Source organism: Streptomyces sp. NPDC031340, from assembly GCF_055569945.1.
This window is the reverse complement of the sequence record NZ_JBVIIE010000011.1, coordinates 1-55,282: the sequence shown is the minus strand read 5'-3', so window position 1 is coordinate 55,282 and position 55,282 is coordinate 1. Positions and strand designations below refer to the sequence as shown.

General features: G+C 70.3%; 51 protein-coding genes and 1 tRNA gene (1 of these 52 cut by a window edge). 25 read left to right on the top strand and 27 right to left on the bottom strand.

Annotation, left to right across the window (positions count from 1 at the left end):
* Positions 1-810, top strand: partial view of a DUF445 domain-containing protein gene (locus ACZ5GT_RS10575; protein ID WP_469018541.1) — the 3' portion only. It extends 603 nt beyond the left edge of the window; 810 of the gene's 1,413 nt are visible here — the last part of the coding sequence; its start codon lies off the left edge, out of view; the stop codon is at positions 808-810.
* A gap of 53 nt (positions 811-863) precedes the next feature.
* Positions 864-2,366 (top strand): MFS transporter, encoded by a 1,503-nt coding sequence (locus ACZ5GT_RS10570; RefSeq protein WP_469018536.1) that lies wholly within the window; start codon positions 864-866, stop codon positions 2,364-2,366.
* A gap of 94 nt (positions 2,367-2,460) precedes the next feature.
* Here the strand turns inward: ACZ5GT_RS10570 and ACZ5GT_RS10565 are convergent, their stop codons facing one another.
* Positions 2,461-2,814 carry a hypothetical protein gene (locus tag ACZ5GT_RS10565; RefSeq protein WP_469018532.1) on the bottom strand — a complete coding sequence of 118 codons (354 nt, stop codon included), beginning with the start codon at positions 2,812-2,814 and terminating at the stop codon, positions 2,461-2,463.
* Positions 2,815-2,996: 182 nt separating this feature from the next.
* On the opposite strand from ACZ5GT_RS10565, the gene ACZ5GT_RS10560 reads away from it, so the two are divergent.
* Positions 2,997-4,010: an ArsR family transcriptional regulator gene (locus tag ACZ5GT_RS10560; RefSeq protein ID WP_469018529.1), complete on the top strand. Its 1,014-nt coding sequence runs from the start codon at positions 2,997-2,999 to the stop codon at positions 4,008-4,010.
* A gap of 61 nt (positions 4,011-4,071) precedes the next feature.
* On the opposite strand, the gene ACZ5GT_RS10555 is transcribed toward ACZ5GT_RS10560, so the two are convergent.
* On the bottom strand, positions 4,072-4,374 hold the full coding sequence (locus ACZ5GT_RS10555) for a hypothetical protein (RefSeq protein WP_469018996.1): 303 nt from the start codon (positions 4,372-4,374) through the stop codon (positions 4,072-4,074).
* A 188-nt stretch (positions 4,375-4,562) separates the two neighbouring features.
* On the opposite strand from ACZ5GT_RS10555, the gene ACZ5GT_RS10550 reads away from it, so the two are divergent.
* Complete coding sequence (locus ACZ5GT_RS10550) at positions 4,563-4,988, top strand: Hsp20/alpha crystallin family protein (protein ID WP_469018526.1); 426 nt, start codon at positions 4,563-4,565, stop codon at positions 4,986-4,988.
* Positions 4,989-5,121: 133 nt separating this feature from the next.
* Entirely contained in the window at positions 5,122-5,721 is a 600-nt protein-coding gene (locus ACZ5GT_RS10545; protein ID WP_469018523.1) for a DUF2267 domain-containing protein, read from the top strand.
* Positions 5,722-5,828: 107 nt separating this feature from the next.
* Here ACZ5GT_RS10545 and ACZ5GT_RS10540 read toward each other — a convergent pair whose 3' ends face one another.
* Together ACZ5GT_RS10540 and ACZ5GT_RS10535 are read right to left on the bottom strand one after the other, a co-directional pair.
* Complete coding sequence (locus ACZ5GT_RS10540; RefSeq protein WP_469018518.1) at positions 5,829-6,371, bottom strand: MOSC domain-containing protein; 543 nt, start codon at positions 6,369-6,371, stop codon at positions 5,829-5,831.
* An 84-nt stretch (positions 6,372-6,455) separates the two neighbouring features.
* Positions 6,456-7,265: an alpha/beta fold hydrolase gene (locus tag ACZ5GT_RS10535; RefSeq protein ID WP_469018514.1), complete on the bottom strand. Its 810-nt coding sequence runs from the start codon at positions 7,263-7,265 to the stop codon at positions 6,456-6,458.
* A gap of 63 nt (positions 7,266-7,328) precedes the next feature.
* On the opposite strand from ACZ5GT_RS10535, the gene ACZ5GT_RS10530 reads away from it, so the two are divergent.
* A complete protein-coding gene (locus tag ACZ5GT_RS10530; protein WP_469018511.1) occupies positions 7,329-7,751 on the top strand; it encodes a MarR family winged helix-turn-helix transcriptional regulator in 423 nt (140 codons plus the stop codon).
* A 99-nt stretch (positions 7,752-7,850) separates the two neighbouring features.
* On the opposite strand, the gene ACZ5GT_RS10525 is transcribed toward ACZ5GT_RS10530, so the two are convergent.
* The 3 genes from ACZ5GT_RS10525 to ACZ5GT_RS10515 form a co-directional block, all read right to left on the bottom strand.
* A complete protein-coding gene (locus ACZ5GT_RS10525) occupies positions 7,851-8,108 on the bottom strand; it encodes a hypothetical protein (protein ID WP_469018508.1) in 258 nt (85 codons plus the stop codon).
* A 73-nt stretch (positions 8,109-8,181) separates the two neighbouring features.
* Complete coding sequence (locus tag ACZ5GT_RS10520; RefSeq protein WP_469018505.1) at positions 8,182-8,388, bottom strand: DUF397 domain-containing protein; 207 nt, start codon at positions 8,386-8,388, stop codon at positions 8,182-8,184.
* A complete protein-coding gene (locus ACZ5GT_RS10515) occupies positions 8,385-9,233 on the bottom strand; it encodes a helix-turn-helix domain-containing protein (RefSeq protein WP_469018502.1) in 849 nt (282 codons plus the stop codon). The genes ACZ5GT_RS10520 and ACZ5GT_RS10515 overlap by 4 nt, the downstream gene beginning before the upstream one ends.
* Positions 9,234-9,430: 197 nt before the next feature.
* On the opposite strand from ACZ5GT_RS10515, the gene ACZ5GT_RS10510 reads away from it, so the two are divergent.
* The gene (locus ACZ5GT_RS10510) at positions 9,431-10,012 is read left to right on the top strand and encodes an ATP-binding protein (protein WP_469018993.1); all 582 of its coding nucleotides are present in this window, start codon (positions 9,431-9,433) and stop codon (positions 10,010-10,012) included.
* Between the two features lie 22 nt (positions 10,013-10,034).
* On the opposite strand, the gene ACZ5GT_RS10505 is transcribed toward ACZ5GT_RS10510, so the two are convergent.
* The 4 genes from ACZ5GT_RS10505 to ACZ5GT_RS10490 all read right to left on the bottom strand — a co-directional run bounded on the left by ACZ5GT_RS10505 (position 10,035) and on the right by ACZ5GT_RS10490 (position 19,511).
* A complete protein-coding gene (locus ACZ5GT_RS10505) occupies positions 10,035-13,106 on the bottom strand; it encodes a DEAD/DEAH box helicase (RefSeq protein ID WP_469018990.1) in 3,072 nt (1,023 codons plus the stop codon).
* A gap of 232 nt (positions 13,107-13,338) precedes the next feature.
* A complete protein-coding gene (locus tag ACZ5GT_RS10500; RefSeq protein WP_469018499.1) occupies positions 13,339-16,023 on the bottom strand; it encodes a helix-turn-helix transcriptional regulator in 2,685 nt (894 codons plus the stop codon).
* Between the two features lie 460 nt (positions 16,024-16,483).
* Positions 16,484-18,340 (bottom strand): ATP-binding cassette domain-containing protein, encoded by a 1,857-nt coding sequence (locus ACZ5GT_RS10495; RefSeq protein WP_469018494.1) that lies wholly within the window; start codon positions 18,338-18,340, stop codon positions 16,484-16,486.
* Positions 18,341-18,422: 82 nt separating this feature from the next.
* Positions 18,423-19,511, bottom strand: coding sequence for a type III polyketide synthase (locus ACZ5GT_RS10490; protein WP_469018491.1), 1,089 nt, complete (start codon positions 19,509-19,511; stop codon positions 18,423-18,425).
* A gap of 115 nt (positions 19,512-19,626) precedes the next feature.
* Here ACZ5GT_RS10490 and ACZ5GT_RS10485 point away from each other — a divergent pair, with 115 nt between their 5' ends.
* Positions 19,627-19,752, top strand: a complete 126-nt coding sequence (locus ACZ5GT_RS10485) for a hypothetical protein (RefSeq protein WP_469018487.1) — start codon at positions 19,627-19,629, stop codon at positions 19,750-19,752.
* 9 nt (positions 19,753-19,761) lie between these two features.
* On the opposite strand, the gene ACZ5GT_RS10480 is transcribed toward ACZ5GT_RS10485, so the two are convergent.
* The 5 genes from ACZ5GT_RS10480 to ACZ5GT_RS10460 form a co-directional block, all read right to left on the bottom strand.
* Positions 19,762-21,252: a fatty acid desaturase gene (locus ACZ5GT_RS10480; RefSeq protein ID WP_469018482.1), complete on the bottom strand. Its 1,491-nt coding sequence runs from the start codon at positions 21,250-21,252 to the stop codon at positions 19,762-19,764.
* 113 nt (positions 21,253-21,365) lie between these two features.
* The gene (locus ACZ5GT_RS10475; protein ID WP_469018478.1) at positions 21,366-22,175 is read right to left on the bottom strand and encodes an LppX_LprAFG lipoprotein; all 810 of its coding nucleotides are present in this window, start codon (positions 22,173-22,175) and stop codon (positions 21,366-21,368) included.
* Positions 22,176-22,619: 444 nt separating this feature from the next.
* Complete coding sequence (locus tag ACZ5GT_RS10470) at positions 22,620-23,693, bottom strand: hypothetical protein (protein ID WP_469018475.1); 1,074 nt, start codon at positions 23,691-23,693, stop codon at positions 22,620-22,622.
* Positions 23,694-23,970: 277 nt separating this feature from the next.
* The gene (locus ACZ5GT_RS10465) at positions 23,971-24,981 is read right to left on the bottom strand and encodes an SEC-C domain-containing protein (RefSeq protein ID WP_469018473.1); all 1,011 of its coding nucleotides are present in this window, start codon (positions 24,979-24,981) and stop codon (positions 23,971-23,973) included.
* A gap of 193 nt (positions 24,982-25,174) precedes the next feature.
* The gene (locus ACZ5GT_RS10460; protein ID WP_469018470.1) at positions 25,175-26,647 is read right to left on the bottom strand and encodes a glycoside hydrolase; all 1,473 of its coding nucleotides are present in this window, start codon (positions 26,645-26,647) and stop codon (positions 25,175-25,177) included.
* 233 nt (positions 26,648-26,880) lie between these two features.
* Between ACZ5GT_RS10460 and ACZ5GT_RS10455 the strand changes: the two genes are divergently transcribed.
* From ACZ5GT_RS10455 to ACZ5GT_RS10440, 4 genes are all read left to right on the top strand, one after another.
* Positions 26,881-27,663 (top strand): class E sortase, encoded by a 783-nt coding sequence (locus tag ACZ5GT_RS10455; protein ID WP_469018987.1) that lies wholly within the window; start codon positions 26,881-26,883, stop codon positions 27,661-27,663.
* Positions 27,664-27,821: 158 nt separating this feature from the next.
* Positions 27,822-28,118, top strand: a complete 297-nt coding sequence (locus tag ACZ5GT_RS10450) for a DUF6412 domain-containing protein (RefSeq protein ID WP_469018981.1) — start codon at positions 27,822-27,824, stop codon at positions 28,116-28,118.
* A 94-nt stretch (positions 28,119-28,212) separates the two neighbouring features.
* Entirely contained in the window at positions 28,213-28,947 is a 735-nt protein-coding gene (locus ACZ5GT_RS10445) for a YidC/Oxa1 family membrane protein insertase (RefSeq protein ID WP_469018466.1), read from the top strand.
* A gap of 127 nt (positions 28,948-29,074) precedes the next feature.
* On the top strand, positions 29,075-29,932 hold the full coding sequence (locus ACZ5GT_RS10440; RefSeq protein WP_469018462.1) for a fumarylacetoacetate hydrolase family protein: 858 nt from the start codon (positions 29,075-29,077) through the stop codon (positions 29,930-29,932).
* Between the two features lie 177 nt (positions 29,933-30,109).
* On the opposite strand, the gene ACZ5GT_RS10435 is transcribed toward ACZ5GT_RS10440, so the two are convergent.
* Together ACZ5GT_RS10435 and ACZ5GT_RS10430 are read right to left on the bottom strand one after the other, a co-directional pair.
* Positions 30,110-30,613 carry a heme-degrading domain-containing protein gene (locus ACZ5GT_RS10435; protein ID WP_469018459.1) on the bottom strand — a complete coding sequence of 168 codons (504 nt, stop codon included), beginning with the start codon at positions 30,611-30,613 and terminating at the stop codon, positions 30,110-30,112.
* Positions 30,610-31,734, bottom strand: a complete 1,125-nt coding sequence (locus ACZ5GT_RS10430) for a Gfo/Idh/MocA family oxidoreductase (RefSeq protein WP_469018456.1) — start codon at positions 31,732-31,734, stop codon at positions 30,610-30,612. Before ACZ5GT_RS10430 ends, ACZ5GT_RS10435 begins: the two co-directional genes overlap by 4 nt.
* A 143-nt stretch (positions 31,735-31,877) precedes the next feature.
* On the opposite strand from ACZ5GT_RS10430, the gene ACZ5GT_RS10425 reads away from it, so the two are divergent.
* The 5 genes from ACZ5GT_RS10425 (at position 31,878) to ACZ5GT_RS10405 (ending at position 36,788) form a co-directional block, all read left to right on the top strand.
* Entirely contained in the window at positions 31,878-33,122 is a 1,245-nt protein-coding gene (locus tag ACZ5GT_RS10425; RefSeq protein ID WP_469018975.1) for an ROK family protein, read from the top strand.
* Positions 33,123-33,484: 362 nt separating this feature from the next.
* Positions 33,485-34,384: a hypothetical protein gene (locus tag ACZ5GT_RS10420; RefSeq protein ID WP_469018453.1), complete on the top strand. Its 900-nt coding sequence runs from the start codon at positions 33,485-33,487 to the stop codon at positions 34,382-34,384.
* Positions 34,385-34,506: 122 nt separating this feature from the next.
* Entirely contained in the window at positions 34,507-35,286 is a 780-nt protein-coding gene (locus ACZ5GT_RS10415) for an HAD-IIA family hydrolase (RefSeq protein ID WP_469018450.1), read from the top strand.
* Between the two features lie 243 nt (positions 35,287-35,529).
* Positions 35,530-36,063, top strand: coding sequence for a hypothetical protein (locus tag ACZ5GT_RS10410; RefSeq protein WP_469018447.1), 534 nt, complete (start codon positions 35,530-35,532; stop codon positions 36,061-36,063).
* Between the two features lie 56 nt (positions 36,064-36,119).
* Complete coding sequence (locus tag ACZ5GT_RS10405) at positions 36,120-36,788, top strand: class F sortase (RefSeq protein WP_469018972.1); 669 nt, start codon at positions 36,120-36,122, stop codon at positions 36,786-36,788.
* Between the two features lie 243 nt (positions 36,789-37,031).
* Here the strand turns inward: ACZ5GT_RS10405 and ACZ5GT_RS10400 are convergent, their stop codons facing one another.
* On the bottom strand, positions 37,032-37,817 hold the full coding sequence (locus ACZ5GT_RS10400) for an ANTAR domain-containing protein (protein WP_469018444.1): 786 nt from the start codon (positions 37,815-37,817) through the stop codon (positions 37,032-37,034).
* Positions 37,818-37,993: 176 nt separating this feature from the next.
* On the opposite strand from ACZ5GT_RS10400, the gene ACZ5GT_RS10395 reads away from it, so the two are divergent.
* Entirely contained in the window at positions 37,994-39,010 is a 1,017-nt protein-coding gene (locus ACZ5GT_RS10395; protein ID WP_469018439.1) for a glycoside hydrolase family 6 protein, read from the top strand.
* Here ACZ5GT_RS10395 and ACZ5GT_RS10390 read toward each other — a convergent pair.
* Together ACZ5GT_RS10390 and ACZ5GT_RS10385 are read right to left on the bottom strand one after the other, a co-directional pair.
* The gene (locus ACZ5GT_RS10390) at positions 38,910-39,116 is read right to left on the bottom strand and encodes a DUF1707 domain-containing protein (protein ID WP_469018968.1); all 207 of its coding nucleotides are present in this window, start codon (positions 39,114-39,116) and stop codon (positions 38,910-38,912) included. The genes ACZ5GT_RS10395 and ACZ5GT_RS10390 overlap by 101 nt on opposite strands.
* 147 nt (positions 39,117-39,263) lie before the next feature.
* Positions 39,264-40,031 (bottom strand): IclR family transcriptional regulator, encoded by a 768-nt coding sequence (locus tag ACZ5GT_RS10385; RefSeq protein WP_469018435.1) that lies wholly within the window; start codon positions 40,029-40,031, stop codon positions 39,264-39,266.
* A 232-nt stretch (positions 40,032-40,263) separates the two neighbouring features.
* Between ACZ5GT_RS10385 and ACZ5GT_RS10380 the strand changes: the two genes are divergently transcribed.
* The 5 genes from ACZ5GT_RS10380 (at position 40,264) to ACZ5GT_RS10360 (ending at position 44,291) form a co-directional block, all read left to right on the top strand.
* A complete protein-coding gene (locus ACZ5GT_RS10380) occupies positions 40,264-40,716 on the top strand; it encodes a hypothetical protein (protein WP_469018429.1) in 453 nt (150 codons plus the stop codon).
* A 126-nt stretch (positions 40,717-40,842) separates the two neighbouring features.
* Entirely contained in the window at positions 40,843-42,297 is a 1,455-nt protein-coding gene (locus tag ACZ5GT_RS10375) for an amino acid permease (RefSeq protein ID WP_469018424.1), read from the top strand.
* A complete protein-coding gene (locus ACZ5GT_RS10370; RefSeq protein WP_469018421.1) occupies positions 42,294-42,965 on the top strand; it encodes an HAD hydrolase-like protein in 672 nt (223 codons plus the stop codon). Before ACZ5GT_RS10375 ends, ACZ5GT_RS10370 begins: the two co-directional genes overlap by 4 nt.
* 15 nt (positions 42,966-42,980) lie before the next feature.
* Entirely contained in the window at positions 42,981-43,742 is a 762-nt protein-coding gene (locus ACZ5GT_RS10365; RefSeq protein ID WP_469018418.1) for a cyclase family protein, read from the top strand.
* A 69-nt stretch (positions 43,743-43,811) separates the two neighbouring features.
* Positions 43,812-44,291 (top strand): Lrp/AsnC family transcriptional regulator, encoded by a 480-nt coding sequence (locus ACZ5GT_RS10360; RefSeq protein ID WP_360750172.1) that lies wholly within the window; start codon positions 43,812-43,814, stop codon positions 44,289-44,291.
* Here ACZ5GT_RS10360 and ACZ5GT_RS10355 read toward each other — a convergent pair.
* Genes ACZ5GT_RS10355 through ACZ5GT_RS10345 form a run of 3 tightly spaced genes read right to left on the bottom strand, consistent with a single transcriptional unit; the run spans position 44,254 to position 48,174 of the window.
* Positions 44,254-45,666: an aspartate ammonia-lyase gene (locus ACZ5GT_RS10355; protein ID WP_469018410.1), complete on the bottom strand. Its 1,413-nt coding sequence runs from the start codon at positions 45,664-45,666 to the stop codon at positions 44,254-44,256. The genes ACZ5GT_RS10360 and ACZ5GT_RS10355 overlap by 38 nt on opposite strands.
* A complete protein-coding gene (locus tag ACZ5GT_RS10350; protein ID WP_469018407.1) occupies positions 45,663-47,102 on the bottom strand; it encodes an aldehyde dehydrogenase family protein in 1,440 nt (479 codons plus the stop codon). The genes ACZ5GT_RS10355 and ACZ5GT_RS10350 overlap by 4 nt, the downstream gene beginning before the upstream one ends.
* Positions 47,095-48,174: a homoserine dehydrogenase gene (locus ACZ5GT_RS10345; protein ID WP_469018402.1), complete on the bottom strand. Its 1,080-nt coding sequence runs from the start codon at positions 48,172-48,174 to the stop codon at positions 47,095-47,097. Before ACZ5GT_RS10345 ends, ACZ5GT_RS10350 begins: the two co-directional genes overlap by 8 nt.
* 153 nt (positions 48,175-48,327) lie before the next feature.
* On the opposite strand from ACZ5GT_RS10345, the gene ACZ5GT_RS10340 reads away from it, so the two are divergent.
* Positions 48,328-49,116, top strand: a complete 789-nt coding sequence (locus tag ACZ5GT_RS10340) for an IclR family transcriptional regulator (protein WP_469018399.1) — start codon at positions 48,328-48,330, stop codon at positions 49,114-49,116.
* Positions 49,117-49,164: 48 nt separating this feature from the next.
* Here ACZ5GT_RS10340 and glxA read toward each other — a convergent pair whose 3' ends face one another.
* The 3 genes from glxA to ACZ5GT_RS10325 form a co-directional block, all read right to left on the bottom strand.
* Positions 49,165-51,102: a radical copper oxidase GlxA gene (gene glxA, locus ACZ5GT_RS10335; protein ID WP_469018392.1), complete on the bottom strand. Its 1,938-nt coding sequence runs from the start codon at positions 51,100-51,102 to the stop codon at positions 49,165-49,167.
* On the bottom strand, positions 51,099-53,093 hold the full coding sequence (locus ACZ5GT_RS10330; RefSeq protein WP_469018388.1) for a glycosyltransferase family 2 protein: 1,995 nt from the start codon (positions 53,091-53,093) through the stop codon (positions 51,099-51,101). Before ACZ5GT_RS10330 ends, glxA begins: the two co-directional genes overlap by 4 nt.
* A gap of 476 nt (positions 53,094-53,569) precedes the next feature.
* Positions 53,570-53,643 (bottom strand) — tRNA-Lys (locus tag ACZ5GT_RS10325).
* Between the two features lie 183 nt (positions 53,644-53,826).
* On the opposite strand from ACZ5GT_RS10325, the gene ACZ5GT_RS10320 reads away from it, so the two are divergent.
* On the top strand, positions 53,827-55,122 hold the full coding sequence (locus tag ACZ5GT_RS10320; RefSeq protein ID WP_469018385.1) for a peptidoglycan-binding protein: 1,296 nt from the start codon (positions 53,827-53,829) through the stop codon (positions 55,120-55,122).
* Positions 55,123-55,282: the final 160 nt, after the last annotated feature.

The window sequence follows — 55,282 nt, the reverse complement described above, 5'->3', positions numbered from 1 at the left end:
GTGCTGCGCGACTCCGACGTGCAGGCCGTGGTCGGCGAGGCGATCACGCGCCGCGCCGAGGCCCAGGAGATCGCGCCCGGCATGGGGAAGATGCTGGAGAAGGTCGTCGCCGACGGCGGCCACAAACGGTTCGTCGACCTGGTCGTCGGGCGGGCGCACGACTGGCTGGTGCTGCACCGCGAGAACGTGATGGACGCCGTGCAGGGCGGCGCGCCCGGCTGGACCCCGCGGTTCGTCGACAAACGGGTCGGCGAGCGCGTCTACAAGGAACTGCTGCGTTTCGTCACCGAGATGCGCGACATGCCCTCCCACCCGGCCCGCGGCGCCCTCGACCGCTTCCTCACCGACTTCGCCTCCGACCTTCAGTCCGACACCGACACCCGGGCGCGGGTGGAACGCCTCAAGGGCGAGGTGCTGGGCCGGGGCGAGGTGCAGGACCTGATCGCCTCCGCCTGGACCGCCGTACGCTCCATGATCGTGTCGGCGGCCGAGGACGAGCGCAGCGAACTGCGGCTGCGGGTGCGGGCTTCGCTGCTGTCGCTGGGCGCCCGGATGGCGTCCGAGGCCAAGCTGCGGGGCAAGATCGACGGCTGGCTGGAGGGCGCCGCGGTGTACGTCGTGGCGACCTACCGCACGGAGATCACCCTGCTCATCACGGACACCGTGGCGAGCTGGGACGCCGAGCACACCACGAAGAAGATCGAGGCGCACATCGGCCGTGACCTGCAGTTCATCCGCATCAACGGCACGGTGGTCGGCTCGCTGGCCGGCCTGCTGATCTACACGGTGTCGCGGGCGCTGGGGGCCTAACCGCGCCGGGCCGGGGCACCCGATCGGGGTTCCGCTCGGTGAGGAGGGAGCCCATGACAACCGCGCAGGCCGAGACCGGCCGCACCATCACCACCGACATACCCGCTCGCCTGGACCGCCTCCCCTGGTCACGCTGGCACTGGACCATCGTGATCGGGCTCGGGACCGTCTGGATCCTCGACGGCCTGGAGGTCACGGTCGTCGGCAACATCGCCGGCCGGCTCTCCGAGCCCGGCAGCGGGCTGCCGATCACCTCCGGCGAGGTCACCGGTCTCGCGGCCGCGCTCTATGTCGCCGGCGCCTGCTTGGGCGCCCTGTTCTGGGGACGGCTGACCGACCGGTTCGGCCGTAAAAGACTCTTCATGATCACGCTGGCCGTCTATCTGGCGGCCACCGCTCTGACCGCGGTCTCCTTCGAGACCTGGTGGTTCTTCGCCTTCCGCTTCCTGACCGGCTTCGGCATCGGCGGCGAGTACGCGGCCATCAACTCCGCGATCGACGAACTGATCCCGGCCCACTACCGCGGCCGCGTGGACCTCGCCATCAACGGCAGCTTCTGGGTCGGCGCGGTCTTCGGCTCCCTGCTGTCGATCCTCGTCCTGAACGAGTCCATCCTGCCCGCGAACGTGGGCTGGCGGCTGACCTTCGCGCTCGGCGCGGTCCTCGCCCTGGTGATCCTGCTGGTACGGCGGCACGTCCCGGAAAGCCCGCGCTGGCTGCTGATCCACGGCCGTGACCAGGAGGCCGAAGAGATCGTCACCTCCATCGAACGCCAGGTCCAGGACGGCCACCGCGCACCGCTGCCCGAGCCCGCCGGCGAGATCACCATCCACCAGCGCCGCAGCGTCACCTTCCTGGAGATCGCCCGCACCGTCTTCGCCGACTACCGCAAGCGCTCGGTCCTCGGCTTCTCCCTCTTCATCGGCCAGGCGTTCCTGTACAACGCGATCACCTTCGGCTTCGGCGCGATCCTCACCAAGTTCTACGACGTCCCCGCCGACCACACCGGCTACTACTTCGCGGTCATCGCCGTCGGCAACTTCTTCGGCCCGCTGCTGCTCGGCAGGCTCTTCGACACCGTCGGCCGCCGGGTGATGATCTCCGGCACGTACCTGCTCTCCGGCCTGCTGCTGTTCGTCACGGCGTGGCTGTTCGGCCAGGGATCGCTGAGCGCGGCCGGCCTGACGGCGTGCTGGTGCGTGGTGCTGTTCTTCGCCTCGGCGGGCGCCTCCAGCGCCTACCTGACGGTCTCCGAGGTCTTCCCCATGGAGACCCGCGCGATGTCCATCGCCTTCTTCTACGCCCTCGGCACGGCCGCCGGCGGCATCAGCGGCCCGCTGCTGTTCGCCGACCTCACCGGCACCGGCAAGGTCGCCGACACGGTGCTCGCCTTCCAGATCGGCGCGACCCTGATGTGCCTGGCCGGCCTGGTCGCGGCGGCCCTCGCGGTCCGCGCGGAACGCCGCTCCCTGGAGGACATCGCCCAGCCGCTCACCGCGGTGGCGGCCCCGGCGGTGGCCCGAACCGGCCCGGAACCGGGGACGGCCACGGCGTGAGGCCGTGCCGTGCCGGGGCCTGCGCCTGTCGCCTGACGGCGTGCGGTCCTGGCACGGCACGATCCCACCGGCGTCATCCGCCGCTCGGCAAGGTTCAGTAGGCGGCGAGTCCGCGGACGCCGGTGCTGCTGAACAGCAGCCAGAACCTGGTGCCGTCCTTGACATCGGTGGCCGCCAGACCCCAGGTGTTGGCCTGGACCTGTCGGGGGTCGTTGCAGTAGTAGTCGCCGTTCGTGGGATCGAAGCACGTCTGGACGTAGACCGTCGTGGTCATCTTGACGTTGATGTCGTTGCAGTTGGACGTGGTGTAGGTGGCGCTGTAGGGCGGCCAGTGGCCGTTGTCGTCGGTGCCGTTGATGGTCTTGGCGCTGCCGTAGCACGACGTGGCCGCCGCGGACGCCGCGGGTGCCGGAACGAGGAACAGCCCGGCCATGGCGGTGGCAGCCACCGCGAGCACCGCTGTCCGTCTTGCTGTCCGTTTCGCTGTCCGCCTCTTGCTTCGCATCACAACGCCTCCATACCGAGAACTCGCCGGATAGGCCCGATATCAGCTTCTGCGCATGCGGCAGCCATGTCACTGTCATTCGAATCAGGTGAAGAGCCGCAGGTAGGAGAGCTGAGGGGGACCGGATGCTCCGCATCCATTTCACGGCTGGGGACCTGGCGAGAACCCGCGTCGCCACGGCACCGCACCCGTTGTGGGAGATCGCTGCCAGCCTGCACCGATTCCAGACCCGGGAGGGACGCTGGGCCTACGCGCACTGGTACCGGACCGCTCGCGTCCGACTTCGGGAGGCCGGTCTCGACCGCGTGCTGCGGGGCATGCTCCTGCCTCTCTTCCCGCGCACGAGCTACTTCCCCGACTTCCTCACCCCGACGGAGGGCGCCGAAGGGCTGGACGCCGGTCTGCACGCCGTGCTCGCCGCCCCCCGCCGACAAGTGACCCTGGAGACGACCAGACTCGCCCGGACGATTCCGTCCCCCCGCTGGGTATCCCGCCTGAACGAGCGCGACATGCGCGGCCGTCTGGTCCAGGCGCTGCGCGACTACCACCGAACCGTGATCGCCCCCCATGAGGACCACATCGGCGAACGCCTGCAGGCAGAACGGATCCGCCACGCCCGGTCCCTGCTCGACCTCGGCGTCGAAGGCATGCTCAGCGACCTCGCCCCGACCATCCGGTGGCGCCATCCCGTACTGGAGATCCCCACCTACCCGGAGAGGCGGGACATCCACCTCGACGGGAGGGGGCTCCTCCTCATCCCCTCCTACTTCTGCTGGCAGGACCCCATCACCCTGGCGGACCCCCGGCTGCGACCCGTGATCCTGTATCCCCTCCACCACGCCCCGGCCGCCTCGGCACCGGCCGCCGGCAGGCAGCCGCTGCACGCCCTGCTGGGCCGTACGCGGGCCGCCGTCCTGCAAGCGACCGTCACCGGAGCCAGCACCACCGAAGCCGCCCGGCGCGCCGGAGTGTCGACCGGAACCGCGACCCACCACACCACCGCGCTGCGTGAGGCCGGACTGATCAACAGTGACCGCCACGCCAACATCGTCCTGCACACCCTCACACCGTTGGGTGCCGCGCTTCTGGCCGGTGCTCGGCCGGATCGCCCCGGCCCCCGAAAGCCGCCTGCCCCATGAGGCACGCTCCCGTCGGCTCCGGTCACCACGTGCGGCCCGCCACGGTCACCGTGCCGGGGTTTCAGCCCCGGCGGTCGGCGACCGCCCAGGAGGCGAGGGCCACGGCCCCCGCGACACCGAACACGGCGGGCCAGGCGCCCACCTTCTTGGCCAGCGGGTGGGAGCCGGCGAAGGCGGCGACATACGCCGCCGACAGCGCCCCCGCGGCCTTCCCGCCGGCCCGCTGCCGCCACTGCTGCGCGGCGGCGGCTCCCGCGACGGCCAGCACGGCCCCGCCGAGCGGGCGCCTGCCGGTCCAGCGGGCCACGCCGTAGCCGCCGACGAGTCCGCTCGCGGCGATCAACGCGCCGGGAACCTTGGCCATGGCCATTGTCTGCCTCCTGCTGCTGTGCTGCGGCTTCGACTGATCTGCCCCGAGACCGAGGCTAACTCCCGCAACTCCGGAGCCCCCGAACCTGAGTCTGGAGTTGTCAAGTTTCCTCCCGCGAGCTATATCAGAAGCCGTAGGGCATCGCACTGAGAGCGCGCACCTGAGGAGAGGAGTGACCAGTGATGCTCATGCGTACGGACCCGTTCCGTGAAATCGACCGAGTCGCGCAGCAGGTCTTCGGCTCGACCGCCCGCCCCGCCGCGATGGCGATGGAGGCCTACCGGGCCGGTGACGACTTCATCGTCCACTTCGACCTTCCCGGCATCGACCCCGAGTCGATCGAGCTGGACGTCGAACGCAACGTGCTGAGCGTCCGCGCCGAGCGCAAGTCCCCCGCGCCGGAGGGCGCCGAGCTGATCGTCGCCGAACGCCCGACGGGTTCCTTCACCCGCCAGCTGTTCCTCGGCGACACGCTCGACACCGAACGCATCGACGCCTCGTACGAGGCCGGCGTACTGACGCTGCGCATCCCCGTGGCCGAACAGGCCAAGCCCCGCCGCATCCAGATCACGGGCGGCAGCGACCGCCCCAAGCAGATCAGCGGCTGACCGCAATCAATCCGCGGCACCACGAAACCGCAACACGACGACACCACGAAACCGCGACAAGCGTCCCGCAGGCAGCGCGTCCGCCTGCGGGACGCGGCACACCTCTGCGCGAACCCGGAGGAGGAGCCCACACATGACGGCGACGACGGTACCGAGCGTGACGGTGCCGGTGACGACCACGATGCCGACGACGACGGCGGCGGCGGCGCCGACCGCCGCCGCGAAGGCCGCCCCGAAGGCCGCCCTGAGGACGACGCTGCCGACCCCGCGGCCCGCACCCGAACCCGTATCACCGGCATCACTGGCATCAGGCGTATCCGCATCCGGCGCGCGAGCCGAGTGGCACGACCTGGTGGACGACGTACGGGAAGCCGGTCAGTACACCACCCGGACGGAGGCGGAACGCGTCACCCGTATCGTCCTGTCGGCCCTCGGCGGACATGTGGTCGGCGACGAGCGGGTCGACCTCGCCCGCGCCCTGCCCGAGGAGGCGGCGCGCGTGATCGCCTCCCAGGTCCCGGCCGTACGCCCGCTGACGGCCCAGGAGTTCGTCGACGCGGTGGCGGCCCGCATCGAGGGAGCCACCCCCGCCACGGCCCGCTGGGACGTCAGCTCGGTCCTGAGCGTCCTGCCGAAGCTGGTCGGCGACGACCTGGTGACCCGCGTCATCGCTCAACTCCCGCCCGGCTACGCCCTCCTGTTCGGCCGGGCGGACCTTCCCCGCATCACATGACCGCCCGCTGAGCGCCGGTGGAGCAGCCGGCCGGCGCCGGTGACCTCCGTGACGGCGACCACGCGCACCGGGTGACGCGGGTGACGCTCACCCGGTGCGTGCGCCGTTCAGACGCGATCCAGCGGCCGGTGCGGCCCGTCCGGAAGCTCGACCTCGATCGCGTCACCGGGCTGTACGAGGCCGCCTTCCTTCACGACCCCCATGACACCGGCCTTGCGTACGAGGCTCCCGTCCTCACCCCGCCCGACGACCTGCTTCAGCAGTCCCGCCTGGAAGTTGTCGATCTGCACACAGGGGTTCCGCAGCCCGGTCACCTCGACGACCGCCTCGTCCCCGATCCGCAGCAGCGTGCCCGTCGGCAGCGCGAGCAGATCGATCCCCCGGGTCGTGATGTTCTCCCCGAGCTCCCCGGCCGCGACGCTGAACCCGGCGCCGCCGACCTCCTCGAAGAGTTCCTCGTGGATGAGGTGCACCTGCCGCAGATTGGGCTGCGTCGGATCCTGTGCGACCCGTGACCGGTGCTTGACGGTCACCCCGGCGTGCACGTCCCCCTCGACCCCGAGCCCGGCGAGCAGGGTGATGCTCTCCCGGTTCGGCTTGGTGAAGGAGTACTCGCCGTTACTGCTGACGGCCGTGACCGTCCCGCCCATATCGCAACCCCCGTGTCGTGTCCGAACTCCGACGAGAGCCTAACCCGCGACGCGCACCCCAGCCCTGCCTCAACTGCCGCCGGGCTACGTCCTGTTGTCCGGCCGCACGGAGCCGGGCCCGCCGGCGTAGGCGTCGATGAGGCCGAAGACGGCCTCCGGCTGCTCGATGTGCGGAAGGTGGCCCGCCTTCGGGACGGTCTCCAGCCGGCCGTCGCCGAACGCGGCCGCGTAGGCGGCCCCGTAGGCGGGCGTGACGATCCGGTCGCTCTCGCCCCACACCAGCAGGGCGGGCCGCCGCACCCGTGCCAGCCGCCGCAGCAGCTTGGGGTCGTGCATGTACGGGTCCCCGGCCAGGATCCGCATCGTGGCCATGTTGCCCTGGCGGCGGGCGAGTTCCTCGGCGGGCAGGCCGGCGGGGTCGACGTAGTACCGGTCGGGTTCGTGCCAGGAGTGCTCGGCGGCCGCGCGGGGGTCGAGCGCGAAGAAGTCGGTGATCGGCTCCGACTCGACGCGCACACCCACGGCGTTGATCAGTACCAGCCCGCCGACGATGCCGGCCATGTCGCGTACGGCCATCTCGGCGGCGATCCAGCCACCCAGCGAGGAGCCGACCACCAGGACGTCGGTGAGGCCGCGGTCGTGCAGGAGGTGCAGGTAGGCGAGGGCGAGATCGTCGACGCCGGTGCACCAGTCGGGGCGCGGGTTGCCGTCCCAGCCCGGGTGCACGGGGGCGAGGGTGCGGCCGGTGCGGGACAGGTGCCGGGCGAGTCCGGCGACGGTGGCGGGACCGCCGCCGCCGTGCAGGACGAGCACGGGCCGGCCGCTCGCGGGGCCGTCCTCGGAGATGCGCAGGGGAAGGTCGTCGTACACGTGGCAGATCTGTTCGGCAGGCATGCACAGCACTGTAACTAAGGATGCTTATATAAGCTAGCTTATTCCCTTGCTATCCTTGCCCTCATGCACGTTGACCAGCGACTTCAACTCCTCGGCCGGGCGGTCAAGCAGGCCCAGTACCGCCAGCACCGAGCCCTGGACGGCGCGCTGGCGGCGATCGGTACGACCCTCGCCCAGTGGGACGCCCTGCGCGCGATCGCCCGCACCCCCGGCGCCTCGGCCCGCGAACTGGCGCCGGCCACCTTCCAGACCGAGCAGGCCTTCGGCGCCCTGGTGGGCCGCCTGGTCGCCCAGGGCCTGGTCGAACGCCGCCCGGGCCGAGGCCGCCGCCTCGCCCACCACCTCACCCCGGAGGGCGACCGAGTCCTGGCAGCGGGCCACCGAGTGGCGAACACCGTCCTGGCGGAGTCCTTCGCGCCGCTGGGGGAGGAGGAGCGGAGGGTTCTGCTGGGGTTGCTGGACAGGCTCAACGGCGGCGAGGCATAGGTGTGCGTGCGTGACGTTCCCGCTCCCGCAGATCACTTGCCGGGGTCGCCCGCGCGGCCCGCTGGGCGGCCCGCCCCGTGACGGCTGCGATCACACCGCTCACCAGCTCTGGTGGTCCTGCTTCAGTCGGGCCGCGAGGTCGACGCCTTCCTGCACTGCGATGTCGAAGTCCAGGTCCTGGTGGAGGCGGATTCTGCCGCGGTAATCGACGATCACCGCGGCGACGGCGTTCAGGTCCGTCTCCGACGACGACTCCAGCGCCTGCCGCAGGTCCGCTTGGAAGGATTCCCGGTCTCCTGGGAAGCCGTGGCCCGACCGCAGGACGGCCCGAATGTCACCGACGGTCCGCAAGAGCAACGGCGCGGAGGCGGGTGGCCTTGGATGTTGTGCACTCAACGGCTTCAACTCCTCGAAGGCCGAAGGCCTGTCGTCAGTGCGTCAGGCGCCCGGGTTCCGTCACCCCGCGTATGAAGGCGCGCCAGGCGCTGCCGCTGAGCGCGATCACAGGGCCTGCCTCCTGCTTCGAGTCGCGCATGAGGACTGCATCGTCGACGTGCGCACACTCCACGCACTCGGTGCCGCTTCCGCCACTGTAGGAGGACTTGAACCACCGGTGCGTCGAGGAGGATGCCGTCATCGAAACTCCTTGCTTATGCGGTGGACGATCTCGGTCGAAGACTCGAGATCGAGTGCCTGCGCGCTGAGGTATTCGAACGCCAACCTATAACGCTCCAACTCCGGGCGCTTCTCCATGAAGAGGCCTCCACCGAGCAAGTCCACGTACACGACGTCCAGTTCCGGAGCCGGACCGCGCAGGACCGCGAAGCTGCCGACGGCGGCGGCGTGCGCGCCCTTCGAGAAGGGGAGCACCTGGACGGTGATGTGGGGGCGCTGCGTCATGGCGAGTACATGGTCGAGTTGGTCCCGCATGACCTCGCGACCGCCCACCCTTCGCCGCAGTGCAGCCTCGTCGATCACGCACCAGATGTGCGGCGGCTCCTCGCGATCCAGGAGCTCCTGCCGTTTCATGCGAATGTCGACCATGTGCTGCACTTCTCGCTCTGGGCAGTGCACTTCCGAGGCTCGGTGAACAGCTTCGGCGTAGGCGCGCGTCTGGAGCAGGCCCGGAATGTACATGCAGGCGTAGTGGTCCTCGCGTACCACTTCGTCCTCAAGGGTGAGCATGAGGTTCATGGACTCGGGGATGGGGTCGGCGAGTGATCGCCACCAGCCCTGGATCCTGGCTCCCTTGGCGAGCTCGACCAGAGCCAGGCGCTCGTCGTCGGTCGCGCCGTACTCACGGCAAAGAGCGTCCACCGCAGGCCACTTGACCGTGCCTTCCTTCGTCTCGTAACGGCTGAGCGTCGCTTTGGAGATGCCGACACGAGCTCCTGCCTCCTCAAGGCTCAACCCCTTGAGCTCCCGCAGGCGGCGCAGGTCGGCGCCGAGCTGACGCCTGCGAGTGGTAGGTCCTACAGCCATTCGTCCAACCCCTTCGTGCCGGTCCGTCAGATGGTCCCTTTCGTCCCGGCGGGACGGCAAGGCGGTGTGCGCCGGGGGCGCGCGGAGCCTGCGTGTGCTCCCGCGGGATCGCGGTGAGAGTTCCATTTTGAGAGTTACAGTGCGACTCTCGGTGAGGCAATGATTGCGCACTGCGACTTGATAGGGGCGTGGAGGAGATGGATATGGGCTGTGTCATGTGCGTGCCGGGGAGGTCCTGGCACCTTCCGTTTCTGGCCGAAGGTGAAATGGTGGCTCCCCTTCGGCGCTTCCTACAAAGCCACTTGGAGCTCTGGGGGCTCCATGACGCGATCGACACCGTCCAGCTCCTCGTCACCGAGCTCGTCGCCAACGTGATCAACCACGTCGGCCCTGGGACGCCGACCACCCTCGCCCTGTCGCTGCACGGAACGGGTCTCCGCATCGAAGTGCACGACCCCGACGCGCGAGCACTCCCCACTCTCGTGGACGTGGGTAACGACTCTGAGTCCGGACGGGGCATGACCCTAGTGGATGCAGTGGCCGATCGCTGGGGCGTTCAGGTCCTTCCCGATCGCAAGGTGACCTGGTGCGAGTTGGCAGCCCTGCCGCAGGGCGCGAGCGTCCTCAGCAGAGTGAGGGCCGAGGAAGCGGTGGTCGGCGCGATCGCGGACATCCTTCACTGGCTCCGGGCCCATGGCTGTGACCCCGATGAGGTACTGGAACGGGCGCAGACGCACTTCGAGGTGCAGAGTGCCGGAGGTGACGGTCTACAGGGGTGAGGGCATCACTGTCCTCGCCTGGTTACCCAGCGGCGATCGTCGAGTACGTCCACACGTCGGCCGGAAGCTCGTACTGGAGATCCCACGTGATCGCCATCGGCTTGCTGCCCGTGTGCTTCACGTAGGTGGCGGGACCGAGGAACATCCAGGGCTCGGACTTGCCGATGGCGCTGTTCTTGTAGCGGCGCAGGAACAGCAGGACGTGGCTGCCCTGTCTCGCGTGATTCTGATAGCGCAAGCCGGTTGGGGAGTTCTCGGGTGTGGTGCTCTGCGACTCCCAGTGGAAGCGGGTGGGAGTGATCGCGTAGTCCTTGTAACGAACACTCGGGGAGAAGTCCTTTTCGTTCTTCTCCAGGGTGATCAACAAGGCATCCGTCTTGATCTCCTCGACCCAGGTGACCCCCTGACTGAAGACGCCGGGCATCTGGCCACCGAGGCGCGCCACGCCGAGCGCGGAGAGGACCTCCGAGCGGTTGTAGGCGCTGTGGATCTTCAGTGGCAGGTGGCTGAGCGGTCCGTCCAGGGCGATGGGGAAGTGGTCGGTGCGGTCCAGGACGTAGGACAGAACCTGCCGCAGTTCATCCCGGAGTAGGTGCTGCGCGCGCAGTGATCCGAGGCCTTCGCGGTAGCTGGAGAAGCCGCCCGCCTTGTCCCACAGGTTGAAGAACAGCATGCGGGCGTACGCCTGCTCGCCCGGGGAGAGGGATTCGTAGTCGGGGGCGTCGTCGGCGAGAACGCGCAGGTACGCGCGCGCTCGGTCCGGGTCGTCTACGTGGAGGAAGGCGTGGACGCGCTTGAGCAGGTCTTCCTCATCAGGCTGAGGGCCGTCCTTGATGACTCCTGCCTTGCACAGAATCTTGGTCCAGGAGTTGCCGCTCTTGTAGAGCTCTTTGATGTCACGCCGGCTCTCGCGCAAGTACGCCGCGAGCTTGGGCGTGCTGTAGTCCCTGACCTCTTTCGCCAGCGTGTTGATAGTGGCGTTTACCTGGGTGCGGATGTTGTCGAGGACGAGCTTCTTGGACTTGCCCTCCAGGATGATCTGACAGCCGGAGGGAAGGTGCGGGAAGTCACGTTCGATGTTGTCGACCAGACGATTGCGGGACAGATTCGTCAGCGCACGGAACTGCTCCTCGAACCGGAACTCCGCCCGGTGCTGACCGATGAAATCGAGCACGGTCAGTACAGGCTTGTTCGGCGTGCGGCGCAGTCCGCGCCCCAACTGCTGGAGGAAAACGGTCGCGCTGTTCGTGGGTCTCAGGAGCAGCAGCGTATCGACGTCCGGTATGTCCAGACCCTCGTTGAACAGGTCGACGGAAAAGATCACTTGGATCTTCCCGTCTCTCAGATCGTGCAGGGTTTGCTCCCGCTCCGCCTGAGGCGAGTCGCTGTCGAGGGCAGCCGCCTTCAAGCCGACCTTGTTGAACTGCTCGGCCATGAAGCGAGCGTGCTCCTTGCTCACACAGAAGCCCAGGGCACGCATGGCGGCCGGGTTGGAGATCTTGTCCCGGACCTGCTTGAGGACAATGAGAGCCTGTCCGTCGCCGGCGGTGTAGACGTTGCTGAGCTCGTCCCGGTCGTAGTTGCCCGACCGCCACTTCAGCCGGGTGAGGTCTGTCCCGTCCGGGACACCGAAGTAGTGGAACGGGCAGAGTAGATCGGCCTCAAGGGCCTCCCACAACCGCATTTCAGCGGCGATCCGGCCTTCGAAGAACTCGTCCTGCACATTGGCGCCGTCCATCCTCTCCGGCGTCGCGGTGAGTCCGAGCAGTTCGGTCGGTTGGAAGTGATCGAGGACCCGGCGGTAGGTGTTCGCCGTGGCGTGGTGGAACTCGTCGATGACGATGACGTCGAAGTGGCCGGGGTCCAACTGTTCCAAACGGCGCAGGTTGAGGGACTGGACGCTGGCGAAGACATGGGTCCAGTCGCGAGGTTCCCTGCCTTGGTGCAGGAGTTCACCGAAGGAGGCGTCGCCGAGTACCTCTTGGTAAGTGCGGAGGGACTGTTTCAGGATTTCCTTGCGGTGCGCGACGAAGAGCAGCCGGGGCAGCCGTCCGCCAAGCTCGTCCCGCAGGTTGCGATAGTCCAGCGCGGCCATGACGGTCTTACCGGTGCCGGTGGCCGCGACCAGAAGGTTCTTGTGGTGACCGCGGATCTCACGCTCTACGCGCAGCCGTTCCAGCATGTCCCTCTGGTGAGGGTAGGCCTGCACCTCGAGCCCGGAAAGGCTGATCTTGAGGTCGTCCGCCGGCCCCTTGCCCCCCGCCAGAACCAACGCCTCGGCCAGACGCTCCCCGTCCTCATCGGGGTCGTACGATTCGAAGGCAGGGTCATCCCAGTACGCGTCGAACGTCGCCTCGAACTTGTCGATCACCCTCGGGGTGGCGACCGATGAGAGCCGTACGTTCCACTCCAGACCGTCGAGTAGGGCGGCCTTCGAGAGATTCGAACTGCCCACGTAGGCTGTGTCGAAGCCGGTGTTACGGCGGAACAGCCAGGCCTTGGCGTGCAGACGGGTCGACCGGATTTCGTAGTTGACCTTCACCTGGGCCCCGAACTCGCGGACCAAGCGGTCCAACGCGTATCTGTCGGTGGCTCCGATGTAGGTGGTCGTGATGACCCGGATGGGAACGTTCCGTTCCCTCGCTGCACGCAGTGCGTCCTCGAGTACCCGTATGCCGTGCCACTTGACGAACGCGCAGAGCAGATCGATGCCGTCGGCGGTGGCCAGTTCCGCCCGCAGTTCGGCGCCCAGGTTGGGGTCATCCGGAGCGTTGGTTATCAGCGCCGTCTCGGAAAGAGGGGTCAGCGGGCGGATCGCATAGACGCCCGGTGCCTCACGCTCGGCGAGGGCGAGCAGTTGGCGGGGCCCATCCGCGATTGCGTTGCCACCGGACCCGTTCTCATCCGGATCCGGCGCGTTGGCGTCGAGCGACTGCATGAGCTGGTTGGCGACGTCCACCTGCTTCTTGTGCGGCAGCCGAGCCAACCGCCGCGCTACCGCCTCGCCGATGTGCCGGGCCAGAACCTGGGGGGTGGACTCCTCACTCACCTCCGCATCGACGGCCTTCCAGCCTGCGGCCTCGAGCTTCGCCATCTGATCGAGCAGATCGTGCGTGACGAGTCTTTCGTACACACCCTCGTCCAGGTGCGTGAGGTCCCCCGACTCCGTCACGTGTGCTCCTTCAGCCCGCCTGCGGTGTGGGTCTGTTCTAACAGCATCCACTGACAATCAGGCGGCCACCCCTCCTTGTCGATGCTGTGACGGAGTCGTAGGAGCAGCCCGGCCGTGTCCGGCGCCGGGGCCATGGACGTCGGCGCGCCGAGCCTCACCCCCCAGCAGACGGTGCGGCGAGGTCGTCGGTGGTGCGTTGGAGGATGGGGGCGAGTTCTCGGCGGCTGGTGACTCCCAGTTTGCTGTAGGCGCGTTGCAGGTGGTTGTCGACCGTCCGGGCCGAGAGGTGGAGGGAGGCGGCGATGTCGTTGCTGGAGGCGCCGCCTGCGGCGAGCAGGGCGATTTCGCGTTCACGCGTGGTGAGGGGGGCGGTGACCTCCGCCGGGGCCAGCAGCGGCGTCCTCGCGCCGGGGCAACGGCGTGCGCAGACGGTGGCCAGATTTGTCGCGCCGGCGGCGCGCCTGGATTCTCCGACTCGTATCCACGCGGTCGCGGCCGCGGTCGCGGCTTCCGCTGCCAGCAGGTCCGCCCCCAGGGCTTCGAGTTCTTCCGCGACGGCATGGAGACGGTCAGGATCGTCGGCCGCCAGGGCGCCGGCGAGGTGGGCCCGGGCCTGCGCCAGCGCGCCGTCACAGGTGTCGGCGAGCTCGGCCAGACGGCCGGCGACTTCTCCGGCGCCGCCGAGCCGGGCGACGTCGGTCAGCAGGAGCGCCTCCGAAGTGGCATGGCCGCCTTGCCGCGCGTCTACGGCGGCCTCCGTCAACACAGCCCGGGCCGCGGCGAGTCGGCCTCGGGCGGCGTGCAGCCAGGCCTCACCCAGCCGCTCCTCGCCCCTGAACAGTCCGCTCATCGGGTGGGCCAGGCTCTCGGTGACGATGGCTTCGGCGGTCTCGACGTCCCCCATCTGCGCTTGGGTCGCCGCGAGGACCGAGTCCATGAGGCGGGTCGCGAACGCGACGTTCTGGGAGTGGGCCTCCGAAGCGGCCTCCGCACAGAGATCGCGCGCTTCGCTCAGGTGGCCGGCGATGAACTCGCTGCGGCAGGTGAAGAAACTCGCCCACAGGTAGTTGACGGGCGACTTGGCGGCGACCGCCTGTGAGATGGCGTCCCGGCCGGTCGTCCGCGCCCGTTCGAGTTCCCCTGTCTCCGTCAGGGCCACGGTGAGGCCGTGGAGCTGGGCGGAGGGATGCTGGAACAGCGCCTTCTGGTTCATTCGGAGGTGGGTCGAATAGGCCTTCGTGGCGAATTCCGCGGCGCCGGCCGCTCGACCGGTGAAGGCCAGCGCGAGGCTCTTGCAGAGCGCGCTCACCAGCCACACGTCGAGTATGTGTTCCGAGTCGATCGCTGCTTCGAGGTCGGCCATCGCGTCCAGTAGGCCCAGGCCGAGGGCCGGCTCTCCGGTGAGGCAGCGTATGTAGCCCTCGTTCGCCTGGATGGCGTGTTTGCCGATCGTGCTGATGATCTGGTCCTTGCCCCAGTCGTTCACGCTCAGGGCTTCGCTCGTACGGCCGTGCAGGAGGAGGGTCAGGGCTCTCGCCCGGACGGTGACGATCCGTTCCGCCTCGTTCTCCGCGGCCTCGCAGGCCCTCGCGAGGACTGTTTCCGCCTCTTCGAACTGATGGAGAGTCGAGTGGGCCTCACCGAGGAGCAGGCGGGTGGCGGTCGTGTGGTGGGTCTCGGGCAGGGCCTCGAGCAGGGTGACGACCTGCCGGTAGTCGTGCGCGTGCCGGGCGAGAGCGGCGGCCTGGCTCAGCAGGCTCGGTTCGGCGGTACCGGTGGCGGTGAGCTGCCAGGTGGCCAGGTGCAGAGCGTCGTCACGCCGGCGTGCACCATGAGCCAGCGTGCGCTCGCACTGGTGCTGAAGCAGCGTTCGGCGGCGGAGTGCGGGAATGCCGGCGCGCAGCACCTCTCCGTAGAGGGGATGGGCCAGTTGTACGGTCGTGCGGCGCCGGCTCGTGGTGACCCGGATCAGCCCGGCGTCCTCCAGGTCGGTCAGTACGTCCAGAGACGCGGTCGCCTGCGCGTCGGCGAGCGGCAGCGGCTCGCACAGCGCCAGCAGCTCCAGGACGGGAAGTGCTGCCGGGCTTCCGGCCAGCAGGCGGGCCTTGATCAGTTCCGTGAGCTTGGGTGTGCTGGTGAGCGGGTCCATGGTCAGTTCCCAGACCATGCCACGGCGGCTCAGCGCCCCGGCCCGCAGCGCACCGATGACCAGCTCGCGCAGGTAGAGCACGTTGCCCTGGGAGACGTCGTGCAGATGCTTCAGGGCGCGGTGGCCGATCGGCCCGCCGAGTACCTGGCGCAGCAGCCGCTCGGCCTGCTCCTCGCCCAATTCGCCCAGATCGACGCGCCACACCGCTTCCGGGCCGGTCAGCGCGGCGACCGCATCGCCGGCCGGCTCTCCGGTGCGCACGGTGCCGATCAACCGTATGACGCGGGCGTCCAGGAGCTGGCGGAGCAGAACGGCCGAGGTCGCGTCCAGGAGATGCAGATCGTCGATGAACACCGCCCACCTGTGCCCCCGCGGCCCGGCCAGCGCGGCGGCGACCTGGTCGAAGCCCCGTACCGGGTCGGACAGGTCCATGTCGGCCGGCAGCAGGTGCGCGATCGCCCCCAGCGGCACCGCCGCGGCCGCCGCCGAGGCGGTGGCCCGCAGGGCTTTGGAACCCGAAGCGACGGCACGCTCCAGGCATTCCTCGGCAAGCCGTGTCTTGCCGACTCCGGCCGGACCGTACACCACGACCCCTTGGCACGACCGGTCCGCCCACGCCCGGGTGAACAGCGCCAGGTCCCCGTCCCTGCCGACCAGCGGCCAGCGGGAAATACTCGTCTGCACGTTCACGCGCGGCCTCCGAGCGATGCTCGCGCCTGTCGCCGCCGTCCGCCGTAAAGCGATCTCTTCCTGCCCACTTCTACGCCCCCCGTAGACACCGCCGGCCCCCGGGCTGTCGATGAGCCCGCAGTGGTGAGAACCGGCTGACCGGATCAAGTCACCTGAAAGTACGGCATCCCGCGCGTCCAGGCGATAGCGGCGTACGTCGGTTTCGGGGCGCGGCGACGCGTCAGGCGACGGCAACGGGGGAGTCCGCCCAGCTCAAGGCGTTGAGGAGTTTGTCGTGGACACCTGTTTTTTCGCAGCGCTGTCGGCCGGTCGGCCGCCGTCTCCAGCGGGACCAGGATGCTCCTGGAGGTGCTGGAGACGGCGTTGCGGCGGCGTGAGCCGGACGAGTGCTGCGTGAGCCGGACGAGTACTCCGGCCGGCCGCACGCGTCGCTCTGTCGGTCGGACGCCGGGGAAACGGCCTAATCGGCGCCCACGGTCGACTGCGGTGACTGCTCGATCGCCACCACCCGGCCGAAGTCCAGCTTGACGAGCTGGTCGGCCAGGCCGAAGTAGCGGTCGTCGTGGGTGATCACGACGACCGTCTTGCCGCGCCGCTTCAGTCCGGCCAGGATCTCCCGGTAGAACACCTCACGGAAGCGGGGCTCCTGGTCGGCGGCCCACTCGTCGAACACGTAGATCTGCCGGTCCTCGAGCAGGGCCGTCAGCAGGGCCAGCCGCTTCCGCTGGCCCTGCGACAGCGCGGTGGTGGACAGGCGGCCGTTCTCCACCGTCACCTTGTGCGCGATCTGCATCTCCTCCAGGTACCGCCGCACCTCACCGTCGAGATCCGGTTGGTCGAAGCCCGGATAGTCCTCGAACAGGTGGAAGTCCGAGAACACCGCCGACACGTTCTGCCGGAACCACTCGATGTTCTCGTGGGCGATGTGCTCACCGTTGAGCTGCAGGTGCCCGGTGCGTGGGACGTACAGCCCCGTGATCAGCTTGGCCAGCGTGGACTTGCCGCTGCCGTTGCCGCCCACGACGAAGGTGACCTGACCGGGTTCGAGGACCAGGTCGAGCGGGCCGAGCCGGAAACCGGAACCGTCGTCACCCGGCGGCGGTCCCAGCGGAGCGGGCAGGCCGTTGCCGAAGCTGTGGTTGATCCGGTGACGGCCGTTGACATCGGGCGGTGGTGCTGCCGGAGCCGCGCCCGGGGCGGGTGGGCGCTTGCCGTGGCCGCCCGCGGGACGACCGCCGTGTTCTCTCGGCGGATGTCCCCCGGGACCCGGCTTCGGGCCGCCGGCGGGAGGGGGCCCGGGATGACTTCCCGGTGGCGGGGGGAACGGTGAGGGCGGCTCGGTGGGGTAGTTGTAGCCGACGTTCACCAGTTCCAGCCGGGCCTCGGTGGCCGACGGCCGGTCGCTGTAGGGCAGGCGGTCCTCGTTGTGCATGGTCTCCAGCGACAGGTTCATGGAGCGGATCTTGGCCAGCGCCACGTCACCGCGCAGCAGGTCCGGGATCCGGTGCATGAAGTTCTGCATCGGCATGGCGAGGAACGTGGTGACCAGGACGTATCCGACCATGACATCGCGTTCGAAGGACATCGCCTCGGCGAGCACGAACAGCACCAGCGCCATGGTCGCCAGCTGCAGCATCTGCCCGAATCCCTGGGCCATCGAGAATTTCGAGCCGGCCCTGACGTTCTGCACGCGCAGGGTGTCGGCCGATCCGAGCAGGTGACGTGCGATGAAGTCGCGGCGCCGGCCGCGGTGCAGCTTGAGCTCCTTGATGCCCAGCGACACGTCCTGGTAGGAGCGCAGCAGTGCGTCCTCGTGCTCCCGCGCCTCCCGGTAGATGCGCCGTACGCGCTTGAGGATGACCTCGACGCAGGCGATTCCGAGCAGCGTGGCCGCCACCGTCACCGCGAAGACGACTCCCGAGACGACCGCCAGGAACGCGAAGCACCCGATGATGGTGGCCGCGTCGATGCAGATGCTCGGAATGGCCGTGGCCGCCTGCGACAGTGAGCGGACGTCCTCGGTCAGCGTCGCCATCAGACGGTGCGTGCCCAGCCGTTCGAGGTGCTCGAGCGGGGCCGAGACGATGCCCGCGCTCAGGTCGGTGCGCAGCCGGTAGATGGCGTCCTGGGCCAGCCGGATCAGCAGAATCTGCGACAGGACACCGCCGGCCAGGATGACGAGTCCGGTCAGGACGAAGCTGTGGACCGTCACGCCCGGATGCGGTTCGGGTGAAATGACGCCCCGGATGAGCATCACCAGATAGGTGTTGGCCGCGCCGCAGACCAGGCCGGAGACGATGACAGCGGCTATCCGCATCCTGGATATCGAGACTAGGTACCTGATGAGTTGCATGGTTACCGCTCTTTTCGTAGGCCGCGATCAGCGCCGGTTTTCGCGCTCACTGCCGGACGATGTCGAAGACGATGCCTTCGAGCGTGACGCCGGGCGCGAAGGAGAAAGCCACACCGGTCGAGATCTGCTTTTCCGGCTCGGCCTGGGAAATCATCTGCTCCAGCACGAAGATGAGCGATACGCTGAGCATGTTTCCGTGTCGGGCAAGCAGGTCCCAGCTTGCCGCTGCCAGATCCTCGGGAATTCCCAGCGAGTGCGCCGATTCCTCGATGATCTTCGGTCCGCCCGGGTGGATCGCCCAGTGGTCGACGTCGGACTTGTCCAGTCCGTTCCGCTCCAGTACGGCCGACACCACCGGGTCGACGCCCTGGTAGATGTACTGGGGAAGGTTCTGCGACAGCTCGCACGTGATGCCGTTGTGGTTGACGCCGAGCACGATGCCGTCTTCCGCGCCGTCGAAGAGGTGGCTGAAGGTGTCGCGGATGACGACCTTGCCGGGCGCCAGCGGCTGGTGCACCTGGCCGGCGCCGATGACGACCGCGCCGCACCCGTCGCCGAACAGGCTGTGGGTGATCACGTCGTTGATGTCGTCGTCGAAGACGGCGTTCACCGAACTGAGTTCGATGCACACCACCAGGGCCTTCTTGTCCGGGTGGGCGCGAACGTAGTCCACCGCGGTGCGCATGCCGTTCATGGCCGCGGCGCAGCCCATGAAGTTCACGACCACCCGGTTGACCGCCGGTGACAGTCCCAGCTGCTTGATCAGGGCGACGTCGACGCCGGGCGCGATGAACCCGGTGCTCGTGACGAAGACCAGCATGCCTATGTCCGACGCCGGGTCCTCCAGACCCGCGACGGCGCGGCCCGCCACGTCGACGGCGAGCGGAACCGCATGACGGTAGAAGAGGTTCATGCGGTCCCGGATGGTGCCGGCCTCCTTGCTGTAGGCGAGGAAGTCGGGGTCCAGGGGGTCGATCGCCAGGTGCCGCGTGGTGATCCTGGTATTGCGGTAGAGCCGTGAGATGGCCGCTCGCCGCGCGGGCTGCGAAAACAGCTCGGCCACCTGCCCGGCGACCTCGGCCTGCTCGAAGCGCCGGCCCGGCGCGCCCGTCGCGATGCTCTCGATCACGCCCACGGTGGTCAGCGGAGCCGGCGGCAGCAGACCTCCGAGCGGGTCGTGGCCGGGGACGCGTCCGGTGGTGCCGGTCGGTGTTTCAGAAGACGTGAAGCCCTCACCCATGGTGACAGCCATGGATTTCTCCTATGCGTTGAATGAATGGCGATCGGGCGAGCGCCGACAGGGCGCGGTGGCGCGGTGGCACAGTGGCGCGGTGGCACAGTGGCGCGGTCGCTCGATCGCCATCGAAGTCTTTTGAGTGACGGCCTCAGACCGTGCCGATTCCGGTGAACCCCTGCGCCGCGTATACGACGCACTGCTTCAGGGCGAGCGGCGAGAAATGCTCGCGCCAGAATCCCCAGTCCTTCTCCACGGCATCGTTCGAGGGAGAGAGCAGATACGTGTTGATCTGCTTGGGGAAACGGTCGGTGAAGAAGCTCTTGGCCGGTATCCATTCGACACCGAACTTCGCCGCCTCCTCGCGCAGCACGTCCTCGGTGACGATGTTGGCGAAACCGCTGCGCTGGTACGGCAGCACGTGGTGCACGCGGTGGGAGCTGAGGCCGGCCGACAGGAAGCAGTCGACATAGCGGTTCCCGACGACCTTGAGGTCGTAGGCCTGCTCCATCTGGTCGACGGCCCAGTCCTCGGTGTTGTGGACCAGTTCCTCGGTCTCCACCTCGAAGTCATGGCTGGCGACCACGAGGAACGTGCTGATCCACATGGTGATCAGGAACTGGAGCACCCAGGCCCAGAGGTCCCCCGCCACGGCGAACAGCACGAACTCGCCGACCAGCAGGAAACGCACGCCGAAGGAGCCTATGAAGTGCGGCAGCGCTCCGCCCCACGTCCCGTACATGTCCTTGACGCCCACCTTGCGGGTGAGGCGGCAGACATCGAGCAGGCGGATGATCATGCCGGTCATCGTGTGACCGAATTTGTGTACAGTGTGCAGCGGAATGCGGAACAGCCGTGGCACCCGCATCATCATGGTGAACACGTTCTTCTTGATGTCCACCTCGCTCTGCGTGAACGGGTGGTGCAGCAGCGCGTGGCCGTCCGCGGTCACGAACGACAGGGCGACATAGTTGAGATCGAACGCGTTCACATAGATCTTGTTCATGCCCTTCTGGGCACGGTGGATCGCGTAGTGGCCGAAGCCGGCCATCGCGCTGCGCAGCAGCACCATGGCGATCACGAACACCGGCAGGGGCATCCAGTCGCGTTCGATCAGGCGCAGGCCCTGCACGGCGAAGTACAGGACGGCCAGTATCGCCACCGTGATGTTGAAGTAGCGGTCCATCCGCCTGATGCGAGCGGCCATCTCGCGCTGCTTCAGCCGGGCCTTCACCTTGTGGAGGAGGTCGTCCTTGTTGTCGAAGCGGTACTTCGGGGTGTCGCGCCAGCTGTCGAAGTCCTCACTGAAGAGGAAGGCCGGCGCGTTGGCCTTCGGGTGAATGTCCTCCGGCAGCGCCTCACGGTCCAGTGAGTAGCGTTCGAGCATCCTCGCGACAGCCTCGGGGTTCTTGTGGTAAGAACCGACGATGGAAGTGATGTCGCGGTTTTTCGTGCGTCCGATGAAGAATTCGCCGCCTGGGTGCTTGGAGATCCATTCACTCAGGTCGTAGGCTTTTCCGTCGTAGACCCAGACGTTGGAGACCGGCGGTGGGCCCTCCGGGTGCGGAGGCCGGCGGAATTCCTCGGCCTCGGCCTCGGCCTCGGCCTCGGCCTCGGGTTTTGGGCGGTCGGTTGTGGTCATTGCAGTCCTTCCATTCTCTTCCCGGCAGAATCGGAGCCTGAATACGAAACCGGCCCGGGGGCGGTCCGACGGGCATCGCCGCCGTTCCGCATTCCCGGGCCGGTGTCCGCCTGTCAGGCAGCCGGGTTGGGGATGGAGACCGGAGCACCCCACTCGGAGAGCAGCACCGTGATGGTTCCGTCGCCCTGCTTCACCACGGCCTTGACCAGGTTCGGCGCCTTGTCGGGAGAGCCCTTGCCAGGCGGCGACGCCTTGGCCGAACCGCTCGGCGGCGGGACGTCCTTGATCCAGACGGTGATCGGGAGGGGCCCGCCCTTCTTGCCGGACTGCGGGACGATGGGGTCGATCACCGAGGCGTCCACGGTGCCGCTGACCTTCACCGTTTCGACGCCGTCGACCTTCTCCCGGGCCTCCGCCTTGGGGTTCTTGATCTGGGCGATCACGTTGGCGAGACCCTTGTCCTTGTCGAGGATCACGCCCGGGTCGTAGATCTTCTCCGCCTGTCCGACCGGCTGGTACGTGGAACCGTCGCCGGCGTACAGAGTCCTGTTCGAGACCACGAACTTGGTGTCGGTGAAGTCGGACTGCTTGCTGGTGCGCACCCGGGCCTCGCCGGCCGCCTGCCCCTGCCCCTTCACCTTGTTGGTGACGTCGGCGTTGACCTTCTCCACCGGCAGGTTCGGGATGTCGGCGACAGCCAGGTTCAGGTGCACGTCGTGCAGGGTCTGGGTGGTGCGCGCGCATTCCTGGACGATGCGGGTGGCGTCCGGCAGGGCGCTGGGCGCCGCCGAGGGACTCGCCTTGTCGTCGCTGCTCGAGCAGCCGGTCAGCACCGCCGCGGATGCGGACGCCGCGAGCGTGAGCGATACCAGGCCCAGCCGTCTGCGCTTGGCGCGGAGCATGCTGGATTTGCCATCAGTCATGACATTCCCCCGTGGATCTTTGATTACGTCATTGAGCTGGAACAGCCGCTACCCGGTCGCGGCATACGCGTGTCACGCATCGAGATGACGTGTGGCCTGGGAATTCGCCAGACCTTATGAAGCCGTCATCTGATCAGTGCGCCGTCCTCTCGACGAGAACTGGCCCCGGCTTGACTCCGAAATGAAGGTGATGGTCGGGATCGCCAACCTCCACGACATCGCTTTTCGGCGTAGCTGATCCGCACGGATCGAGACAGTACTTCACTTTTCGGCCAAGGGGTGCCCCCGTCACTGAGTAATCGTTACTCAACTTCTGCGACGGCCCCGAGGCCGCGTGGCAGCGCGCGGAAGGGCGTGGCAGGGGGCGGCGACGCGGGGCTGCGGCGTGCGGTGGCCGGCAGCGGAGCTCGACTGAGAGGTCAAATCCGCCTCAACAGGGACGAGTCAGCCGTTTCCGCACCACAGGCTTCCCTTGATCGTGTACGGGCCCAGTTCGGTCGGGTTGTGCACGAAGATGTCGACACCCGTCGCGTTGGGTACGACGTCCATCGTGGTCTCAGGGTTGGTGCCACCTGTCGTGAGGATCGTTTCACCGGTCTCGTCGTTCCTGCCGATGATCCTCGACCGGAGGAAATCCGGGTGATCGGCCGGGCACTCGATGTGGATCTGAGATTCCCTGTCCGTCTCCGCCACATGATACGTCCCGGTCAGCACCTTTTCCGTTCCGAGGTTCCATCCTCCGGGCCGGTGCCTTGGAGACGTCGGCGGATTGCTGAGTACGCAGGTGTAGGTGACCGTGAATTCCGCGGAATTGGACCAGTTGATCACGTCCACGCCGAACATGTCGTCGCTCAGCACCCCGTAGTTCTTGAACTCCATGCTCGCGGTTCCGTTGAAGGAAGGCTGCCCGGAGAGATACGTCCCGGAGGGGCATATGAAGTAGAACGTCTTCTGCTCACCCTGGGGTGCGGTTCTGGTCTCGGTGATGGTGGTGCTGTGATTCGGCGGGGTGGGGGTGGGGGTCGGCGTGGGGGTGGGAGTGGGCGTGGGGGTAGGCGTCGGTGTCGGAGTCGGCGTGGGTGTCGGTGTGGGTGTCGGAGTCGGCGTCGGCGTGGGGGTCGGCGTCGGCGTGGGGGTCGGCGTCGGTGTGGGGGTGGGTGTCGGAGTCGGCGTCGGCGAGGTCGGCGTGCAGGTGTAGTTGATGTCGGCCCACGACGCTTCGGTGTGACTGTTGTTGATGACGTCCACGCCGAATCCGTTGCCGTGATAGGAGTTCGCGGCCTCGAACTGGATGTTCCTGGTCACCACGTTCGGCCCCGGGCTGACGCCCGCTCCGCTCATCACCGAGTTCAACGGGCAGTAGAAGAACCACCTGTCGACGAGATCGGGAGCGACCGCGACACGGCCGGGCGCGTCGCCGATGGTCTGAGCGGCGGCCGTGGAGCTCAGCATGAAGGTTCCACCGGCGATGACGGCTGCGATGACCGTGGCCCCTGCGGCAACCTTGGTGCGATTCACTTGGATTCCTCCGTAAGGCACGGGAATGCAGGGTCCCGAGCGGATGAAATGCGCAGCTCGGCCAAGTGATCACAGGGGTCCCGGAGGTCCGCGCCTGGCCATGGATCCGAGGCCTGCTGCTTGCTGGAGGAACCTATCCAGGGCGGCTGTCGGAGCAAGTGAGTAATCGGTGACCAGTTTTCAGGCGCGACGGTGTACGGCGGCGTACGGCACGGTTCAGCGGGCGGCCGAGCCGTGCCGCTGAACCGTGCCGGGGCCGAGGGGGCGGCCTCGGTCGTTACGCCCCGTGGCACTCCCCGTAGGGCTGCCCCGATCCGCACCAGCAGGCCGCGCCCTTCTGCGGGGGCCAGGCCGTCGCACGTCCCCGGGCTGCCAGGGTGGTCGCGTACTGGGGGAGGAGGGACGGGTCCGCCGGGGTCGTGCCCTCCGAGGCGGCGAACGCCTCGTAGGAGGGGACGGTGCCCGTGACGATGCCCAGGTTGGGGGTGCCGGAGGCAGCCAGCTCCCGCAGCGAGGCCTCTATCGTCGCCAGGTGGCCGGCGTGGGAGGGGTACTCCGCGGACAGCGACGGGTACGCGGCGAGCAGCTCCGCCAGTTCGGCGGCCGGCCAGTGCAGGACGGCGACCGGGAAGGGGCGGGAGAGGGCCTCGCGGTAGGTGCCGAGCTCGGCACGCAGGCGGGAGATCTCCGCGGCCAGTTCCGCGGGGTTGTCCGAGCCGAGGGACCACACGCGCTTGGGGTCGTGGAGCTCGTCCAGGGAGACGGGCGAGGAGTGCAGCGTGTCCGCCAGGATGTCCCAGTCGTCGTGCGCCGCGCCGAGCATGCGGCGGACCCGGTGGCGGCCGAAGAGGAGCGGGTGGGTGGCGTACGGGGGCTCGGGGACGTCCGTCAGCAGCAGGCGGACGCCCTCCGTGAACGTCTCCTGCGCCGCCTCCAGCTCGTCGTGCGACTCCAGCGCCTCCGCCACGATCACCCAGGGGGCCGGGTCCCGGGGGGCCGCCGCGCGGATGCCGGTGATGATCGCGCGGGCCTCCGCCTCGTGGCCGTACTCCCACAGGTTGGAGGCCTTCAGGGCGCGTACCAGGTGCGGGTCCTCCAGGCTGTCCTGGGACGACAGCAGGCGGTCGTAGAGCGCGGTCGCGGCGGGGCGGTCGCCGGCGAGCTCCAGGTGGGCGGCGGCCCGCAGGAGCAGCGCTTCGGCGTCTTCGGGGTACAGGCCGGCGGTCCGCTCCAGGCGGGCGGCTTCCGCGGTGTGGTCGACGTTCTCGGCAGGCGTGTCGGGGCGCATGGGTGACACCGTACTGCCGACCGCCGACACGGGGAGAGCCGTCCCGGCTCCAGGGTGCGCTGCTTCGGGACGGCGCTCCACGCGCGGACCGGCCGGACTCTTTCCGGCTACCGGGCAGACCCTGTCCGGCCACCGGCCGGACCCTTCCCGGCTACTGGCCTGCCCCTTCCCGGCCACCGCCGGACCGTCCCGGCTAGATCGTCACCCCGTCGATCTGCAGCGTCTGCACCGACTTCGCCGCGAACGGCACCGCCACCGACTTCCCGCTCAGATACGTGTCCGAGTACGCCCGGTAACGGTCGCCGCCGGTCGTCACCGTGTTCCAGCGCGGGACCAGGCCGCCGGAGCCGCCGCTGACGGTGGTGAAGCGGGAGAGGTCGAAGGTGAGGGTCTGGGCGGAGGCGGAGGTGTTCGCGGCGACGATCACCAGGCGCCGCGCCGCCGCGTCGTAGCCGGCCGCCGCGTAGCTCACGCCGGTGTCGAGGATCGTCATGCCCGGGCGGATGTGGCGGCTGAACTGGGCCATGACGTAGTACTTCGTCTGGACCGCGCCCGGCTGCAGCGTGCTCGCGTCGTAGGCGATCATCGCCCAGTTCGCGGACGGGTCCATGACCTGCCAGTAGACCCAGGCGGTGGGGTGCAGCCAGCGGAAGTCGTAGAGCAGATTGCTCGCCATCGTCATGCCGGTGCCGTCGTTGTCGCCGGTCTCCGAGTTCCACAGGGCCTTGCCGGCGGTCGTCACGACGTCCGTGTAGAGCAGGTCGCGGCGGCCGCCCGAGCCCTGGTAGCCGTGGACGTTGACCCGGTCGACGTATCCCTTCGTCGTCGAGCTGAAGGAGTTGAAGGTGGTGCGGGCGAGGTCGTAGCTGGTCTCGTCGGACGCCGCGATCCGTGTGCCGGTCAGCCCGCGCTTGTTCAACTCGCTGCGCAGGTAAGGCAGTACGGCCGCCTGGGTCGTCGCGTCGATGTGGCAGCCCTCCTGGGTGCCGGTCGCCGTCCACCAGCTGGAACTGGGCTCGTTGAAGGCCTCGACGGTGGAGAAGGTCACGCCCCAGTCGTTCTTCGCGTGCAGGGCCACGGCGGCGAGGTGGGAGGCGTGCTGACGGTAGTTCCAGGACTGGAGGTTGTTGCCGCCGTCGGCGGCGCCGGACGGGTTGTGGTTGTAACACATCCACCACATGGGGGAGTTGGCGAACAGCTCGGTGACTGCGCCGCGTTGTGCCGCCTTGACCAGCATCGCGCGCTGCGTGGCGTCGGCCGTCCAGTCCCACGCCGAGGACGTCGGGTCCTCGTTGTTCCAGTCCTGCCAGTAGCCCTCGATCTGCTTGAAGGCGGGGATGTTGGGGGAGACGGCCATGCTCTCGCCGCCCACGCTGTTCCAGCTGCACGCGCCGAGGTTGTAGCGGGCGATGTTCAGGCCGAGGCCGGGGAGTGTGGTGCCGTCGTAGGTCACCGACTTGGTGGTGAAGAAGATGTCGGCGAAGTCGTCCCGGCCGCCGAACACGTTGGCCCACCAGGCCAGGGAGGTGCCCCAGCCCTCCCAAGTGCCGTACTTCGTAGCGGGGTTGACGGCGACGGTGGCGTCGGCGTGGGCGGTGCCGGTGGCGAGCGCGCTGCCCAGGAGGGTGCCGCCCGCCGCGGCCAGCAGGGTTCTGCGTCGGATCATGAATGCGTCTCCGCTTCGCTCTACGTGGCTTGTCCCGTGCATGCCACGAGGAAGCATCGGGGGTGGCGGGTGGGGTTGTCGAGGGTTGTGACAGCGCTTTCTCAACCCTTTCTCAAACCGGCGTACGAAGTCTCGAACGAGTGGGCCGGGCTTGGTTACGGGCTTACGGGGCTGGTGAGTTGGCGGTCCGACCCTTATCGTGCGGGCGGCCCGGTGAAGGAGGCGGCATGACGATGCGCGTTCCTGTCGTGCAGCACAGCGGCCGACGGCGGCGGCACCGGCGACGGCGCGCGCTGTGGGCCGGGGGCGAGGCGCTCGTCACCGTCGGGGTCGTCCTCCTGCTCCTCGTCACCCACCAGCTGTGGTGGACCAACCGGGAGGCGCGTCGGGGGGCCGAGCGGAAGGTGGAGGCGCTGGAACGGGAGTGGGCGGCGGGCGGTGACGGCGGTGACCGGGGCTCCTCCCCTACGGCCGCACCGGTGCCGTCCGGCCGGCAGGGCGCCGGCGCCCGGTCCCGTCGGCAACCGGCGGCCGCCGCCGGGGCGCCGTCGCGTCCCCGCCGCTCCCAGGCGTACGCCGTCCTCACCGTCCCCCGCCTCGGCCTCCGCGTCCCCGTCGCCGAGGGCGTCGGCAAGCGGGACGTCCTCGACAAGGGGTACGCCGGCCACTACCCCGGCACCCAACAGCCGGGCCAGGCCGGCAACTTCGCGCTCGCCGGGCACCGCAACACCCACGGGGAGCCGTTCCGGCACATCGACCGGCTGCGGCGCGGGGACGAGCTGGAGGTGGAGACGCGCGGCGCGGTGTACACGTACGCCGTCGACCGGACGCTGCCGCGGACGTCGGCCCGCGACGGGGGCGTCCTGCGGCCGGTCCCGCGTTCCACGGTCCGTCCCGCCTACGGCTACCCGAGCCCCGGCTACTACATCACCCTCACGACCTGCACTCCGGAGTACACCTCCAGGTACCGGCTGGTGGTGTGGGGGACCCTGGTCTCGATGCGGCCGCGGGGCTGAAGCGCCGGGAGGCCGGGAGGCGGGGTGAGGTGGGTGTGCGGCAAGTGCCTCGTGTGTGCAACCGTGGTACCCGTCGAGGACGTCCGGTTCAATCGAGGGGCGGACCCGCACACGCGGGCGGGACGAGGAGGAGGGGGGACGTTGTGATCGGGAACTGGATGTCGCGGCGGCCCGTCGCCGTTCTGCTGGTCCTGCTGCTCGGCGTCGCCCTGTTCGACACCGGCAGTCTCACCGCCACCGTCGCGCTCGCCGCGACCGCCGCGGCCGGTTCCGCGCTCGCCGCGTGTGCCCTGGTCGCCGCGCGTTCCGCGCCCGCCCTGCCGCCCACCCGGGTGCGTACGGCCATCCGCGACCGCGCCCGCCGCACGGCATTCCTGCCGCAACGCGACCCCGACGCCAAGGGCCGCACCCGGCCCCGGGCGCCCGGGTGTGCCCTCCCGGCGACCACCGCGTAGGGCACCCGCTTCATCCGCAGCGTCCGCCCTCGCGCGGGTCGTCATGCCGCCATGACCACTTCCCGGCACGACGAGACCCCCGGAAGGCTCACCCATGTCCGTCTTCGCTGTGTTCGCCACCCTGGTCGAGCACCTCGCCGACCCGCTCCAGCCGCTGTTCGGCGCCTCGGCCGCAGCCGCGGCGATCGTCCTGTTCACCGCACTCGTACGACTGCTCGTGCACCCCCTGTCCCGGGCCGCCGCCCGCGGCCAGCGGGCCCGGGCGCGACTGCAGCCGCGGATCGCCGAGTTGCGCGAGAAGTACGCCAAGGATCCCGAGCGGCTGCAGAAGGCCGTACTGGAACTGCACGCCGAGGAGAAGGTGTCGCCGCTGTCCGGCTGCCTGCCGGGTCTGCTGCAACTGCCCGCGTTCTTCCTGCTGTACCACCTGTTCTCCAGCACGACCGTCGGCGGGCGGCCCAACGCACTGCTCTCCCACCGGCTGTTCGCCGCGCCTCTCGGCGACCGCTGGGCCGACGCCCTGTCCGGGGACGGGATGTTCGGTCCGGCGGGACTCGTGCACCTCGCGCTGTTCGCGGTCGTCGCGGTCGTCTGCACCTTCGGCTACCTGCTGGCGAAGCGGGCGACGGCCACGAACTCCGCCGTTACGGCGCCCGGGCGCGGGGCCGAGGCCGAGCGGGTGCCCGGGCTCGGCGCCGTCACGGCGATCGTGCCGTTCATGTCCTTCTTCACCCTGGTCACCGTGGCGGTCGTGCCGCTGGCCGCCGCGCTGTACGTGGCGACGAGCACGGCGTGGGGGACCGTCGAGCGGGCGGCGTTGTACCGGTGAGGTCCGCGGTCGCGGTCCACTACGTGAACTGCTCTTGCAATAGTGCACGGCGACCTTGGACGATCGGCCAGTCATCCGATGACTGTTACCGTCGGCGGGCAACCCGCGACTGAGGGAGATGGAGATCATGAAGCTGCTGCGAGTCGGTGCGGCGGGATCGGAGCGGCCGGCGCTGCTCGACGCCGAGGGCACCCTGCGGGACCTGACGGGTGTCGTGGCCGACATCGACGGCGCGCTGCTCGCCGACGACGCGGCGCTCGGCCGGATCCGTGCCGCCGCCGACGCCGGTGAACTGCCCGCCCTGGACGCGGCGGGGCTGCGCGTCGGGCCGCCGCTGGGACGGATCGGCAAGATCGTGTGCATCGGGCTGAACTACCACGACCACGCGCGCGAGACCGGGGCCGAGCCGCCCGCCGAGCCGGTCGTGTTCTTCAAGGCGCCGGACACCGTCGTCGGGCCGGAGGACACGGTGCTGGTGCCGCGCGGGTCGCTCAAGACCGACTGGGAGGTCGAGCTGGCGGTCGTCATCGGACGCACCGCCCGCTACCTGGAGTCGGCGGAGGAGGGGCTCGCCCATGTCGCCGGGTACGCGGTGGCGCACGACGTGTCCGAGCGGGAGTTCCAGATCGAGCGGGGCGGGACCTGGGACAAGGGCAAGAACTGCGAGACGTTCAACCCGCTGGGCCCCTGGCTGGTGACCGCCGACGAGGTGCCCGACCCGCAGACCCTCGCGCTCAGGCTGTGGGTCAACGGGGAGCTGAAGCAGAACGGCACCACCGCCGAGCAGATCTTCCCCGTCGGCGAGGTCGTGCGGTATCTCAGCCACTTCATGACGCTGTACCCCGGGGACGTCATCAACACCGGGACGCCCGCGGGGGTGGCGATGGGCGCGCCCGAGCCGAAGCCGTACCTCCGGGCCGGAGACGTCGTCGAGCTGGAGATCGAGGGGCTGGGGAGGCAGCGGCAGGAACTGAAGAACGCGTAGCCGCTCCGCGGGGGCGGGGCGGGGCGGGGCGGGGCGGGGCTGGGCGGGGCGGCTGGGGAGCGCTGGGCGATCGGTCGCGGGCGGCCGCGACCGCCCCGCCGCCGCGGGCTACGACGGCGCGGGCTACGACGGCGCGGCGAAGGCGCCTCAACCGGCCGACGCCCCCGGATGGTTGCGTCAGCGGTTCAGGAACTCCTCCAGCGCCTCCACCACCAGGCGGTGGTCCTGCAACTGCGGCAGCCCGCTCACCGTCACCGCGCCGATCACGCCGACCCCTTCGACGTTGACCGGGAAGGAGCCGCCGTGCGCGGCGTAGGTGTCGGGGTCCAGGCGGGAGGACTCCTCGAACGTGGTGCCCTTGGCGCGGAAGCGCGCGCCGACCAGGTAGGAGGAGCTGTGGTAGCGCTCCACCACCCGGCGCTTGCGGGCGATCCAGGCGTCGTTGTCCGGCGTCGAGCCCGGCAGCGCGGCGTGGAAGAGCTGCTGGCCCGCGCGGTGGATGTCCACGGCGACCGGGGCCTGGCGCTCGCGGGCGAGCTCCACCAGCAGCGAACCGAGCGCCCAGGCGTCGTCGTGGGTGAACCGGGGGAAGACCAGCCGGCGTTCCTGCGCCTCCAGCTCCTCCAGGGGCGGCGGGATCTCCGGGTGGAACTTCTGCGTGTTCCCGGTGTTGGGCGTCACAGTGTCACCGTCACAGAGTCGCGGGCGGACCGGCGGGCCGCCTCCAGCACGTCGAGGGCGGCGGCCGCCTCCAGCGCGGGCACCGGGTTGACGCCGTCGCCGGTGAGGGCCCTGGCCACGGCCGCGTAGTACGCCGGGTAGTCGCCCGGCAGGCTCGGCTCGGGGCGACCGCCGCCGGTCGGCGGGGACTCGCCGGAACCGACCCGGCCCCACATTGACTCGGGTTCCGTGCCCCAGCCGGCGGCCGTGCCGGGGCGCCGGCCCTCCCGCAGGGCCGCCTCCTGCGGATCGAGGCCGTACTTGACGTATCCCGCCTTCGAGCCCAGCACCCGGAAACGCGGGCCGAGTTGCGCGGCCGTCGAGGAGACGTACAGGTGGGAGCGGACGCCGCTGGCGTGCGTGAGCGCGATGAAGGTGTCGTCGTCCGCCTGCGCGCCCGGACGCCGGACGTCCGTCTCGGCGTACACCTGCGTGGCGGGGCCGAACAGGACGAGGGCCTGATCGACGACATGACTGCCGAGGTCGTACAACAGACCTCCGATCTCTGCCGGATCGCCGGACTCGCGCCAGCCGCCCTTCGGCTGCGGGCGCCAGCGTTCGAAGCGGGACTCGAAGCGCCATACGTCGCCCAGCTCGCCCTCGGCGAGCAGCTTGCGCAGGGTCAGGAAGTCGTTGTCCCAGCGGCGGTTCTGGAAGACGGACAGCAGCAGGCCGCACTCCTCGGCGAGCGCGGCGAGCCCGCGGGCCTCGGCCGCCGTCCCGGCGAGCGGCTTGTCGACCACGACCGGCAGGCCGGCCTTCAGGGCTGCGGTGGCGAGCGGGACGTGCGTCTTGTTCGGCGTCGCGATCACGATCAGGTCCAGCTCGGCGGACCGCCGCTCGAACAGCTCGTCCGCGCCCGTCGTGACGCGCACGTCCGGGAACTCGGCGCGGGCCTGCTCCTGCCGCTCCGGGCTCGAGGTGACGACCGTGTCGAGGATGAGGCCCTCGGTGGCGGCGATCAGCGGAGCGTGGAACACGGAGCCCGCGAGGCCGTAGCCGACGAGGCCCACGCGCAGCGGGGAGCCGGGGGAGGGGGCGGGGTCGCGGTGGGGACCGGTTCCGGGGGGTGCAGCAGTCATGCCCTCCACTTTCGCAACGCTGTTGCCGAAGTGCAAGCGCGGGGGACAATGGCGGAGTGGAGACGGAGACGACGAGGAAGGACGGGGCGGGCGTCGTGCGGGGTGCCGGGGCGGTGGCTCCGCGGGGCGCCGGTGCGGGGGCCTTGGTTTCGCGGGGCGCCGGGGCGATCGGCGGGGCCAACCTGCTCGCCGTGCGCAGCCACAACGCCGCGCTCGTCCTCGACCTGCTGCGCACGGCCGGTGCGGAAGGCATCAGCCGGCTGGAGCTCGCCGAGCGCACCGGGCTGACCCCGCAGGCCGTCAGCAAGATCACCGCCCGGCTGCGGGCCGAGCGCCTCGTCACGGAGGCCGGGTACCGCGCCTCGACGGGCGGCAAGCCGCGCACGGTGCTGCGGCTGGTGCCGGAGGCGGGACACGCGGTCGGGGTGCACGTGGACCGGGACGAGACCCGGGTGGTCCTGGCCGACCTCACCGGAGCCACGGTGGCCGGCCTGCGCACCCCGCTGGGCCTGGGCGCCGGGACGGAGGCCGTGGTGGGACGGGTCGCGGAGGAGGTGAAGGCGCTGGTGGGGCGGGTGCTGGGCGGTGACGGAGACCTGCGGGCGGCCCCGGCGGGCCCCCTCCTCGGCGTAGGCGTCGCCCTGCCCGGTCCGCTCGATCACGTCCGCGGGGTGCTGCACCGGGTCACCGGGTTCCCCGAGTGGGACGGGTTCCCGCTGCGGGCCGAGCTGGTGCGGCGGCTCGGGGTGCCGGTCGTCGTCGACAAGGACACCAACGCGGCCGCGCTCCGACTCGCCGTCGGCGGCGCGGGGGGTGACGGCGAGGGCGGCGCGGGCGACGGGGAGAACGGGGCGGGCGATGAGGAGAACAGGGCGTGCGTCGGTGAGAACGGTGGCCGGGCGGGCGGTGACCGGGCGGGCGGCGGTCGGGACGGCGGCTCCTTCGCCTACCTGCACCTCGGTACGGGGCTCGGGGCCGGGCTGGTGATCGGCGGTGCCGTGCACCGGGGCGCCCGCACCGGGGCCGGGGAGTTCGGGCATCAGGTGGTCCAGCTGGACGGGCCGCCCTGCGGCTGCGGCAACCGCGGCTGCGTGGAGGCGCTGTGCCTGGCCGCCGTGGCGCGTGGCGACCTGGCGGAGGCGGCGCGCGTGCTCGGCACCGGCGCCGGCAACCTCGTCGCGCTGCTCGACATCGACCTGGTGCTCCTCGGCGGCCGCACCGTCACCGCCGCCCCCGAGGCCTTCGCCGACGGCGTGGCCGCGGTCCTCGCCGAACGCGCCCGGCTCACCGGGGAGCCGCCGGTGCCGGTACGGATCGCCTCCGACGGCGTGGCGGAGGGCGCGGCCCAGCTCGTACTGGCGCCCCTGTTCGGACGGACGGACGGCTGAGAGGGGCTGAGACGGGGGCCGCCTCCGGTGCCGACGGGGCGCGGGGCGGCTGCCCCGCGGTCGGCAAGGAGCGATGCGCCGCGGCCGGCACCGGCGGGCTGCGGGGCATCGTCTCCGCTGTCGGCAGGGGAGGGGGTGTGGTCCTGGGCGCGGATCGCCGGTCAGGACGCTGTCCTGCCGTCGCGTTGTCGTGCGGTGCGGGGCGGTGCCGCAGGCCGTTCCGGCTGCCGGGCGCCGCGGTGTCCCCGGCCGATCGGGTGTGCCGTGGTCCCGGCCGGGCGGCGCAATTTCTCCCCTCTTTCGGGGGTTCGTGCGGGTGGTAGCCGCCTCGCGGTGACCCCCTCCGGCACGATCATGTGGTCATGCGACTGCGCCCGTCCCTGTCCCTCTGTCTCGCAGCATCAGCCGCCCTCCTCCCCGCAGCGGCCTCCGCGCACGCGGTACCCGGCGCCGGTTCCGGCCCCACCCCGACCTGCGACACCGGGCGCGGCTTCCCCCTCACCACCCGCGTCCGCGGCGGCCCGGCCGCCTACCAGGCCGGCGGCGGATACGGCACCTGGTTCCTCGACCTCACCAACCGCACCACCCGGACCTGCACGAACATCCACCCGGTCATCGTCCTCGTCGACGAACGGCGGGCCCTGGAGCCGACGCAGCCCCGGCTGGAGTTCTCCGCGGGCACCCGACCGCAGCCGGTCCGCTTCGAGAAGACCGACGAGGACGAACTCGTCGGCGCCTTCGACGCCGGCTCCGTGGGATTCACCGTCGGCCCCGGCCGGACCGTCACGGTCGAGGTGCGGCTCGCCCTCACCGCCGACACCGCGCCGAACGAGATCACCGCCACGGCGGCCGTCGTCCAGCGCCACGACGACGACGGCGACTGGGTCGGGCAGTCCAACGACTACCGCTTCCGCGTCGACCCCGGACCGACCCCCACCACCCCGCGCCCCACCACTCCCCGTCCCCCCGGCACCGCCACGGCCACGGCCAAGGACGCCGTCCCCACCGCCACCGCCACGGCGAAGGATGCCGCCCCCAACAGCACAGCCACCGGCACCGCCGTCGCCCCCGCCGCCTCCACCACCCCCGACGCCCCCGGCCTGCCCTTCGCCGACGAACTCGCCCGCACCGGTGTCGCCACCCGCACCGGAGCCATGGCCGCCACCGCCGCTCTCCTCGTCGCGGCCGGCGCGCTGCTGCTCGCCAGGAAGCAGCTCGGACGAGCGCTGCGCAGGCCGGGAAGAACACGGAGGCGCCGCTGAACGGGCCGCCCGCGCCCGAGCTCCCGCGGAACCGGGCATTCCCTCAAGATCCGGTCACTGTCTAGGCTGGGCCACCCAGCACCGCGTACACGCGTACACGCGTACGGCAGGAGATCCCGCACATGGCAGACCGCAAGCCCATCGATTCGTGGCTCACCGACATGGACGGTGTTCTGATCCACGAGGGCGTACCGATCCCCGGCGCCGACGCCTTCCTGAAGAAGCTGCGCGAGTCCGGCAGGCCCTTCCTGGTCCTCACCAACAACTCGATCTACACCCCGCGCGACCTGCACGCCAGGCTGCGCCGCATGGGCCTGGAGGTCCCGGTCGAGTCCATCTGGACCTCGGCGCTGGCCACCGCGCAGTTCCTCGACGACCAGCGGCCGGGCGGCTCGGCGTACGTCATAGGCGAGGCCGGGCTGACCACCGCGCTGCACGACATCGGCTACATCCTCACCGACCACGAGCCCGACTACGTCGTCCTCGGCGAGACCCGCACCTACTCCTTCGAGGCCATGACCAAGGCGGTCCGGCTCATCCAGAACGGCGCCCGCTTCATCGCCACCAACCCCGACGAGACCGGCCCCTCCGCCGAGGGCCCGCTGCCCGCGACGGGCGCCGTCGCCGCGCTGATCACCAAAGCGACCGGCAAGCAGCCGTACTTCGCGGGCAAGCCGAACCCGCTGATGATGCGCACCGGTCTCAACGCGATCGGCGCCCACTCCGAGAGCAGCGCGATGATCGGCGACCGCATGGACACCGACGTGCTGGCCGGCATGGAGGCGGGGATGCAGACGTTCCTGGTGCTCACCGGCCTGACCCGGCCCGAGCAGGTGGAGGACTTCCCCTACCGGCCGTCCGAGGTCGTCGACTCCATCGCCGACCTCGTCGACCGAATCTGACTCAGCGGATCGAGACCGATCCAGGCCGATCCAGGCCGATCCAGGCGGATCCAGACCGATCCAGGCCGATCCAGGCGGATCCAGACCGATCCAGGCGGATCCAGGCGGATCCGGGCCGACCGGATCCGAGCCCGGCGGATCCGAGAGGTGAAACCTTTCTGAACCCGGACGGAGCAGCCGGGGCCCGCTGAGGATGCGGGGCGCGGCGCCGGGGAGGAACCTCCAGATATCTGGAGGTTCACGATGGGTTCCACGAAAGCCACGGTCTGCGCGGCGGTCCTCGCCGCCGCCGCGGTCGCGCTCGCGCCGTCGGCGCACGCCCAGGACGGCGGGGTCTCGGTCAGCCCGTCGTCCCCGGCCCCCGGCGGCGACGTGGCCCTGCGCGTGAGCGGCTGCGCGGCGCGGACCGCCACCGCCCACTCCGCCGCCTTCGTCGCGCAGGCCCGGCTCGCCGGTGGCGGCGGCACGCTCGCCGGCGAGACCCGCGTCCGTTCCTCGATCGTGCCCGGCACCTACGACGTGGAGATCGCCTGCGCGGACGCGGACGTGAAGGGCACGATCACGGTCGCCGCCGCGTCGTCCCACCGTCCCACCGGCCCCGCCTCGCCCGTCGCCCCCGTCCCCGCGGGTGGCGGTGGCACCGCCCAGGTCGCCGCCACGGACGCCCGTCCGGCCGGCCCCGGCGCGGTCCACGCGGTGACCGGTCTGGTGCTGGCCTGTTCCGCCGCGGCCGCCGTTGCGGTGCTGGGCCCGCGCCGCGGCCGGGGCAGGGGCTGACCGCGGTGTCCGTCAGGTTCGACCGCGAGCGCTCCTCCGGCACCGGACGCCTCTTCATGGGCCTGGCCTGGGTCGTGCTGCTGCTCGGGCTGTGGATGTGGGGGCGTCAGCTGACCGACGTGGCGCAGGGCACGTCCGCGCCGACCACCGGCGACATGGCGGCCGCCGGCCGACCGCCCGAGGTCCGGCTGCCGCCCGCGATGCGCCCGCTCGGGGACGCGCTGCCGCAGCGCATCGACATCCCCGGCCTGGGCGTGCAGGCACCCGTGGTGGCCCGCGGCCTCGACGCGCGGGGGGCCGTCGACCCGCCGCCCTTCGACCAGGCCGGCGCCGTGGGCTGGTACGCGGGCGGCGCCGCGCCGGGGGCCGTCGGCCCCGCGCTGATGGTCGGCCACCTCGACACCGAGACCCGGCCCGCCGTGTTCCACCGGCTGAGCTCCCTCCGGCCCGGCCAGCAGATCCGGGTGGTCCGCGACGACGGCAGGATCGCCGAGTTCACCGTCGACGACGTGCAGGTCCAGGCCCGTGACCAGTTCGACGCCCGACAGGCCTACGGGCCGCACCGGCCGGGCCGCGCCGAACTGCGGCTGATCACCTGTGGCGGCACCTACGACCGGGTGAGCCACAGCTACACGGCGAACGTGATCGTGTCGGCGTACCTCACGGGGTCGGCGGGTGAGCCCGTTCGGCCGCACCTGGCCCGGTCGACGGCTCGCTCCCCCTGAAGCCGCCGACCGGGCCGGTCCTCGACCGCGCGGCCGCCCGGGCCGCGGGAGTGGCCCGGTGAGGTGCGCGGGAGGTCTCGGGAACCGGAACAGGACATCGGCCGACCGGGATCAGGGGCCGTCCGAGAAGACTTTAGAACGAATGAGCGGCTGGGCCCAGAGGGTTGCGACACCGAGTCCCCGGCCGCTCGCCCTGAGTCATGGACGCAGGTGGCGGGCCTTCACGGCCTCTGCCGCGCACCTTCACGACCCTTCCCGTGGACCTTCACGGTCTCGACCCCTCAGCTCCGCGCGCAGGGCCGTGTCGTCGGCGGTTCGGCCGACGACGGCGTGCACGACGTCGGCGAGCGGCAGCCGGCGGCGGCGTGCGTACTGCCGCAGCGCCGCGAACGCCCGGTCGGGGTGGGCGTCCCAGCGTTCGGCCAGCATGCCCTTGGCCTGCTCCAGCAGCACCCTGCTGGACAGCGCCCGCTGCAACTGCCCCGACAGCTCCCGGTACTGGGCATACGCGCGCTGGTTCTGCAGCCCGACGGCCGCCGCGTCGGCGAGGGCCTGGGCCAGCGGCAGCCCCGACGTGGAACCGGGGCCGTCCTCCCCGGGCGGAACCCGCACGAACACGTTCAGCGCGCCGAGCAGCGTCTCCCGTCGGCGCAGCGGTACGGCGAAGGTGCCCGCGATGCCGTGCCGCAGGGCCCGTTCGGTGAAGTCCGGCCAGCGCGCGTCGGCGTGGGCCGCCCGGATGGACACGGGCGCGACCGGCCTGCCCGAGCCGTAGCTCTCCAGGCAGGGCCCGCCGCCGTGCTGAGCCCGCAGCAGGTCGAGCGCCACCGCCTCCTGTCGGCTGCTGCCCGCCAGGGACACCGTCCGGCCGCCGTCGAAGAGCATGACGCCGGCGGCCCGCGCGGCCGGCAGTTCCACGCAGTGGTCGGCCACGCGTTGCAGATGGTCCGTCGTCCGGAAGCCCTCGGTGAGCGTGTCCGACGCCTCCACCAGCGCCGCCGCCAGCCGGAGTTCCCTGGTGTGGTGCATGACCGCGCACTCCCCTTCCGCCGCCCGCCCGCCCCCTTCAGCCGGTCGCCTGCCCGCGCCGCCCCCGCGGTAACGCACGCCCGGACGCCCCCCGCCCGCACACCCGCGACCTCGTGGGCGTCCGGGCGCGTGTGTCAGGATTGGCGCTCGGAGGAGTGCACCCAAAGGGGAGTTGGATGTACGGCAGCAGGGGGGCCGGAGTGCGGACTTCCGCGATGGTGCTGGGGGCGGCACTGCTGATCGCGGGGTGTTCGTCCGGGGACGGCGACGGCAAGAACCGGGACGCCGGTGCGAGGATCACCCAACAGCCCAAGGAGAGCGACCCGTTCTGGGTCAACCCGGACGGCAACGCGGCCCGGCAGCTCGCCGCGTACGAGAAGGCCGGCAAGGACACGGAGGCCGAGCGGATCCGCAAGATCGCCGAGCAGCCCACCGGGGAGTGGATCGGCCCGGAGAACCCCGAGCAGGAGGCCCGCGGCTACACCGAGGCCGCCGACAAGGCCGGCCGCACCGCCCTGCTGGTCCTCTACAACATCCCGCACCGCGACTGCGGCCAGTACTCGCAGGGCGGCGCCGCCGACGGCAACGCCTACCGCAGCTGGATCGACGGCGTGGCGGCGGGCATCGAGGACCGTTCGGCGACGGTGATCCTGGAGCCGGACGCCGTCCTGCACCTGGTCGACGGCTGCACCCCGGACGAGTTCCACGAGGAGCGCTACGACCTCCTCAAGGGCGCCATCGGCAAGCTCAAGTCCCTGAAGAACACCAAGGTGTACCTGGACGCGGGCAACGCCGGCTGGGGCCACCCCGACCAGATCTTCGAGCCCCTGAAGTGGGCGGGCATCGACCAGGCCGACGGCTTCTCGGTCAACGTCTCGAACTTCTACACCACCGAGGACTCCATCGCGTACGGCAAGGAGCTGTCCGCGAAGGTGGGCGGCAAGCACTTCGTCGTCGACACCAGCCGCAACGGCAACGGCCCCTACACCGGCGGCGCCGAGGACGAGCGCTGGTGCAACCCGCCGGGCCGCGCGCTGGGCGAGCCGCCGACGACGAAGACGGCGGACCCCCTGGTGGACGCCTACCTGTGGGTCAAGCGCCCCGGCGAGTCGGACGGCGAGTGCAAGGGCGGCCCCAAGGCGGGCCAGTGGTGGGCCGCGTACGCGCTGAAGCTCGCCAAGGCCGGCGAGTAAGTGCGTTGTGGCGAACAGGGAGCGAGGCCAGAGCCGACACGAGCTCGCTGTGCGCCTTCGCGGTGAGTACCTGGTGGAGGCGTTCGTCCAACTCCTCGTGCGACATGAGCCCTTCGGCGAACGCCTCCTGCAGGCGCCGCACGGCCATATAGCGGTCGCCAGGGGCTGACCGACGGCCGCCTGCGTCCCGGTCCGGTACCGGCTTCGGCCCTCCTCGACGAACGGCCCGGGCGGGGCCGGCCGTCCGCGTCGGTCATGGGAACGCGGGCGTGTCCCCACGGAGCGTCTTCTCCAGCCAGTCCGCCCAGCGCAGGACGGAGTCGGCACAGGCGTCGGTCGCGGGGGCCAGCCGGGTACGTGGGCCGACGACCTGGAGCGCGGCGACGACTTCGCCGCGGAAGTCGCGGACCGGCGCGGCCACGGAGTACAGGCCCGGCTCCGCCTCCTCGTCCACGATCGAGTACCCGCGCGTGCGGGTCGCGGCGAGTCTGCGCCGGAAGTCGTCCAGGCCGACCGGCGTGTTCGGGCCGTGCCGCAGGAACTCGGTGCGGGCGAAGACCGACGCGATCTCCTCGTCGTCGGCGTCGACCAGCAGGGCCTGTCCGCAGTCGCTGCAGTACGCCGGGTACGGGCGGCCGATCCACGAGCCGACCTGCTTGCTGCCCCGCGGCACCCGCTCGGCGATGGTCACGGTCGTGTCACCCGCGAGCACCCCGAGATAGCAGCTCTCGCCGGTTTCGCCGACCATGCCCTCCAGTGCCGTGTGCCCGTCCGTTCGCAGCCGGTGCGCGGTGACGTCGAGTGCGTCGGCGTAGAGCCGCCAGTGCAATGACACCGAGCGCGGCTCGCGCACGGCGAATTCCTCCCGGGCCATGGCGTCGAGGCTGCGGGAGAGCTGGCTGCGGTCGCGGTCCATCTCCCGGGCCAGGTCGGTGACCGAGGTGCCCCGCAGGCCCTCGGCTGTCCGGTGCGCGAGCGTCACCAGGATGTCCAGCCCTCTGCCCATGCTCGACTGCTCCATGGCTCCCTCGGACGCCCTGCGGGCCGCACTCGCTGTGCGGCGTCTTCTCGGTTCGGCTGGCGCGAGCACTCTACTGGGCGACCCAGCCAGGCAAAATTGTGCGTCATTCACATCTTGTCATGCGGTTAATGCACTTCTAGCATCTGGTGCATCCCCTCCGCCCCGGGATCTCCGCGGGCGGCCACCCAGAACTGCCCCTTCCCGGGGTGTCCGAGAAGGGATCACAGCAGGCATGACCTCGACGATGACCACCACGCAGCGCACCGAAGTCCGGATCCGCCGCCGGTCGGTGCGGGCACTGAAGGTGTACTGGCCGGTCTCCCGCCAGACGCTGGCCCTCGTGGCGGCGGGGGACGTCGAGGTGCTGCGCAGGGAGGAAGCCCTGGCCGGCCTGCTCCGCGTCGTGGAGACGTCACCGTGCCTCGGTGACTTCGGCATGTACACCGATGTCTTCGAAGTCGGCATCGGTGCCGAGGGCTTCACCACGGGCCGTGGAGCCGCCCCCACCCTCGGGGCGGTCGGCGAGCAGACCCTCTCCCCGACGCTGACCGTCACCACCTACATCGACGCCTCGGTCCCGGAGAACGAGCTGTCGCACGCCCTGTCCCGGATCGTGGCCGCCCACCCGTGGGAGGTCCCGGTCGTCGAACTCTCCGCCCCCGTCGAACTCGTCACCCGCGGCTGACCCCCCGGCCGCACGACGCCAGTCGAACCGTGCCCGCCACCCCAGGGCACGCCCCCCCACAGAAGAGTTGGCATCACCCGCCCGCCATGTCCCGCTCCCCACCCCAGCTCCCCGTGAGGACCCGCCATGTCCATCTCCACAACACCGGACAACTCCCCGAGCACCGAAAGACCGCCCCACCCCGCACCCGAGCCCCCGAACGGCGAGCTGCGTCGCTCGATGGGGACCCGCCACCTCGTCATGATCGCGATGGGCGGCGTCATCGGCTCCGGGCTGTTCCTCAGCTCCGGGTACACCATCTCCCAGGCCGGCCCGCTGGGCGCCGTCCTCTCCTACCTGGTCGGCGCGTTCGTCGTCTACCTCGTCATGACCTGCCTGGGCGAACTCGCCGTCGCCTACCCCGTCTCCGGCGCGTTCCACATCTACGCCTCCCGGTCCATCAACCCCGCCACCGGCTTCACCACCGCCTGGCTGTACTGGCTGACCTGGGCCGTCGCGCTGGGCTCGGAGTTCACCGCGTGCGGGCTGCTCATGCAGCGCTGGTTCCCCGGCGTGAGCGTCTGGATATGGTGCGTGATCTTCGCCGCGGTGGTTTTCACCGTCAACGCCATCTCCGCCCGGGTCTTCGGCGAGACCGAGTACTGGTTCTCCCTCATCAAGGTCATCGCCGTGGTCGCGCTCATCGTCCTCGGTGGTGCGGCCGTCGCCGGGTTCCATCCGCTGGCGGACAGCCACCACGCGTTCCCCACCCTGTTCCAGAACTTCCACACCTCGAACGGCCTGTTCCCGCACGGCATGTCGGGAATCCTGGTCACCGTGCTGGCCGCGTTCTACGCGTTCTCCGGCTCCGAGCTCATCGGTGTCGCCGCCGGTGAGACGGACGACCCGACCAGTGCGGTCCCCAAGGCTCTGCGCGTAACGGTCTTCCGGCTGCTCGTCTTCTTCGTCGGCTCGATCACGGTCATCGCCGCGATGATCCCGTACCACAAGGTCGGCCTCGACGAGAGCCCGTTCGTCACCGTCTTCTCCGCCATCGGCATTCCCTATGCCGCGGACATCATGAACTTCGTGATCATCACGGCGCTGCTGTCCGCGGGGAACAGCGGCCTGTACTCCTGCGCCCGCATGCTGTTCTCCCTCGCCGACGAGGGGCACGCCCCCAAGGCGCTGCGTCGCCTGAACAAGCGGCAGATCCCGATGACCGCGCTCGTGGTGAGCATGCTCGGCGGGCTGGCCTCCCTGCTCAGCAGCGTGGTCGCGGCCCAGACGGTCTACCTGGTGCTGGTGTCGATCGCCGGCTTCGCCGCCGTGGCGGTGTGGATGTCCATCGCGGCCTCACAGTTCTTCCACCGCCGGGCCTTCCTGCGCGACGGCGGAGAGATCGGCTCGCTCGCCTACCGGACGCCGCTCTACCCTGTGGTGCCCGTCGCGGCCTTCGCGCTGTGCCTGGTCGCGCTGGTGGGGGTCGCGATGGACCCCACCCAGGTCGCCGCCCTGTACTTCGGAATCCCGTTCGTCGCGGCCTGCTACCTGTACTTCTTCCTGCGACTCCGTTTCCGGACGCAGGCGGCGACCCGATGAGGCCCAGCTGCCTCCTGCTCGACCTGGACGGCACCCTGGTCGACTCGGCCCCGGGCGTCACCGCCGGCGCCGCCGCCGCACTGCGCGGCGTCGGCGCCGCCGTCCCCGACGAGCACACCCTGCGGTCCTTCGTAGGGCCACCGATGTACGAGTCCTTCCGGCGGGTGGTCGGCCTGGACGAGGCGAGCGCCGCCCTGGCGCTGCGGGCCTACCGGGCGCACTACGCCGAGCACGGACTGCTGGACAGCGCGCTGTTCCCCGGGATCCCCGAGACGCTCGACGCGATCGCGGCCGCCGGCCTGCCGATGGCGGTCGCCACGTCCAAGGTCGAGGACCAGGCCCTGCGGCTCGTGCGCCACTACGGCCTGGACACCCGCCTCGAGACGGTGTGCGGAATATGCGACCAGGACGGGCGCACCACCAAGCAACAGGTGATCCGCGCATGCCTGGACCGGCTGCGGGAGCTGGGTGTCGACACCTCCCGGCCGCTCATGGTCGGTGACCGGTCCTACGACGTCACCAGCGCCGCCGCCGAAGGCGTGCCCGCCGTCCACGTGCTGTGGGGATACGGCGGCACGTCGGAGTCGGAGGGTGCCATCGCGTCGGTCGCGGCCCCCGCCGACCTCGTCGAGCTGCTCACCGGCGTCACAGCCGGACATGCCAACTGACAGGAGAACGAGTTCATGATCACCAGCGGCGAACCCGGGCTGTGGCCCGCGTTCCGGGAACTGACCGCGAAGACGGTCGGCGTCGACCTCACGCACGCCTTCCATCCGGGACAGCCTCATTTTCCCGCGTTCCCCGACGAGCGGCGCGAGATGGTGTTCGACATGGCACGTGGCGACGGGTTCAACGTCCATCGGTACACGATCGTCGGGCAGTGGGGGACACACGTCGACCCGCCCGTGCACTTCGTGGCCGGGGCGCGGACCCTCGACCGGATCCCGGTCGACGAGATGATCCTGCCGCTGGTGGTGCTCGACATCACCGAGCGCGTCGACGCCGATCCGGACGCCACCCCCACCGTGGCGGATGTGGCCGCCTGGGAAGAACGCAACGGGAGCATCCCCGCCGGAGCGTTCGTGGCCCTGCGGACCGGGTGGGGCCGGCGCTGGCCCGACAGGGACGCGATGGCCAACAAGGACGCTGCGGGCATCAGCCACGCCCCGGGCTGGTCGGCGGAGGTGCTGCGCTACCTGTTCGAGCAGGCACAGGTCACCGCGATAGGCCATGAGCAGACCGACACCGACCCCGGCCTCGCCACCTCCGCGGGGGACTTCGGCCTCGAACGGTACGTCCTGGAGCGGGACCGCTGGCAGATCGAGCTGATGGCCAACCTCGACCAGGTCCCCGAGGCCGGCGCACTGATCGTGGCCACCTGGCCCAAGCCCCAGGGCGGATCGGGCTTCCCCGCCCGCGTCTTCGCCCTCTGCCCCACCAGCTGAACCCACTGCGAGACCCCGGCGGACACCCGTCTGCCGGGGTCTTCGCCACGCGAGGAACGGACACCGCCGATGGAACGGCCCGGGCATCTCGACGCGATCGACCAGAAGATCATCAATGAGCTCACCCGCAACGCCCGGCTCTCCCACGCCGAACTCGGGCATCGGGTGCTGCTGTCGCGCAACGCCGTGCGCCAGCGGATCGACCGACTGGAACGTCACGGGCACATCCGCGGCTACACCATCGTCCGCGGCGGCGGGGCCGACGACGGCCAGGACACCGCCTCCGCGTTCGTCCTGGTGTACCGGCAGGACCGGATGCGCGGCGGAGACGTCCTGGCCGCACTCAAGAGCATCCCGGAAGTCGTCATCTGCGACGTGCTCAGCGGCGAGTTCGACCTCATGGTGCGCATCGAGGCCGCCTCGCTGGAACGCGTACGGGGCATCTGGGAGCACATCGCCCAGATGCCCGGAGTACGCGACACGGTGACCGCGCTCACCCTGTCGCAGGTGGTCAACCGCCCGCGGTCACCCTCACGTTCAGGGACATGAGCCGCGCCGCGAGGTGCCTGTCCATCAGCCCCTCCTCCGCGACCAGGTCCGCGACCGCCCCGCCGGACGCCAGCGCACGCTTCGCGATCCGGGCCGCTGCCTCGTAGCCGATGTGCGGGGTCAGCGCGGTCACCGCCGCCACCGAAGCGGTCGCCTGTTGTACCAGCCGCTGCTCGTTGGCGGTGATGCCGTCCACGCACAGCGTTCGCAGCACCCTGCAACCGTGGGTCAGCCATGCGGCGGTCCGCAGCAGCAGATGTGCGATCAGCGGTTCGAACGCGTTGAGCTGCAGCTGCCCGTTGTCGGCGGCCATGGCGATCGAGACGTCCGCGCCCACGGCGGCGAAGGCGATCTGGTTGACCACCTCGGGGATCACGGGGTTGACCTTGCCCGGCATGATCGACGAACCGGCCTGGCGCGGTGGCAGGTTGATCTCCGCGAAGCCCGCCTGAGGCCCGCTGGAGAGCAGCCGCAGATCGCTGCAGATCTTCGACAGCTTGACCGCGGTGCGCTTGAGGACCCCTGACACCTGCAGGAACACGCCGGTGTCGGAGGTGGCCTCGACCAGGTCGGCGGCCGCGGTCCACTCCAGGCCGGTCAGCTGCCGCAGATGCCGCAGCACGGCATCGGCGTAGCCGGGTTCCGCGGTGACGCCGGTGCCGATCGCGGTCCCGCCCAGGTTGGTCTCGGCCAGCAGCGGGAGGGTCTCGCCGATCCTGGCCACGTCCTCGGCCACGGTGGCCGCGAACGCGTTGAACTCCCGGCCCAAAGTCATCGGCACCGCGTCCTGGAGCTGGGTCCGGCCGACCTTGACGACGTGCCCGAACGCGGCGCCCCGGGCGGCGAACGCGCCGCAGAGCGACTCCAGTTCGCCCGTCAGCTCGCGCAGCGCGGCGCTCACGGCGAGTTTCACGGCGGTCGGGTAGACGTCGTTGGTCGACTGGCAGCGGTTGACGTGGTCGAGGGGGGAGATGACGTCGTACCGCCCCCGCTCGAAGGTCATGTGCTCCAGGGCGAGGTTCGCGATCACCTCGTTGGCGTTCATGTTGGTGCTCGTGCCGGCGCCCCCCTGGATGACGTCCACACAGAACTGGTCGTGGTGGCGGCCCGCGGCGATGTCGCGGCAGGCCGCCTCGATCGCCTCCGCCCTGAGCGGCGTGAGCACGCCGATCTCCTTGTTGGCCAGCGCCGCCGCATGCTTGACCCGGGCGAGCGCCACCACGAGGTGGGGATGCGCGCCGACCGGGACCCCGCTGATCGGGAAGTTCTCCAGCGCGCGGGCGGTGTGCACCCCCCAGTACGCGTCGGCGGGGACCTTCAGCTCGCCCAGGGAGTCCCGCTCCGTGCGGAACTCGTCCCGTTCCGTGGCTGTCACCGGCCGGCCGCCGGGTTGACACACACGACCTTGGGCTGCGTCATCTCCTCGTAGGCGAACCGGACACCTTCCCGGCCCATGCTGCCGTACTTGAACCCGCCGAACGGCATGGCGTCGAACCGGTAGTCCGAGGAGTCGTTGACCATGACCCCGCCGGCTTCCAGCAGGCGGGCCGCGGCCATAGCGTGGTCCAGGCTGGAGGTGAAGACACCCGCGTGGAGACTGAAGTCGATCTCGTTCGCGCGGGCCACCCCCTCCTCGAACGAGTCGACCGCCTCGAGCACCACCAGCGGGGCGAAAGCCTCCTTGCGGTACAGGGCGCTGTCCGCGGGCACGTTCTCCAGCACCGTAGGGGTGTAGAGGCTGCCGTCGATCTCGTTCCCGCACAGCAGCACGGCCCCCCGGGCGAGGGCCGCGTCGGTCTTCGCCTTGGCTGCGAGCGCCGCCGCGGGGGTGATCATGGGGCCGACGTCGGTGCGCTCGTCGCAGGGGTCGCCGGTGCGCAGCTGTGCGGTCTTCGCCACGAACGCGTCGCGGAACTCCGCGTAACGCTCCCGGGCGATCAGGATGCGCTGGGTGCCGATGCAGTTCTGGCCGGCGGCCCAGAACGCGCCGGAGACGCAGGCGTCCACGGCGAGGTCCAGGTCGGCGTCGGCCAGCACCAGCACCGGAGCGTTCCCACCGAGGTCCATGGCGAGTTTCTTCAGCCCGGCCGAGCGCGCGATGGCCTCGCCGGTGGTGAACCCACCGGTGAAGGACACCATGCGCACCTCCGGAGAGGCGACGATCGCGGCACCGAGCTCACGACCGCCGTTGACCACGGTGACCACATCCTGCGGCAGGCCCGCCTCGACGAGGGTGTCGACCATCCGCAGCGCCGACAGCGGGGTGAGCTCGGACGGCTTGAGGACGACGGCGTTGCCACCGGCGACGGCCGGGCCCAGCTTGTGCGCGACCAGGTTCAGCGGATCGTTGTACGGGGTGATCGCGGCGATGATGCCCAGCGGCTCCCGGGTGAACCAGCCCTGGCGCGCCTCGGAACCGGCGTAGGCGTCGAAGGGAATCACCTCGCCCGCGTTGCGGCGCGCCTCCGCGGCGGAGAGCGCCAGGGTGTTCACGGCGCGGGCGGCTTCCTTGCGGGCCTGGACGAGGGTCTTGCCCGCCTCCGCCGTGATCAGCCGGGCGAAGGACTCGGCACGCTGGTCCAGCAGCCGGGCCGCACGATCCAGAACGGCGGCACGGGCCGCGCGCGACATGGCCGCGGCGGCGGTACGTCCGCGGCGCGCCCGGACCATGACCTCCTCGACAGAGGAGGCGGCGGTGACGCACACCGATCCGATGGCTTCCCCGGTGTACGGGTTGTGCACGGTCAGGAAGCCCTTGTCGTCGCTGTCGAGGCGGCGGGCCGGGGGCTGGGTGAGCAGGATGTCAGCCACGGAAGGACTCCTTGGAGAGGTGGTGGGTCCCGGCGGCGCCGTGCCGCTGATGGATGGCGATGATGTCGGACACAAGCGCGTACGCGGTCTCGGTGCGGCCGGCGCCGGGGCCGGAGACGGTCACGGTGCCCAGCAGGTCGGTGTGGAAGGCGACCGCGTTCGTCGGCCCGGAGACGGCCGCGAGCGGGTGGTCGGCCGGCAGCGCGGCCGACACCACCCGTGCGTCGACCGAGCCGTCCTCGCGGCGGGTGGCCTGGCCGACCAGTTTCCACCTGAGGCCGCGCGAGGCGGCGTCGCGCATGTCGGCCGGGGTCAGATGCGAGATCCCGCCGCACCGGACGTCCTCCCGGCGCAGGTCGGCGCCCAGCACCTCGTTGGCCAGGATCATGACCTTGAGCTGGACGTCGTGGCCCTCGACGTCCGCGGTGGGGTCGGCCTCGGCGTAGCCGAGCGCCTGGGCCTCCCTGACCGCCTCGGGAAAGTCCACACCCTCCTCGAGACGGCCCAGGATGTGGTTCGAGGTGCCGTTCATGATGCCCTCGACCCCGGTGACGCGCAGACCGGCGAGCAGACGGCCGGCGGTCCGCAGGATCGGGGTCCCACTCAGCACCGATCCCTCGAACTCGAAGCCGACCCCGTGCCGGGCGGCCAGTTCCTTGAGTACCCGGCCGTGCAGCGCGACCGGGCCCTTGTTGGTGGTGCACACGTGCTTTCCCGCTTCGAGGGCCCAGCGCACGTGCGAGAGCGCGGGTTCGCCGTCAGCCGGGTTGGTGAAGGTGGCTTCGACGACGATGTCACCCGGCCCGTCCTGGATCACCTGCTGGTTGCGCGGCTCGCCGCTGCCACCCTCGAGAGTGGAGAAGTCCAGCTCTCCCGGGGCCGTCGCCAGCAGTGCGGCGAGGTCGATGCCATCGGGGCGCACCAGCGAGCCGGCCCTCAGGTCGGTGATGGCCACCACCCGCAGGCCGAACCCGAGTTCGTTCTCCAGTTCGCCGCCGCGCTCGGCTATCAGCTCGGCGAGCGCTCGGTTCACGCCACCGAATCCGATCAGGGCGAGGTCGTATCGGGTCATCGGTCTGTTCCTCTCGTACGGGGACGCTGCTCAGCCTCGCCGCCGCGCGTGTCACCGCCGCCATGCCGATCCGACCGCTCACCATGTCGATGTGCACGGCCCCGCGGCCACTCGTCCTGCGGGCCGCGACGATCAGCTGGCTATAGTGCGGATGTGACAGCGAAGGAACCCAGAACCGGTGCTGCCTCCTCGCTGGCCACGGGCCTGCGGATCATCGACACGGTTCTGGAGAGGGAGACGTCCGGCCGGGCCGGTTTCAACGTCGCCCGGCTCGCCGACGAACTCGGCATCGACCGCAGCAAAGCCTCGCGGATGACTCAGGAACTGTGCGACAGGGGCTTTCTGGAACGCCGTGAGGATTCCACACTGCGCGTCGGCCCGGGATTCTTCTCCCTCGCCCAAGCCCTCCACCAGGGCGTGCTCGGCCGCAGCCGCCCGGTCCTGCGGCGGCTCGCGATCCGGTACGGCGCGAGCGCCCGCTTGTCGGTCCGCGACGGTGCCCTCGTCAGGCTGCTGCGCAGGGAGTCGGCGGCCGGACAGTGGCAGGCCCCGGCCGGCCTGATCACCCCTTGCTGGTGCACCGGGGCGGGACGCGCGCTGCTCATGGACCACACCGAGAAGGAACTCGCGGACCTTCTCGCGGACTACGAACTGATCGGCGTCGGCGGACCGAACGCGGCGCACTCCGCGCAGGAGCTGATCGCGGCCAACGACCATGACCGGCCCACCGGCATGGTGGCCGCGCACGGCGAGTTCGAGCATGGGATCACCGAGTACGCCGTGCCCGTCCGCGACCGCCACTCACGCATCTTCGCGGCCATCGCGGTACTCGGCAGGCAACCGGACCTGCAACCCCACGAGGCCGCGATCCGCACCGATCTGACAGCCGCGGCCTCGACTCTCGAGCAGCTCCTCGACGCCGGGCCGAGGACTTCGCCCTGATCCGCCGACGTGGGGCGCCCTCCGTTCGCGGAGGGCGCCCCGCCCGTCTCACGGCACCTTCACCCACTGCGCCTTGCTGGGCGTGCCCCGGTCGTCGTCGACGAACAGCATGTACCAGCCCGACTGGACCAGGTTGCGGTTCTTCGGCACCGTCACCGTGATCTTGTTGCCGGACGTCTTGAAGTCCAGCGCGATCGACCGCTGGTCGACGTCCGTGACATGCGTCGTCGCGCTCGGCCGGATCAGCCGTACCTTCTTGACCGCCGAGGCCTGCGGCGAGGTGAAGGTGCCCGAGCCGCCCCGCGCGATGGTCTGCGGGCCCCCGGACAGCGACGGGCGCGAGTCGCGGTACAGGTAGGGCGGCGTGTAGATCTCGATGCGCTGCTCGAACTTGCCCGGCTTGGTGTTGGCCTTGTCGGCGTAGAGCGAGTCCGAGCCGAAGAACATCACGCGGCCGTCGGGCAGCAGGATCGAGCCGGAGTGGTAGTTGCGCCCCACCAGCGGGTCGGCGACCCGGTCGAAGGTGTTGGTGTCCGGGTGGTAGATCCGCGCCTGGAGGATGTTGGAGGCGCCGCGCCCGCGGTAGTCCTGCGAGCCGCCCGACACCAGCACGGTGTCGTCGGGCAGCACCGAGGACTGCGGGTAGCGGGTGCCCTTCTCCAGCGTCGGCCCGTCCACGAACTTCGGGTTCTTCGCCTTCAGGTCGATCAGCCGCGTCTTGTTGCTGGACAGCTTGGACTCGCCGACCCCGCCGCCGCCGATCACCATGAACTTCTCGTCCTGCGCCGGCGGCAGCAGTACCGTGCCGGACGTCTCCATCCGGTCGGCGTCGCTCAGGCCGGTCAGCTTGCTGAACTTGTTGCCGGCCACGTCCCAGACGCCCGGGTCACGGCCGACGTTGTCCGGCCCGTAGCCCGCGTTCGAACCCGAGTAGAAGATCTTGCCGTTCTGCATCAGGAACAGCGCGGGGTAGGTCGGGAACTGACGGATCGTTGACGTGTACGTCCACTTCCTGGTCTTCGGGTCGAAGATCTCGTTCTTGCCCGGCACCAGCTGGCCGATGTCGTCGAGGCCGGAGACGCTGAGGATCCTGCCGTCGCTCAGTGTGGTGAGCGTCGGGTACCAGCGGGCCTCGTTCATCGGGTCGACCTTGATGTACTTCTCGGCGACCGGGTCGAACTCGAAGGCGTCCCGAATGCCCTGGAAGTCCTTCTTGTCCAGGGCGAGCTTCTGCGCGATGCCGTAGGTGTTGCGCGCGTCGGCGCCGGTCAGGCCCTGGATGCGGTAGTTGTCCTGGGTGCCGGTCTCGTACTTGCTGCCGCTGCTTCTGGCTTCGACGTAGATGCGGCCGAGACCGGGGTCGTTGCGCAGGAAGACGCCGGTCTTCGGGTCGAACACCTTCTTCGCGCGCGGCACCAGCACCGGGTCCTTCGACACGAAGGTCTTGCCGTTCTCGCGGCCGGTGAACTTGGTGCCCGCCGGCAGCGTGATCGGCTTGTCCGGGTTCTCGTTGTGCACGACCATCAGGCCGCCGGCCTTGGTGACGTCACCCTTGAGCTTCTCGTACCGCTTGGTGCCGCCGGCGATCAGCAGGTTGCCGTTGGCGAGCTGGGTGTGGCCGGTGCAGAACAGGTCCTTCGGCGTCGGCACCTTCTTGATGGTGCCCTTGACGGGGTCCCAGATACGGGTGTCGTACTTCTTGGCGTCGAAGTTGTCCTGGTTGTTGCCGGAGCCCGCGATCAGCAGCACCTTGCCGGTGCGCAGGAGCGCCGCGTGGATGGTGTCCTGGCGGTACTCCTCGGGGAACTCGACGATGTCCCAGTGGCCGTTGTCCGCTTTGTACTCGGGCTTGTCGATCTGGTACTGGTGGTATTTCTCGGTCCCGAAGCGGTAGAGCCACGGCCCGTTCATCCCGGCCAGCGCGAGCACCACCGCCGTGCCTATCGCGAGTCGACGGGCGCGGCGGCGGCCTGCACGGTCGTTCATTCCTTACGTCCCCCAAGTCCACCAAGGGCGATCTGCATGGTCTGGTCGTTGCCTCCGTCGGAGGCGGCCCAGCTCGGCTTCGGCTGCGGGGCGTGTCCGCCGTGCGCCGCCTGCTGCCCGGGCAGCGGCTGCGGCTGGTATCCCGGCGGCACCGCGTCCTGCGGCTCCGCCGGTGTCGGCGCCGGAGCCGGGGGCCGCTTCTTCGCCTGACGCAGTTCGTAGCGCCACGCGAAGATCGGCGAGGCGGTGATCAGCAGGGCGAACGTGGCCCAGGTGATCATCGCCGGGTGCGAGTGCCCGAGGACCAGACCGGCGGCGATCGACCCGGCGAAGACCAGGATGAAGAACAGGTGGATGCGGAACGTCCCGAACAGCGTGTCGGGACTCGCCGAGTCGCCCTTCGGCGTCACCACGAACTTGCTCTTGCGGCGCAGCACGGCGTCCATCAGGGAGCGTGCGTAGATGGGCGCCGACAGGGCCGACATCACCATGCCCGCCACGCCGCCGGAGCCCTCCGGCTCGTGCGGGGAGACGTTGTGCCGGCGGTTCCAGACGTACAGGCCGATCTGCAGCGCCGAGGCGTTGCCGTACAGCATCAGCCAGACGGTCGGGTCGATGTTCACGCCCGAGGCGCCCAGGCCCAGGAACAGCGCACAGCTCAGCGCCGCCAGGATCCAGTTCAGAGCCGACATCGGGTAGAAGATGATCATCATCGTGTAGTTGAAGAGCTTGCCCGGCGGCAGCGTGCCCCAGCCCTTCCAGTACTGCGTGAGGATCGTCTCGTAGGTGCCCCGCGACCAGCGCAGCTGCTGGGTGAAGAAGTCCGTCCAGGCGCCCGGGCCCTCACCGACGGCGAGCACGTCCGGCGTGTACACCGAGCGCCACTTCTTCCCCGTCGCCGGGTTCTTGTGCCGGTGCATCTCGAAGCCGGTGGCCATGTCCTCGGTGATCGAGTCGTACAGGCCGCCGATCTGCTTGATCGCCTTGATGCGTACGGCGTTCGACGTGCCCACGAACATCGGGGCGCCGTAGCGGTTGCCGGCGCGCTGGATGAGCGCGTGGAAGAGGAACTGCTGCGACTCGGCGGCCTTGGTGATCGGGTTGTCGTAGTTGCCGTAGACCTGCGGGCCGATGACGAAGCCGACGTCCGGGTCGCGGAAGAAGCCGAGCATCCGCTCCAGGTAGTTCGGCAGCGGCACATGGTCGGTGTCGACGGAGGCGAAGAAGTCGTAGTCGTCGCCGTGCGCCTCGAGCCAGGCGTTGTAGTTGCCGTGCTTGGTCTTGGCGCGGTGCGGGCCCTTGGGCTGGTTCCACTTGGCGACGCCCTTGCGGGAGAAGTGGTGCACGCCCAGGCGCGCGCACACCTCCTTGACCTCCGGGTCGTCGCCCTCGTCGAGCAGCCAGACGTGCAGCAGGCCCCGGTGGCGCAGCCGGACTGCGGCCTCCAGGGTCTTCGTCACCATCTCCAGCGGCTCCTTGCCGGGCACGAAGGAGGTGAGGAAGGCCACTTTGGTGCCGGTCTCCGGCACCACCGGAACGGGGTCGCGGGCGACCAGCGTGGCGTGTGCGTTGGACATCACGTTCATGCAGCGGAAGAACTCGATCAGGCCGATCGAGACGAGCATGACGACGTCGAGCGCCGGCAGGAAGTCGAAGGCGGGGTAGTCACGCTCGGTCCAGTGCTCCGGCTGGAGCAGCCAGGCCAGCAGGACCAGCGACAGCAGCGGCGCCGCGCCCAGCATGAGCGCGGCCCGGACGCGGTGCGGCTCCTGCGACAGCAGCGAGCGGTACTGGACCCGGTAGGGCTTGTTCGGGTCGGGCTGGGTGAGGGGGCCTGCCAGCCGGCTGTAGTGCTCGTAGTCGTATTTCGGCAGGGTCTTCTTGATCCGGCGGAACGTCCCCGTGTTGCCGCTCCGGTGCGAAGGCACCCGGAGCTGGGTGGTGTCTGACGGGTCCTGGCCCGGTCGGGCGCCCGTCGGCGTCGACGTCATGAGTCATCCCCCCACACGCAGGTGACCGCGTGTCGTGTCGGTTCCTTACCGTCTGCACGAGTCCCCCTCGACTCCGTACAGGCGTATCAGTGGCGGGCCGCAGAAACCACGCTTTCCACACGTATGGACATGGAACCGCGACCTTCCGGTTGCATGATGCCCCCCTCGGCACCGCCCCGTGAACGGGACCCCTCTCCCCGCGGACCCGGCAACCGGCTCCTTGCCCCCCAAGTGCCGCGCTGCCGCCGTACCTTGCACGACAGGGTTCTACGGCGTTCGGCATGATCGCAAGATGCGCAACGCGGTGTTTACCGGGCATACGCGTTCATTGCGGCATCTGTGGGTGGCAGCTGGACCGATTGTGGACGGACCCGCGCGGATGTCGGCCCATTGCTTCCGTGCCGCCTCCTTCACCCTCGCCCGGCCCAATAGAGCAGAGGGCCCCCCGTTCCCACGGAGGGCCCTCTGCTCGTCTGTGCGCCGCCAGGGACTCGAACCCCGGACCCGCTGATTAAGAGTCAGCTGCTCTAACCAACTGAGCTAGCGGCGCCTGCTGACGCGGCAACTCTACCGGATGCCGGAGGGTGCTCCCGACCACCGGGTCCCCGGGCGGGTGCCGCGGGCGTCCGGGTACATCATTCGGACCGTCAACATGCGGGTTGCGGCGACGGTTGGGAGACTGATCGACGTGCACAGGCGCCGTCATTTCCGCAGGAAGTGTGAGGGGAATCGCATGGGGACTCCGGTATTCGAGGAATTCGATCCCGCGAGCGACTGCGACTGCCCCGGATGCGCGCACTGGCGCCGCGTCCTGCCGTATTCCCCGGCCGCCCGGTGCGCGGCCCACCCGGCCGCGCGGCGCGTCGTGATCGTCGCGGCCGCCGCCTCCGCCGCCCTCACCGCGGGGCACACCGCACCCGCTCTCGCCGCTCCGCACGCCCCCCACCGGCCGGGCGTCCTCGCAGGTGACGAGTCCGGAACACCGCAGGGGGGCAGGGCCCCGCTGCACGGTCCGGCGGGCCGTCCCGCGCTGCCCGCGGCGCCCGTGCGGATGCCGAAGACCACCCGTACGGAGATCATCAGCCGGGCGAGGACCTGGGTCGCCGCGCAGGTGCCGTACAGCATGTCCGACTACTGGTCCGACGGTTACCGGCAGGACTGCTCGGGCTTCGTGTCGATGGCCTGGAGCCTGCCCGCGAACGAATGGACGGGCAGCCTCGGCAAATACGCGGAGCGCATTTCCAAGGAGGAACTCCAGCCCGGCGACATACTGCTGTTCCACAACCCGGACAACCCCGAGAAGGGCTCGCACGTCGTTCTTTTCGGCGGCTGGACGGACGACACGCACGCCTCCTACGTCGCCTACGAGGAGACTCCGCCGTACGCCCGCCGCCGGACCACTCCCTATGCCTACTCGAGCAATTCGGACCGCTACCTGCCCTACCGGTACAAGGGAGTCGCGGCGGGCGCGGCGGGCGCGAACCCCGGCACGCCGGCCGCGACGGCCTATCCGGGCGCGGCGTACTTCGGCCCCGGCGCGAGCAACGCGTACGTCACCCGGCTCGGGCAGCTGCTCGTGGCGCGCGGCGGCGGGCGCTTCTACACGTCGGGTCCGGGGCCGCTGTGGACGGACGCGGACCGGCGCGCCACCCAGGCCTTCCAGCTGGCGCAGGGCTGGCGCGGCGCGGACGCCGACGGGCTGCCGGGCCCGCGGACCTGGGAACTGCTGGTCACCGGCAAGGGCAGGGGCATCCCCGCGGTGACCGCCGGGCCGCCCGCCTCGCACGGCGTACCCGGCTATCCGGGGCGCGCGCTGTTCCGGCCGGGTGCGAGCAACGAGTACGTCACCCGGCTGGGACGGCGACTGGTGGAGAGGGGGTTCGGCGACTTCTACGCCGCCGGGCCCGGGCCGCGCTGGGGCGAGGCGGACCGGCGTGCCGTGGAGGCGTTCCAGCGCGCCCAGGGCTGGCGGGGCGGCGCGGCGGACGGCTACCCGGGACCGGAGACCTGGCGCCGCCTCTTCTCCTGACCCACCCCGTCCGATCCACCCGGTCCGGCCCACCCCGTCCGGTCCACCTGACCCGACCCACCCGGGCTGGGGGGGGGGGGGGGGGGGGGGGGGGGGGGGGGGGGGGGGGGGGGGGGGGGGGGGGGGGGGGGGGGGGGGGGGGGGGGGGGGGGGGGGGGGG

Excerpts from the sequence above, each read along its gene's own strand:
- ACZ5GT_RS10380 (WP_469018429.1), top strand. The coding sequence starts at position 40,264 with ATGACCTCGACGATGACCACCACGCAGCGCACCGAAGTCCGGATCCGC.
- ACZ5GT_RS10460 (WP_469018470.1), bottom strand. The coding sequence starts at position 26,647 with ATGATCCGACGCAGAACCCTGCTGGCCGCGGCGGGCGGCACCCTCCTG.
- ACZ5GT_RS10395 (WP_469018439.1), top strand. The coding sequence starts at position 37,994 with ATGTACGGCAGCAGGGGGGCCGGAGTGCGGACTTCCGCGATGGTGCTG.
- ACZ5GT_RS10510 (WP_469018993.1), top strand. The coding sequence starts at position 9,431 with ATGGATATGGGCTGTGTCATGTGCGTGCCGGGGAGGTCCTGGCACCTT.
- ACZ5GT_RS10430 (WP_469018456.1), bottom strand. The coding sequence starts at position 31,734 with ATGACTGCTGCACCCCCCGGAACCGGTCCCCACCGCGACCCCGCCCCC.
- ACZ5GT_RS10520 (WP_469018505.1), bottom strand. The coding sequence starts at position 8,388 with ATGACGGCATCCTCCTCGACGCACCGGTGGTTCAAGTCCTCCTACAGT.
- ACZ5GT_RS10375 (WP_469018424.1), top strand. The coding sequence starts at position 40,843 with ATGTCCATCTCCACAACACCGGACAACTCCCCGAGCACCGAAAGACCG.
- ACZ5GT_RS10540 (WP_469018518.1), bottom strand. The coding sequence starts at position 6,371 with ATGGGCGGGACGGTCACGGCCGTCAGCAGTAACGGCGAGTACTCCTTC.
- ACZ5GT_RS10475 (WP_469018478.1), bottom strand. The coding sequence starts at position 22,175 with ATGACTGATGGCAAATCCAGCATGCTCCGCGCCAAGCGCAGACGGCTG.
- ACZ5GT_RS10345 (WP_469018402.1), bottom strand. The coding sequence starts at position 48,174 with ATGACCCGATACGACCTCGCCCTGATCGGATTCGGTGGCGTGAACCGA.
- ACZ5GT_RS10370 (WP_469018421.1), top strand. The coding sequence starts at position 42,294 with ATGAGGCCCAGCTGCCTCCTGCTCGACCTGGACGGCACCCTGGTCGAC.
- ACZ5GT_RS10385 (WP_469018435.1), bottom strand. The coding sequence starts at position 40,031 with ATGGAGCAGTCGAGCATGGGCAGAGGGCTGGACATCCTGGTGACGCTC.
- ACZ5GT_RS10570 (WP_469018536.1), top strand. The coding sequence starts at position 864 with ATGACAACCGCGCAGGCCGAGACCGGCCGCACCATCACCACCGACATA.
- ACZ5GT_RS10445 (WP_469018466.1), top strand. The coding sequence starts at position 28,213 with ATGTCCGTCTTCGCTGTGTTCGCCACCCTGGTCGAGCACCTCGCCGAC.
- ACZ5GT_RS10450 (WP_469018981.1), top strand. The coding sequence starts at position 27,822 with ATGTCGCGGCGGCCCGTCGCCGTTCTGCTGGTCCTGCTGCTCGGCGTC.
- ACZ5GT_RS10515 (WP_469018502.1), bottom strand. The coding sequence starts at position 9,233 with ATGGCTGTAGGACCTACCACTCGCAGGCGTCAGCTCGGCGCCGACCTG.
- ACZ5GT_RS10455 (WP_469018987.1), top strand. The coding sequence starts at position 26,881 with ATGCGCGTTCCTGTCGTGCAGCACAGCGGCCGACGGCGGCGGCACCGG.
- ACZ5GT_RS10320 (WP_469018385.1), top strand. The coding sequence starts at position 53,827 with ATGGGGACTCCGGTATTCGAGGAATTCGATCCCGCGAGCGACTGCGAC.
- ACZ5GT_RS10400 (WP_469018444.1), bottom strand. The coding sequence starts at position 37,817 with ATGCACCACACCAGGGAACTCCGGCTGGCGGCGGCGCTGGTGGAGGCG.
- ACZ5GT_RS10420 (WP_469018453.1), top strand. The coding sequence starts at position 33,485 with ATGCGACTGCGCCCGTCCCTGTCCCTCTGTCTCGCAGCATCAGCCGCC.
- ACZ5GT_RS10415 (WP_469018450.1), top strand. The coding sequence starts at position 34,507 with ATGGCAGACCGCAAGCCCATCGATTCGTGGCTCACCGACATGGACGGT.
- ACZ5GT_RS10330 (WP_469018388.1), bottom strand. The coding sequence starts at position 53,093 with ATGACGTCGACGCCGACGGGCGCCCGACCGGGCCAGGACCCGTCAGAC.
- ACZ5GT_RS10535 (WP_469018514.1), bottom strand. The coding sequence starts at position 7,265 with ATGCCTGCCGAACAGATCTGCCACGTGTACGACGACCTTCCCCTGCGC.
- ACZ5GT_RS10465 (WP_469018473.1), bottom strand. The coding sequence starts at position 24,981 with ATGCGCCCCGACACGCCTGCCGAGAACGTCGACCACACCGCGGAAGCC.
- ACZ5GT_RS10495 (WP_469018494.1), bottom strand. The coding sequence starts at position 18,340 with ATGCGGATAGCCGCTGTCATCGTCTCCGGCCTGGTCTGCGGCGCGGCC.
- ACZ5GT_RS10440 (WP_469018462.1), top strand. The coding sequence starts at position 29,075 with ATGAAGCTGCTGCGAGTCGGTGCGGCGGGATCGGAGCGGCCGGCGCTG.
- ACZ5GT_RS10405 (WP_469018972.1), top strand. The coding sequence starts at position 36,120 with ATGGGCCTGGCCTGGGTCGTGCTGCTGCTCGGGCTGTGGATGTGGGGG.
- ACZ5GT_RS10390 (WP_469018968.1), bottom strand. The coding sequence starts at position 39,116 with ATGTCGCACGAGGAGTTGGACGAACGCCTCCACCAGGTACTCACCGCG.
- ACZ5GT_RS10480 (WP_469018482.1), bottom strand. The coding sequence starts at position 21,252 with ATGACCACAACCGACCGCCCAAAACCCGAGGCCGAGGCCGAGGCCGAG.
- ACZ5GT_RS10360 (WP_360750172.1), top strand. The coding sequence starts at position 43,812 with ATGGAACGGCCCGGGCATCTCGACGCGATCGACCAGAAGATCATCAAT.
- ACZ5GT_RS10560 (WP_469018529.1), top strand. The coding sequence starts at position 2,997 with ATGCTCCGCATCCATTTCACGGCTGGGGACCTGGCGAGAACCCGCGTC.
- ACZ5GT_RS10505 (WP_469018990.1), bottom strand. The coding sequence starts at position 13,106 with ATGGCGAAGCTCGAGGCCGCAGGCTGGAAGGCCGTCGATGCGGAGGTG.
- ACZ5GT_RS10410 (WP_469018447.1), top strand. The coding sequence starts at position 35,530 with ATGGGTTCCACGAAAGCCACGGTCTGCGCGGCGGTCCTCGCCGCCGCC.
- ACZ5GT_RS10555 (WP_469018996.1), bottom strand. The coding sequence starts at position 4,374 with ATGGCCAAGGTTCCCGGCGCGTTGATCGCCGCGAGCGGACTCGTCGGC.
- ACZ5GT_RS10530 (WP_469018511.1), top strand. The coding sequence starts at position 7,329 with ATGCACGTTGACCAGCGACTTCAACTCCTCGGCCGGGCGGTCAAGCAG.
- ACZ5GT_RS10365 (WP_469018418.1), top strand. The coding sequence starts at position 42,981 with ATGATCACCAGCGGCGAACCCGGGCTGTGGCCCGCGTTCCGGGAACTG.
- ACZ5GT_RS10545 (WP_469018523.1), top strand. The coding sequence starts at position 5,122 with ATGACGGCGACGACGGTACCGAGCGTGACGGTGCCGGTGACGACCACG.
- glxA (WP_469018392.1), bottom strand. The coding sequence starts at position 51,102 with ATGAACGACCGTGCAGGCCGCCGCCGCGCCCGTCGACTCGCGATAGGC.
- ACZ5GT_RS10550 (WP_469018526.1), top strand. The coding sequence starts at position 4,563 with ATGCTCATGCGTACGGACCCGTTCCGTGAAATCGACCGAGTCGCGCAG.
- ACZ5GT_RS10485 (WP_469018487.1), top strand. The coding sequence starts at position 19,627 with ATGGATTTCTCCTATGCGTTGAATGAATGGCGATCGGGCGAGCGCCGA.